The following is a 53,914-nucleotide window of genomic DNA, read 5'->3' as shown; positions in this document are numbered from 1 at the left end:
TCGAAGCATGCCGGCGAGGGCGCCGCGACCGAGGACTACAACAGCGGCAAGGCGGCGATCGGCACCGGCCCCTACCGCATGACCGCCTATCGCCCCGGCGACCGGACGGAGCTGGCGCGCAACGAGGCCTGGTTCCGCGGGCCGGAGCCCTGGGCGCGGGTGACCTACCGCTTCATCGGCAATGACGGCGCGCGCACCGCGGCACTGCTCGCCGGCGATGTCGACATCATCGACCAGGTGCCCTCGACCGACCTCGCGCGGCTCAGGCGTGACGGCAGGGTCACGGTCGCGGAGGTGCAGGGGCTGCGGCTGATCTACCTGGTCATGGACCATTCCCGCACGAGGGAGGTGCCCTTCGTCAGCGACAACGACGGGAAGCCCTTGCCGGCCAACCCCTTCCTCGATCTCCGCGTGCGGCGCGCCCTCTCCATGGCCATCAACCGCGCGGCGCTGACGGAGCGGGTGATGGAGGGCACGGCGCAGCCCGCCGGGCAATGGCTGGTGCCCGGCACCTTCGGCTACAACCCGGAGGTGACGCCGCCCGCCTTCGACCCGGAAGGCGCGAAGCGGCTGCTGGCCGAGGCGGGCTACCCCCAGGGCTTCCGCATGACCCTGCACACCCCGAACGACCGCTACCCGAACGACGCCAAGGCGGCGCAGGCCGTCGCGCAGATGTTCACCCGCATCGGCATCCGGACGGAGGTGGAGGCGGCGCCCTGGGCCAGCTTCTCCCTCCGCTCGAGCCGGCAGGACTACGCCATCCGGCTCAGCGGCTGGGGCAGCGTGACGGGCGAGGCGAGCTACACCCTGGTCAATATCCTCAGCAGCTTCGACCGGGAGAAGCGGACGGGCGCGAGCAATGTCGGGCGCTATTCGAATCCGGAGCTCGATGCGCTGACCGCGCGCGCCGCGGCGACCATCGACGACGCGCAGCGGGAGGCGCTGCTGCGCGAGGCGGTGAAGCTCGCCATGGACGACGTCGCCATCATCCCGATGTTCCAGCTCGTCAATACCTGGGCGCTGCGGAAGGGGCTGCGCTACGAGGCGCGGATGGACGAGCGCACGACGGCCATGGCGGTGCGGCCGGAGCGCTAGGCCCTAGCGGAGCCCCTACTCCTCCGGATCCGCCGGCGCGACCGGCAGGATGGAGGTCTCCCGCACCGTGGCGATGGTCAGCAGCGTCTCCACGCGCTGCACGCCCGGCAGGGTGCGCAGCTCCTCGTTGAGGAAGGTGTCGAGCGCCGCGAGGTCCGGCAGGCGCAGCTTCAGCAGGTAGGTCCAGGCGCCGGTCACGGCGTGGCATTCCAGCACCGCCTCCTGCCGCCGGATCGCCTTGCGGAAACCCGCGTCGTCGCGCCCGGGCGCGACGGAGGCCAGCACATGCACCAGCAGCGGGCAGCCCACCTGCACGGGGTCGAGGTCCGCGCGCCAGCCGCGGATGACGCCCCTCTCCTCCAGCCGCTTCACCCGCTCCGCCGTGGCGGAGACGGAAAGCCCCGCGACCTTCGCCAGTTCCGCCAGGCCCGCGCTGCCGTCGAGCTGCAGGGCAACGGTCAGGTTGCGGTCGATCTCGTCCATGGCGGGAGCTTATGCGCCCCCGCGCCGCTTGTGAACGGAAGGATTTTCGTGCGGAGACGAATCGGAGCCTGCCCGGGCCGGCCCGGGGCACCGCCCCGGACCGGCCCGCGTCAGACGTAGTGCTCGGCCAGCGGCCGGAAGCCATTGAAGGACTGGCTGGCGTAGCTCGTCACATAGGCGCCGGTCGCCAGCAGCTCGACCCGGTCGCCGCAGTCGAGGGCCAGCGGCAGCCGGTAGTTGCTCTTCTCGTAGAGCGTGTCCGTGCTGTCGCAGGTCGGGCCGGCGATGGTCACCGGGCCGTCCACGCCGCCGTCATGCGGGGTGCGGAAGGCGTACTTGATCGCCTCGCCCTCGGTCTCCGCCAGGCCGCCGAAGCGCCCGATGTCGAGATAGACCCAGCGCACCGGATCGTCCTTGCCCTTGCGGGAGACCAGCACGACCTCGGCGCTGACCACGCCGGCATCGCCGACGATGAAGCGGCCCGGCTCGATCACCATCTCGGGCAGCGCATTGCCGAAATGCTGCGCCATGGCGCCCATGATGGCGGCGCCGAAATCGTCGATCTCCGGCACCTCGGCGCGGTAGCGCACGGGATAGCCGCCGCCGAGGTTGACCATGCGCAGGTTGACGCCGGCCTCCTTCAGGTCGGTGAAGAGCATGGCGACGCGGCCGATCGCGGCCTCGTAGGCGGCGGTCCGGGTCTGCTGGCTGCCGACATGGAAGGAGATGCCATAGGGATCGAGGCCGAGCTCGCCCGCCCGCAGCATCAGCTCCTTCGCCATCTCGACCTCGCAGCCGAACTTGCGCGACAGCGGCCATTCCGCGCCGTCATTGCCGACCAGGATGCGGCAATAGACGCGCGCGCCCGGGGCGCTGCGGGCGAGCTTCATCAGCTCGGCCTCGGAATCGAAGGCATACATGCGCACGCCGGCCTCGAAGGCCGTGCGGATCGCCCGCTCCTTCTTGACGGTGTTGCCGAAGGAGATGGCCTCCGGCCGCGCGCCGGCGGCGAGGCAGGCCTGCACCTCCTCGAGGCTCGCGGCATCGAAGGAGGAGCCGAGGCCGACCAGGCGCTCAAGGATCGGGGCGGCCGGGTTCGCCTTCACGGCGTAGTAGACGCGGGCGAGCGGCATGGCCGCCATCAGCCGGCGGTAATTCTGCTCCACGCGGTCCACGTCGAGGACGAGGCACGGGGTAGCCGGCGCGACGTCGCGCAGATAGGCGGCGACCTTCGGGGTCATGCCACAGCCTCCTTACACGAGTTGTAAGGACCGCGCCCGAGCAACGGGAACGGCGGCCCCAAGTTGACGAAACGGTCGAACGAACCAGCGACCAAGTGAGCCGCCCGGACTTCTCCGGGCGGGGTTGCCAGAACGCTTGACGTCGTTGCGTAAACCTTGCGCCGCGGTGATCCGGTACTTGGCGCCGTTGTGGAGGAGCGCCGGGATTCCGTGGGCCTGGGGCCAGAGGCACGTGCGTACTGCGTCTGGAGCCGCATATAGGCCCCACCCCCAGGCATGAAAAGCGAAAAATGCCGGGGGCGGCAGATTTTTTTCCCGCAACCCTCACGGAGCGCCGGAAACTCCCCCGGAACCCTTGTGAGCCTCCGGCGGAAACCCCGGCCGGGACCCGAATCGGCCGTTAAGCCTCCGGCCAGGGTGTCGCCGGCCGGTCGCCCGCCGGCACGGTTCCCGGCGACGCTTCGCCGTCGCGGCAGGCCACCTGGAGGCCCGGCCGATGGGCCGGCAACGCCGATCCTGTGGCTCAGCCGAACATGTCGCGGGTGATGCTGGCGTACCAGGCATCGGCGTAGAGCGCCTCGAGCCGCCGCTGCTCCGGCAGGTCGCCGCGCGGCGAGACGCCGCCCGAGCCCGGCACCTCGACGAAGCCGTCCGGGCCGGGGCGGTAGATGCCGACGATGCTGATCCCGTAACCCTCGCCGACATGGGAGTAGCAGGTGTTGAAGTAGACGCCCTCCGGCGGCGGCTCCCCGCGCAGCGCCGCGGCCGCGCTGGCCACCGCCTGCTTCGCCGTGTTGTTGGCGACGAAGCCGGATTTCGGCATGGGCGCGCCGCTATTGGCATCGCCGATGATGTGGATGTCGGGCGCGAGCTTCGAGGCGAAGCTCCGCGGATCGACCTCCGCCCAGCCGGCCGGGGCGAGACCGGCCTCGATCACGATGCGTGCCGCCGACTGCGGCGGGATGACGTTGCCGACATCGACGCGGTGCCGCTCGCCGAACTCGGTCTCGAAGACCTTGGCACCCGGATCGACGCGCGCCACCTTGCCGTCCCTGCTCGCCGGCACCCATTCGACCATGGCGCCGTAGAGCTGCTTCCAGCCGTCCTGGAACAGCCCCTGCTTGCTGAAGGCGTCCTTGGCGTCGAGCGCGAGCACCTTGGAGCGCGGCTTGTGACGCTTGAGATAGGCCGCGATCATGCTGATCCGCTCATAGGGACCGGGCGGGCAGCGGAAGGGGTTGTCGGGGATCGAGAGCCCGACCACGCCGCCATCCTCCATGGCCTCGAGCTGCCGACGCAGCAGCAGGATCTGGCTGCCATCTTCCGGCACCCAGGCATGCGGGAAGACCTGCGCCGCGGCCTCGTCATAGCCCGGCAGGGCGCCGTAGCGGAGCGCGATGCCGGGCGAGAGGATCAGCTTGTCGTAGCCGAGCGTCGCGCCGCCGCGCAGCCGGACGCGCTTCGCCGCCGCGTCGATCCCCTCGGCCCAGTCCTGGACCATGCGCACGCCCGCGGCGCGCAGCCCGTCATAGGTGAAGGTGATGTCGCCGATCTGCCGGGTGCCGGCCAGCAGCAGGTTGCCATAGGGGCAGGTGACGAAGCGGGCCTGCGGCTCGACCAGCGTCACCTCCAGGTCCGGGTAGTGCGTGCGGGCGAAGCGGGCGGCGGTGGCGCCGCCGAAGCCGCCGCCGATGACCAGCAGCCGGGCCTGCGCCTGCGCGCGGGAGAGGGCCGGGGCGGCGAGCAGGGCGCCGAGCGCGGCGCGGCGGGTGAGGGCCATGGCGCGCCGCCTCACCGGACCGCCGCGAACCAAGCGGAGACCGAATCGATCTCCGCCTCGGTATAGCCGCGGGCGATGCGGTTCATGATGGTGGCCGGGCGCCGGTCGGCCCGGTAGTCGCGCAGGATCGCGGCCAGTTCCGGCGCCTCCCGCCCGGCGAGGCGGGGGATGGCGCCCATGCCGGTCCCGTCCGGGCCGTGGCAGCCGAGGCAGCCCTGGGCGGCGAGCGGCGCCGGGCCGGCGGCCTGGGCCAGGGGCATGGCGGGAAGGCCCGCGGCCAGGACGGCCGCGGCGAGCAGGCGGGATGGTGGCATGGCGGACGCTCTCCCCCGAGGACCGGTGCGGCGAAGGCCCGGCCCCTTCGTCACCGGTCCAGGAGATACGCCGGCAAGCCCTGAGCGCCAGCCCCCGCGACGCGCAAACCGGCGCGTGGAGGGCCGGATTGCGGGTCGGGCGGGCCGGTCCAGGGCATTGCCCTGGACGTCCGCCGCGCCGCTCAACGCCCGGGTCATCGGAACGCCAAGCACCCGCGCGGGCCGCTTCAGCGTCTCACCACTCGACGCTCCGGCCTTGCTCAGTTCCGCCCGATGACGCCCCGGTGCAGCGGGCTCGAGGGATCGGCCGCGTATTGCCGCGGCATGCGGCCGGCGAGCCAGGCCAGCCGCCCCGCCTCGACCGCCGCCTTCATGGCGCGCGCCATCCGCACCGGATCCTGCGCATGCGCGATGGCGCTGTTCATCAGCACCGCGTCGCAGCCAAGCTCCATGGCGATCGCCGCATCGCTCGCCGTGCCGACGCCGGCATCGACCAGCACCGGCACCTTGGCATTCTCGATGATCGCCCGGATCATCACCGGGTTCTGGATGCCGAGGCCGCTGCCGATCGGCGCGCCGAGCGGCATGACCGCGACCGCGCCCATCTCCTCCAGCCGCTTGGCGGCGATCGGGTCGTCGCTGCAGTAGACCATGACCTGGAAGCCGTCCTTCAGCAGCGCCTCCAGCGCCTCGAAGGTCGCCCGCATGTCGGGGTAGAGGAAGGGCGGCGGCCCCAGGACCTCGAGCTTGACCAGGTTCCAGCCGCCGGCCTCCCGCGCCAGCCGCAGGGTGCGCACCGCGTCCTGAGCGGTGAAGCAGCCGGCGGTATTGGGCAGGTAGGTGTAGCGCTTCGGGTCCACGTAATCCTGCAGCATCGGCGCCTTCGGGTCGCCGAGATTGACCCGCCGCACCGCGACGGTGACGATCTCGGCGCCGGAGGCCTCGATCGCCCGCCCGGTTTCCTCGAGGTCCTTATAGCGCCCGGTGCCGACGATGAGGCGGGAGCGGAAGCGCAGGCCGGCGACCTCCCAGGAATCGTCCTGGTGGGTCGCCTGGGTCGGGATGCCATCCATGGCTCAGCCTCCGCCGATGAAATGCACGATCTCCAGCCGGTCGCCGGCCGCGAGGGCGGTGGCGGCATAGGTGGAGCGGGGGACGATCTCGAGGTTCCGCTCGACCGCGACCTTGCGCATGTCGAGCCCAATCTGCGCCAGCAGGTCGGCGATGGTGGCCGGGCCGGGAAGCTGCCGCGGCTCGCCGTTGACGGTGATGGTGATCGTCGCCTCCATGGGGCGGAAGATGGCGGCCCGCGGCCCCCGGGGCAAGGCGCTGCGCCCCGCACCCGGCGCATCCCCGCCTGCGCCCCGGTCATCGCACCACTGTGGTTACGCCCTGGGCAGACCTGCCGCTTGCGGCACGAAATCGCCCCGTGCTAGCCCCCCTCCCCTCACCCGACAGGACAGCCTGCCGTGACCCCGCCGCTCATCGCCGTCCTGAACGGCCCGAACCTCAATCTGCTCGGTACCCGCGAGCCGGAGAAGTACGGCCATGCGACGCTCGACGACGTCGAGGCGCTCTGCGCCGAGACGGCGGAGGATCTCGGCCTCGCCATCGACTTCCGCCAGACCAATGGCGAGGGCGAGCTGGTGACCTGGGTGCAGGAATGCCGGGGCCGGGCGGCCGGGATCATCATCAACCCCGCCGGCTATACCACCACCTCCATCGCCCTGCTCGACGCGCTGCTCGCGGTCGGGCTGCCGGTGATCGAGGTGCATATCACCAACATCCATCGCCGGGAGGAATTCCGGCACCACAGCTATGTGTCGAAGGCGGCCACCGGCGTCATCGCCGGCCTCGGCGTGCAGGGCTATGCCCTGGCGCTGCAGGCCATGGCGGGGCTGGTGGCGCCCGAGGACCCGGACGACGCAGAATGAGCAACGGCATCCAGTTCGACCCGGCGGCGATCCGCGCCCTGGCGCAGATCCTGAAGGACACGGACCTGACGGAAATCGAGCTGGTCGAGAAGGACAGCCGCATCCGGGTGGCGCGCAGCATCCCTGCCCCGGCCGCGCCGGCGGCGGTGCAGATGGCCTGGCCGGGCGGCATGATGGCGCCGCCCGCCGCCCCGGCCCCGGTGGCGGCCGCGCCGGCGGTGCCCTCGGCGGCCGAGGAGGCGATGGACCTCGCCAAGCATCCGGGCCTCGTCGCCTCCCCCATGGTCGGCGTCGCCTATCTCTCGCCCGAGCCGGGGCAGCCGGCCTTCGTCACGCTCGGTGCCAAGGTGGCGCAGGGCCAGACGCTGCTACTGGTCGAGGCGATGAAGACCTTCAACCAGATCAAGGCGCCCAAGGCCGGCACCGTCACCCGCATCCTGATCGAGTCCGGCACGCCCGTGGAATACGGCGAGCCGTTGATGATCGTGGAGTAAGGGCGCGTGCGCATAGGCAAGGTGCTGATCGCCAATCGCGGCGAGATCGCGCTGCGCATCCACCGCGCCTGCCAGGAGATGGGCATCCGCACCGTCGCGGTGCACTCCACCGCCGATGCCGCGGCGATGCATGTGCGGCTGGCCGATGAGAGCGTCTGCATCGGTCCCCCCGCGGCGCGCGAGAGCTATCTCAACGTCGCCGCCATCCTCTCGGCGGCCGCGATCACCGGTGCGGATGCGGTGCATCCCGGCTACGGCTTCCTTTCGGAGAACGCCAATTTCGCCGAGATGGTGGAGGCGCATGGCCTCGCCTTCATCGGCCCCTCGCCCGACCATATCCGCATGATGGGCGACAAGATCGCCGCCAAGGATGCGATGCGCCGGCTCGGCGTGCCGCTCGTCCCCGGCAGCCGCGGCGCGCTCGCCTCGGTCGAGGAGGCGCGCGCGGTCGCGGCCGAGGTGAAGTACCCCGTGCTCATTAAGGCCGCGGCCGGCGGCGGCGGCCGCGGCATGAAGGTGGCGCGGTCGGAAGATGAGCTGGAGGAGGCCTGGCGCGTCGCCCGCACCGAGGCCAAGGCCGCCTTCGGCAATGACGAGGTCTATCTCGAGAAGTATCTCGACCGTCCCCGGCACATCGAGTTGCAGGTGCTGGCCGATACCCATGGCCAGGTCGTGCATTTCGGGGAGCGCGACTGCTCCCTGCAGCGCCGCCATCAGAAGCTGGTGGAGGAGGCCGGCTCGCCCATCCTGAGCGCGGCGGAGCGCGATGCGCTCGGCGCGCAGGTGACGCGGGCGCTGCGCGAACTCGGCTACCGCAATGCCGGCACGCTGGAATTCCTCTGGCAGGACGGGCAGTTCGCCTTCATCGAGATGAACACCCGCCTGCAGGTCGAGCATCCCGTGACCGAGATGATCTGCGGCATCGACCTGGTGAAGGAGCAGCTCCGCGTCGCCGCCGGCGAGCGGCTGGGCTACGACCAGTCCGACATCCGCTTCCACGGCCATGCCATCGAGTGCCGGATCACCGCCGAGGACCCCGACAGCTTCGCGCCCTCCCCCGGCCGGGTGACGACCTACCACGCGCCGGGCGGGCTCGGCGTGCGCGTTGACAGCGCGCTCTATTCCGGTTACGCGGTGCCGCCGCACTACGACAGCCTGATCGCCAAGCTGGTGGTGCATGGCGCGACGCGGGCCGAGGCCATTGCGCGCCTGCGCCGGAGCCTCGCCGAGATGGTGGTGGACGGGATCAGCACCACGCTGCCGCTGCACCGCGCCATCATGGAGGACCCGGAATTCCAGGCCGGCGACTACACGATCCACTGGCTGGAGAGGTTCGTCGCGCGCCGCACGGCGGGCGGCTGAGGCGTGCCGGTGACCGAAGGGCCGGATGGCCCGGAGGTCTGAATCGGCTCGCCCGACATACGAGGCGGCGCGGCTCCCGCAGGCCCGGCGGGTCGGCCCGGCTCCCCCCACCGTTAGTAGGATGGGCCGCGTATCGCGTGGCAGGCGCTTGCCGGGGTGGCTATACTCCGGGCCATGTCCAGCCACAGCATCGCCGAGGCGAAGGAGCGCGTCCCGGGGCTGATCGACCGGCCCCTGCAGGGCGAGCCGGTGGCGATCGCGCGGGATGGGGCGCTGTCGCGCCGGGTGGCGGCGGACGGGACCGCAGGGCGGCGGCGGACCCTCGTCGTTCCTGCGGGGCCTCCCGGCATCGACGCCGCCGCGGTTGGCCGCCGGATGCGGGATGAGGACTGAGGTGGACGCGTATCCCGGCGCCGGTGTCCCGGCGTCGCTGCCCATGGCCGACGCAAGCGCCGGACACGGCCCTCGCTTCCTGGCACGATCACGCCCGGTCCTGCCCGCAAGCGACCGGGCCGAATCCGGGTCCGCGGCGGCAAGCCGCCCCGGCGTCGTGCCGGTGACCGCCGCCCACGCCCTTGCCGTCCCGGTCGCCGCCGCATGAGCCGCCGGCAGATCGACATCGCCCCGGACCTCATGCTCCGCGCCTATCGCGCGGGCCTCTTCCCCATGGCCGAGAGCCGTCGGGGCGACCGGCTCTACTGGCTCGACCCGGAGCGGCGGGGGGTCATCCCGCTCGATCACGGCTTCCACCTGCCCAAGCGCCTGCTGCGCACCGTGCTCTCCGGCGGCTTCGAGGTGACGGCGGATGCCGATTTCGCCGCCGCCATCGCTGGCTGCGCCGCCCCCGCCCCGGGCCGCGAGGACACCTGGATCAACCCGGAGATCGAGTACCTCTTCCTCTCCCTCCACCGCCAGGGCCATGCCCATTCGGTCGAGGTCTGGCAGGACGGCGCCCTGGTCGGCGGGCTGTACGGCGTCGTCCTCGGCGGCGCCTTCTTCGGGGAGAGCATGTTCAGCCGCGCCCGCGACGCCTCCAAGGTCGCGCTCGTCCACCTCGTCGCGCGGCTCCGCCTCGGCGGCTTCACCCTGCTCGACAGCCAGTTCCTGACCGAGCACCTCTCCCAGTTCGGCGCCCACGAGATCCCGCGCGCCGAATACAAGCGCCGCCTCGCCCAGGCGGTGCTCTCCCAGGCCACCTGGCTGGCCGCCCCGGACCCAGCCGCGCTGGAAGCCGAGATCCGCGCCCTGCGCGGGAGCCCGGACGCCGCGTGACCACCCCCGAGGATGGCCTGGCGCCGCCGCCCGTGCGGCGCAAGCGCGTGCAGGGCGGCGCGGCGACGGCCGATGTCGTGCTCTCCGCCCATGCCGGCGGCAATGCCGAGCTCTTCCCGCGCATTCTCGCCCTGCACGTGCCCGATGGCGCCACCATCGCCGACGTCACCTATGGCCAGGGCGTCTTCTGGAGGCAGGTCCCGCCCGACCGCTACCGCCTGCTCGCCTCCGACCTCTCGACCGGCACCGATTGCCGCGCCCTGCCCCATGCCGATGGCGCGATCGACGCCCTGGTGCTCGACCCGCCCTACATGGAGGGCCTGCTGCGGCCCAAGGCGGAGACCCGCGGCGGCCAGGGCAGCCATGCGGCGCTGCGGACCTTCTACGACGCCGGCGGCGGGCGGGAGGGTCCGGGCGGCGGCCGCTGGCACCAGGCGGTGCTGGACCTCTACCTGGATGCGGCGCGGGAGGCCCGGCGCGTGCTGCGCGACCACGGCATCCTCATCGTCAAGTGCCAGGACGAGGTGAGCGCCAACCGGCAGGAACTCACCCATGTCCAGATCGTCACCGGCTTGGCGGCGATGGGCTTCTATGCCCGCGACCTCTTCGTCCTGATGCGGCCCAACCGGCCCGGCATCGCCCGCCTGCTGCGGCAGGTGCATGCCCGCAAGAACCACAGCTACTTCCTGGTCTTCCAGAAGGTGCCCGAGGGCGGCGAGGTCGCCCGCTACCGCACCCGCGACCTGCCGCAGCGCGGCTGACGGGCCGGCCGGCGACGCCGCGGGGCGCGATCGGCCCCGCCCACCGGAGCCAGACTTCCAGGCCGACCACGCCCTTGCCGATGCGGCCCACCGACGCCAGACCGACGGGCCCTGGCCCGCGGCGCCCGCCCGGGCCGCACCCCTGCCCTGTGCGCCGTCACGCTTCCGCCAGCCCCGGATCGGGACTAGACACCCCGACCCGCCGCCCTCCCCCCGGAGCCCCTCATGTCCGACCGCATCTCCCTGCCCAAGGACCGCATCAAGGTCCTGCTGCTCGAGGGGATCTCCGACAGCGCCGTCGAGCTGCTGGACGGCGCCGGCTACCGCAACGTCACCCGCCTCAAGACCGCGCTCGATGGCCCGGCGCTCGCCGAGGCCCTGCAGGGCGTCCACCTCCTCGGCATCCGCTCCCGCTCGCAGATCAAGGGGCCGGCCCTGGCGGCCGCCGACCGGCTGATCACGGTGGGCTGCTTCTGCATCGGCACCAACCAGGTCGACCTCGACACCACCCGCACCCGCGGCATCCCGGTCTTCAACGCCCCCTTCTCCAACACCCGCAGCGTGGCGGAGCTGGTGATGGGCGAGATCGTCATGCTGCTGCGCGGCATCCCCGACCGCTCCCGCTCCGCCCATGACGGCGGCTGGGACAAGTCGGCCGAGGGCAGCTACGAGGTGCGCGGCCGCACCCTCGGCATCGTCGGCTACGGCAATATCGGCAGCCAGCTCTCGGTCCTCGCCGAGGCCTTCGGCATGCGGGTGATCTACTACGACCACACCACCAAGCTGCCGCACGGCAATGCCCGCCCCTGCGCGAGCCTGCCCGAGCTGCTGGCCGAGGCCGACATCGTCACACTGCACGTGCCGGAGACGCCGGAGACCATCGGCATGATCGGCGCGGCCGAGATCCGCGCCATGAAGCGCGGCAGCATCCTGATCAACAATGCCCGCGGCACGCTGGTCGACCTCGACGCCACGGCCGATGCGCTGAAGTCCCGCCACCTGCTGGGCTTCGCCGCCGACGTCTTCCCCGAGGAGCCCGCGAAGAATGGCGAGCGCTTCGCCTCCCCGGTCCAGCACCTGCCCAACGTCATCCTGACCCCGCATATCGGCGGCAGCACGCAGGAGGCACAGTCGCGCATCGGCCAGGAGGTCGCGCGAAAGCTGATCGAGTACAGCGATACCGGCGCGACGATGGGCGCGGTGAACTTCCCGCAGGTGCAGCTCCCGCCCCGGCCGACCGGTGCGCGCTGGACCCATATCCACCGCGACGCGCCCGGCATCCTCTCCCGCATCAACGAGGCCTTCGGCCGGCGCGGGCTCAACATCGCGGCGCAGTACTACCAGACCTATGGCGAGCTCGGTTACGTCGTGGTCGAGAGCGTCGAGGCGCGCGCCGAGGCGGAGGCGATCCTGGGCGAGTTGCGGGCGCTGCCGGGGACCGTGCGGGCGCGGCTGATCTACGAGCGGGAGTAGCGCCGGGGCTGCGGAGCCGAAGCATCGGCGGGGCGCTGCCCCTCCGGACCACCCCGCCAGGGGCCGCTTCCTGCCGGGGAGGGGGCGAGGCGGAGGGCCGGCGAAGGTTTTTGCCTGCCCGGCAGGAAGGTGGCGCAGCCGATGCCGGTTGCATCGGCAAGCCGCCTGACGCACCCGGCGCGGAAAAGGCCCGCCGGACCGACCCGATACCCCGTCCCCGGCAGACCCCGGGTCTCTGGAACCCGGAATTTTGGAATTGAGGGCCGCGCATCGCGCGGTTTCGGACAAAGCCCCCGGGGAAATGTGACCGAACCTGGGCGGCAGGCTGCCAAGGGGCGCGCCGCACGGTTTCGGACAAAGGTCCCGACCGGATCGTGGCGGACCCATGGCGGGCGCCGCGCAGCCAGGAAGGGGACGGGGCGGAAGGCCCGGCGGATCGGACGAGAATGGGCACTGCGGCGCGCCTGTCTCCATCGCCGGCCTCCTCACCGGAGGAGAGAACATATCAGGAACGCAGCGGAGGCTTCAAGTGCCCCGGCGGGCTCCGGGATCATTGCGCGCGGGATGGGAGATGGAATGATGCGGCGGGCGGGCGGCCCGAAGCCCCGGACCGGCCACGCCCTGCCGCAGCGGGTCAGGCCGCCTCGGCGGCCTCGGCGTCGCGGCGCTCCCGCCGCAGGGCGTCCCTGGCGTGGCGGCGGGCGAGGCCCTGCAGCCGGGCCAAGTCGGCGGCCGGCAGCTCGAAGGCCTCGAGCGCGGCGTAGCAGCGATGCGTCTCCGTCATCGCGGCGAAGAAGCCGCGGAGGTCGCCATGGCAGCGGCAATGCGCGGCGGCGGCCTCGGCGGCCTCGTATTCCGCGAAGGCGGCGCGGAAGGCTTCGTGCCGGCTGGGATCGCCCTTCAACCGGAAGGGGCCGCGGCGCGGCCACTCCAGGCGCAGCGGCTCCGGCGCGGCCGGATCGCGGGGGGCAAGGAAGAAATCGGCGGGCAGCCGCGGCAGGGCCAGCGGCCGGATGCCAGGCATCAAGGACATGCGTCGTTCCATCCCAGTCGCTCACTTGTGGCGTGCAGCGTCGTCACTCGGGCGTCCGGGGGGAACCGCCCGATGTCTGTCACATTAGCCCATTCCCGGGCGGCTGGGGAGCGGGTCACCGCTGATTTCGGGTGCGGTCCGGCAGAAATTGCGCGCATCGCGTGTGGCGGTGCAGCATGGGTGTTGCGGCAGGCGGACCGTTCCGGGGGTGCAGCGGCAGCGGCCTGTGGATGGCGGGGTGGAAGGCTTTGGCCGGCGCAGGCCGCGAGGCGGGCGGAGGCGCGGACGTTGCGGTGCGCGGCGAGGTCCCTGGCGCACATGGAAAACGCCAAAGCGGTGGAATTTCGTCACGGCGGAAGCGTCCGGGTTGCATCGCCTCACGCGGAGGTGACACCGGACCGGGGTCAGGGCCGGTCCGTCGGAACCAGGCGGGAGGGCGGGCGGAAGGTCAGGCCCTCATAGAGATCGGCGAGCGGGAGGGTGATGCCGAGGGCGGGGATGGGGACGACCGCCTCCAGCCCGGCATGCGGGGCGGAGGTCCAGTGCCCGTCCTCTCCCCGGCTGTGCAGGCGGAGGCGGGGCTGGTCCGGGTCGATCAGCAGGATGTGCCGGAGGCCGGGGACGGTGCGGTACTCCTCGAGCTTCTCCGTCTGGTCGAAGAGCGCTGTCGAGGGCGAGAAGACCTCGGCGACCAGGGTCGGCGCGGTCGCGGTGCGGGAGGTCTCCTCGAAGCGGCCGCAATCGACGGCGGCGTCGGGATAGCGGATATTGCCGTTGGGGATGCGGATGGCGGTATCGCTGGTGCCGGTGCGGCAGGGCGAGCCGCGGAGGCGGCCCTCCAGGGTGAACAGCAGCCGCATGACGACGCGGTCATGCCGCTGGGTGGCGCCGACCATGGCGCGGGGTTCGCCATCGACCAGTTCGAAGCGCGCCTCCTGGCGCTCGAGCCAGGCGAAGAAGCTTGCTTCCGACCAGCGGATGTCGGCCGGAGCCGTCACGGCAGACCTCCTCGCTGTCCTCGCCTTCCGTGGCAAGCCTAGCATCCGCCTATGTCCCGCTCCATGTCGCAACATGTCGTTGGCCGAGGATAGCGGAGCCAAGCCGCATCGCAAAAGAAACGAGTGCGGTGCGCCATCATGCGGCAGACCATTCACGCCGTCGAAGCTTCGGGACCCGCCTGACCCGCGCCGCCCATGGTCGGCGGCCGGCCCCTTCCCTCCGCCTCCCCCATCCCCTACAACCCGGCCCCTCGCCACGCCGCGCCCTCCGGGCCGCGGCGTGCGCCCGCTCATTCACGCCACAGCACCGGACAGGCAGCCCACCCATGGCAAAGATGCAGGCCAACCAGATGCGTGCCGGCATGGTCATCGAGTTCGAAGGCCAGCGCTACACCATCCTCAAGCAGAACATCATGATCCCGGGCAAGGGCGCCGCCGTCATCCAGGTGGAGATGCGCAACGTCAAGAGCGGCGCCAAGAAGGACCAGCGCTGGCGCACCGCCGATACGGTGGAGCGGCTGGAGACGGCGGACGAGGAGTTCACCTTCTCCTATGCCGAGGGCGAGCAGCTCGTCCTGATGCATCCCGAGACCTTCGAGCAGACGCATGTCTCGAAGGACATCCTCGGCGACCGCCTGCCCTTCCTGGTCGAGGGCATGACCGTCCAGGTCCGGCTGATCGAGGGCGAGCCGGTGGCGATGTCCCTGCCGGAGAGCGTGGTGCTCGAGGTGACGGAGGCCGACCCGGTCGTGAAGGGCCAGACCGCCTCCTCCTCCTACAAGCCGGCCATCCTCTCGAACGGCGTGAAGACCATGGTCCCGCCCTTCGTCACCGCGGGCGACAAGATCGTGGTGAAGACCGAGGATGCGAGCTACGTCGAGCGGGCGAAGTAGGGCACGCCAGCCAGCCTGACCGGGGCGGGCCCGGCCCGGCCCCCTCCCCCGCGGCGCGGGCCGCCGGGCGACGTGCGCCGCGGGTGCCGCGCGGCGCGCCTGCCACCCGCCGTCCCGCCCCGCGCGTTGTCCGCGGACCGCCCTGCCCCATCCATCGCCGCCGGGATCCCCATGGCCCCCTCTCCCCGCCTCTCCCCCGCCCTCAACGTCGTGGTCGCCGCCGTCCAGAAGGCCGGCCGCCGCCTGCTGCGCGACTTCGGCGAGGTCGAGCAGCTCCAGGTCTCGGTGAAGGGGCCGGGCGACTTCGTCTCCGCCGCCGACATCCGGGCGGAGGAGACGCTGCGCGCCGAACTCTCCCGCGCCCGGCCGAACTTCGCCTTCCTGATGGAGGAGAGCGGCAGCCACGGCGCGGATGACTGGGAGTGGCGCTGGGTGGTCGATCCGCTCGACGGCACGAGCAATTTCCTGCACGGCATCCCGCACTGGTGCGTCTCGGTCGGCATCGAGAAGCGGCTCGACGCGGAGCGGACGGAGCTCGTCGCCGGCGTCATCTACAACCCCGCCGGCGACGAGATGTTCTGGGCGGAGAAGGGCGTCGGCGCCTTCCTCAACGACCGGCGGCTGCGCGTCTCCGGCCGCAAGGACCTCAAGGAAGCGCTCTTCGCCACCGGCATCCCCTTCGCCGGCGTGCCGCGCAAGGCGGAGTTCAGCCAGACCCTGGCGCGCATCATGCCGCAGGTGGCCGGCGTGCGCCGCTTCGGCTCGGCCGCGCTCGACCTCGCCTGGACCGCGGCCGGCCGCTACGACGGCTACTGGGAGCTCGGCATCAAGAAGTGGGACATGGCGGCCGGCCTCGTCCTGGTGCGGGAGGCCGGCGGCTTCGTCACCGACCCCGAGGGCGGCGACCCCTATGCCGAGGGCAATGTCGTCGCCGGCAACCAGGCGCTGCATGGCAAGCTGCGCGAATTCGTGCAGGAGGGCATCGCCGCTGCCTCCGCCGCCCGCGCCCGCGGCACTGCCGAGGCGCCGCCCGCGGCGTCCTGACCCGCGCCCCGGGCCGCGCGTCAGCGCATTGTATTTTTAACGAATTCACGCCCCCGGGCGTTTCCGCGCCGCGCCGATCTGCTCTAGGGTGAGGCGGCACGGGGACCCGGGGCGGGACCCGCCCCTTGTCCAACCCGTGCGGGGATGCCCTGGCCCGGCCGGGCGAGGAACGGGGATCGAGTCCAGCGTGTCGCTCCGCCTGCCCCTCCGGATGGCCCTGCTGGCCGGCGCGCTCCTGCTGGCCGGCCCCTCCGTCGCCGAGACCGATCCCGCGCCGGAGACGGAAGCCATCCCGGCCGAGCCCGCCCCCGCCCCGCCCATGCCGGCCGACCTCGGCGCCCGTCCGGATCCCGCGCCGGCGCCGCCGGCCATGGCAGCCGCGCGGCCCATCGCCCTGCCGCCGGGGATGGAGGCGCTGCCGGACGGCGCCTGGCGGCTCCGCTTCGGCCTGGGCGTGGCGGCGCCGCCCGGCGCCGCCGGCCCGGTGCTGGCCGAGCTTGGCCATCGCCTGGCCGCGGTGCCGGAGGGGCGGGTGGTGCTGCTCGCCCAGGCCAGCGGCCCGGCCGATGTCTCGACCGCCAGGCGGCTCAGCCTCGCGCGCGGCCTCGCGGTGAAGGAGGCGCTGGTCGCCGGCGGGCTGCCGCCGACCCGGATCGACATCCGCCCGATGGGCCGGACGGAGGAGGCGCTGGATGCCGTCGACGTCCAGCCGCCGGGCCTGCGCCGGGCCGCGCCGTGACGCATCCGGGCCAGCGCAGGAGCCTCGGCCGATGACCCCGCCGCTTCGCTACCTCTGGCGCATGCTGGGCTTCCTGGCCGCCGTCGCCGTCGTGGCGGCGCTGCTCTCGCCGCAGCTCACCACCGCCTTCGGCAGCAACCCGGTGCTGAACGGGCTGATCCTCTTCGTGCTGCTGGTCGGCGTGACCTGGAACCTGCGGCAGGTGCTGCTGCTGCGGCCGGAAGTCGCCTGGCTCGAGCATTTCCGCAGCCCGAGGATCGGCGCGCCGGCGATGGCGGCGCCAAGGCTGCTCGGGCCGATGGCGAGCATGTTCTCGGCGCGCCGCTCCGACCGGCTGAGCCTCTCGGCGCCCGCCATGCGGAGCGTGCTGGACGGCATCGCCTCGCGCCTCGACGAGGGGCGGGAGCTGTCGCGTTACATGACGGGGCTGCTGATCTTCCTCGGGCTGCTCGGCACCTTCTGGGGGCTGCTGCTGACGATCGGCTCGGTTTCCGAGGTGATCGGGGGCATGTCGGTCGGCTCGGGCGACCTGAACCAGCTCTTCAACCAGCTCAAGACCGGGCTGGCGCAGCCGCTGAAGGGCATGGGCACGGCCTTCAGCTCCTCGATGCTCGGCCTCGCGGGCGCGCTGGTGCTGGGCTTCCTCGACCTCACCGCCGGGCAGGCGCAGAACCGCTTCTACAACGAGCTGGAGGAATGGCTGGCCGGGATCACACGGCTCTCCTCCGGCGTGCTTGGCGACATGGGCGGCGAGGGCGGCAACGTGCCGGCCTATGTGCAGGCGCTGCTGGAGCAGACGGCGGAGAACCTGGAGGGGCTGCAGCGGATCCTCGCCCGCGGCGAGGAGGGCCGGGCGCAGACGGCGCAGGCGATGACGGTGCTGGCAGAGCGCCTGGCCGTGCTGACCGACCAGATGCGCGCGAGCCAGACGCTGATGCTGCGCGTCGCCGAGCAGCAGGCGGCGCTCGGCCCCGCGCTGTCGCGGCTGGCCGAGGCGCAGTCGGCCGCGCCGGTGGACGAGGTGGTGCGCGGCCATCTCCGCAACACGGAGATCTATCTCTCCCGCCTGCTGGAGGAGATGGTGAACGGCCGCGCCCAGAGCACGGCCGAGCTGCGCAGCGAGATCAAGCTGGTCGCCCGCACCATCGCGGCACTCGCCGAGGAGGCTCCCCGTTGACGCGGGCAGACCCAGGCCGGTCCAGGGGTCGCTTGACCCCTGGCGGGGGGAGCGCGAGGGGGGCAGAGCCCCCCTCGCTTCGGTAGGTGGCGCTCGGCGGCCGCCGCCAGCGCGGCGGCGGGTTGGATGCCTGGCCGGGCTATGTGGACGCGCTGTCCACGCTGCTCATGGTCATCATCTTCGTCCTGCTGGTCTTCGTGCTGGCGCAGGGCTTCCTCAGCGTCGCGCTCTCCTCCCGCGACCGCGCGCTCGACCGCCTGAATGCCCAGGTCGCGGAGCTCGCCGAGATGCTGGCGCTGGAGCGCGGCCAGGCGCAGGAGCTGCGGGCGCAGCTCGCCCGCACCGCGGAGGAGCTGCGCGCCGCGGCCAGCGCGCGCGACACGCTCTCGACCCAGCTCCGCGAGGTGCGGGAGGAGCGCGACCGCCTGGGCGGCGAGCGCGACGCGGCGCAGGCCGAGCGCGACCGGCTGACCGCGCGCGTCACCGATCTCGAGCTCGCGGGGCGCGGCGGGGCGGAGCGGCTGGCGAGCCTCGAGCAGCAATTGCAGGACGCGCTGCGGCGCGCCGAGAGCATGGGCGGCGACGCGGCGCAGACGGTGCGGCGGCTGACCGAGACCAACCGCAGCCTGACCGCCGAGCAGCAGGCGCGGCAGCGCAGCGAGGCGCGCGTCGCCGAGCTCGACAAGCAGCTCACCGACAGCCGCGGCGCGGTGGAGACGGCGCGGCGCGAGCTGGCCGGGCTGCAGCGCCAGGTGCAGGAGGCACAGGCGGCGCTGGCCGAGGCGCAGAAACAGCTCGCCGCCATGCGGACCGAGATGGCGGCGATGGATCGCCGCAGCCAGGCCGACAAGGCGGTGATCGAGGCGCGGCTCTCCGACATCGCCAAGCTCTCCGAGCAGGTGCGCAGCCTGACGGCGCTGCGCGACCAATTGGAGAAGCAGGCGCAGGAGGCGCTGCGGCGCGCCGGCGAGGAGGCGAAGGCGCGCACGGCCGCCGAGGCCGCGACCACGGCCGAGGCGCAGCGGCGCCAGGCGGCGGAGCGCGCCGCGGTGGAGGCGGCGGAGCGCCGGCAGGTGGCGGAGCGCGCCGCCGCCGAGGCCACCGACCGCCGCACCGCCGCCGAGCGCGGCGCGGCGGGCGAGGCCGAGCGCCGCCAGGCCGCCGAGCGCGGCGCGGCAACCGAGGCGGAGAAGCGGGAGGCGGCGGAGCGCGTCGCCGCGGAGCAGATCCGCCTCGCCGAGAGCGCGCGGGCGCAGGTCGCGCTGCTGAGCCGCCAGCTCGAGGAGTTGCGGGCGCAACTCGCGCGGCTGACCGCCGCGCTCGACATCGCCGAGACCTCGGGCCGCGACAAGGATGCGCAGATCCTGGCGCTGGGCACGCGGCTGAACGTCGCGCTCGCCGCGCGCGTCGAGGAGCTGCAGCGCTACCGCAGCGACTTCTTCGGCCGGCTGCGCGACGTGCTGGGCGACCGGCCGGAGGTGCGCATCGTCGGCGACCGCTTCGTCTTCCAGTCGGAGGTGCTTTTCCCGCCGGCGAGCGCCGATCTCTCCCCGGCCGGGCAGCAGCAGATCCGGGCGATCGCGCGCATCCTGCAGGAGCTGTCGCAGCGCATCCCGGTCGACGTGAACTGGCTGCTGCGGGTGGACGGGCATGCCGACAGGCAGCCGATTCGCGCCGGCGGCCGCTTCGCCACGAACTGGGAGCTCTCGGCGGCGCGGGCGATCGCAGTGGCGCAACTACTGATGTCGGAGGGGCTGCCGGCGAATCGCGTGGCGGCGACGGCCTTCGGGGACAACCAGCCGATCGACCCCGCGGAGACGCCGGAAGCCTTCGCGCGGAACCGGCGGATCGAGTTCCGCCTGACGGACCGCTGACGCCGGGCTGCGGACAGCCGCGGCCGGTCCGCCGTCGCGCCGACCGATTGACGCGAAAAGGGCCGCGGCATCGCTGCCGCGGCCCCTTCGCGTCCCGTGCCGCGCGGCTACTGCGCCTGCGCGACGGAATCCAGCTTGTAGCCGCCGCCCTCGGTCAGCAGCAGGCGGGCATGGGTCGGGTCCGGCTCGATCTTCTGCCGCAGGCGGTAGATGTGGGTCTCGAGCGTGTGGGTGGTGACGGCGCTGTTGTAGCCCCAGACCTCGTTCAGCAGGACCTGCCGCGGCACCGGCTTGCCGGCGGCGCGGTAGAGGAACTTCAGGATGTTGCTCTCCTTGTCGGTCAGCCGGACCTTGCGGTTGCGGGCCGGCTCGAGCAGGAGCTTCGCACTCGGGCGGAAGAGGTAGGGCCCGATGGTGAAGACCGCGTCCTCCGAGTTGTCGAAGACGCGGAGCTGCGCCCGGACCCGCGCCAGCAGCTCGGGCAGGCGGAAGGGCTTGGCGATGTAGTCGTTGGCGCCGGCATCGAGGCCACGGACCACGTCCTGCTCGGCATCCGCGCCGGTCAGCATGATCACCGGCATCTTGCGGCCCTCGCGCCGGAGGCGGGCGCAGAAGTCGCGGCCGTCGCCGTCGGGCAGGCCGATGTCGAGCAGGATGGCATCGTAGCGCGCATCGGCATCGGCCAGCTTGGCTGCCGCCTCGGTGGCGCTCTCGGCCTCGTCGGCGGCGAATTCGCCCTCCATGGCAATCTGCTCGGCGAGGGTGGCTCGCAGGGCAGCATCATCCTCGACGATCAGGATGGGGCGGGGAGTGGCCATTCAACCTCCGACACGTGATGGGGTCTTGGGCAGGAACACCCCGCAAAGCTGCGCGATGCTTTACCCGACAGAAAGGATTGAAACCAATAAGCGAAAAAACGCACCTCACGGACGCGTTGGACCGCCTACACAATATTGCGACATGTGTAGGGGCGGCCTGTTTAAAGGAGTTTACCCTCGAAGGGCGGCACGAGGTCAGGTGCCTCAAACTCCACGACCCAGAGGTCCGGGTCGCGCTTCACCTGGCGCTCGACATAGGCGTCGGCCGCCTCCTGGCCGACCGGATCGGCGCCGGTGCCGCGCAGCCAGGCCGGCCGCCCCTCGGCATCCCGCACCTGAGTCAGCACCACCAGGCCGGCACGACCGCGCAGGACACAGAGGATGCCGCCCGAATCCGGGTCCCCCTTGCGCAGCACGGCGCCGCTGCGCCCGGCGATGTCCGCCAGCCGCAGCGCCATCGAGACCCAGATGCCAGCCTTCACGCGCGCTTCCATGGAGCGCAAATCGCCACGGACCGGCGGTGTCTTCAAGCCCCCGCTTGCCGCGCCGGAGCCGGGCCGCCACATCCCTGCAGAGTCGGAGAGGTTCCAATGGATCAACGGAAGATGACCGAAGCCCAGCGCGCCTATGAGGCGAAAAGGGCCGCGAAGGCGGGGATGAGCCTGGAGAAGTGGCTCGCCAACAAGGAGAAAGATGCCGCCACAGAGCGCGCACAGGTGGCCAAGGCGCAGCAGCAGGAGGCCGCGGCGAAGAAGCCGGGCTTCTTCGCCCGCCTGCTGGAGAAGGCGCAGAAGCCGCTGTGAGGGACCTGATGCGGAAGCGCATCGTTCAACTGTTGGCTGCGCGACGCAGGGCGACTGCACCCGACGCGCGCTGACCCGCGCCGGGTGGCCAAGCGCCCTGCCTGCCGGACGCAGCCTGGGGCCGGGCCGGGTCCAAGGCCGGCGGTGGCGGCCCTAGATCATCCGCAGCAGCAGGCCGTCCCGCCGGATCGCCTGGTGGAAGACCGCGCCGCCGATATGCAGCACCAGCAGCACCAGGATCGTCCAGGCGCCGATGGTGTGGAAGAGTTGCAGCCCGGCGGCGACGTCCTCGTTCGTCTCCATGAATTTCGGGAAGTCGATGAAGCCGAGATAGGCGGTCTCGCCGCGCAGGGGGAAACCCCAGGCATTGGTGGCGAGGAAGCCGAGGATCGGCTGCAGGAGAAGCAGGGCATAGAGCGCGTGGTGCACCCCGTTCGCCACCTTGCCGAGGATGGCGGGCACATGCTCGGGCAGCGGCGGCGGGCGGCGGACCAGCCGCCAGACCAGGCGCAGCAGCACGACGACGAAGATGGTCACGCCAGCCGATTCATGGATGGCGTAGAAGGGCATCTTGTCGGCGTCCTTGATGTGGTCGATGACGAAGCCGACCGGCAGCGCCACCGCCAGCAGCGTCACCGTCACCCAGTGGAACCACTTCGACAGGGTGGAGTATTCCACCGGCGTCGTGCTGGTGGAGGCCTGCACCAAGGGTTCGGTCATCACGGTCATGCGTCGTCTCCTGGAGTGCGGGCGGCAGCATGGCACAGGCCGGGGGCCGCATGGACAGGCTGATCGCCGCGCATGCGGACTGGAGCACCGATCCGCGCAAGCGCTGGCTGACCATCGCGCAGCGCGCGGGCGGGCGCTGGCTGGCCGAGGCGCCGCAACCGGTCGGCGACACGGCGGCGCTGCTGCCGCGCCTGCTGGCGCCGGGGCTGCCGGTGGCGTTCGGGCTCGACCTGCCGCTCGGCCTGCCGCGCGACTATGCCGCCGCGCGACCGGAGCCCGACTTCCCCGCCTTCCTTCGCGGCCTCGCGGCGCGGCCGGAATTCTTCGCGGTGAATGCCGGGCTGGAGACGGTCTGCCACGCGCGGCCCTTCTATCCCGCGCGCGGCGTCGCGGGCATGACGCGGGCGGCGCATGCGGCGGCGCTCGGCCTCTCCGGCCCGGCGGGCCTCTCCCGCTGGTGCGACCGCGCCACCGCCGAGCGGCCGGCCGGCGCGCCGGTCTTCTGGACGCTGGGCGCCAACCAGTCGGGCAAGGCGGCGATCGCCGCCTGGCGGGACTGGATCGTGCCGGCGCTCTCGGCCGGCGCGCCGGTGCGGCTCTGGCCCTTCGAGGGCGGGCTGCATGCGCTGCTCGCGCCGGGCCGCGTGGTGCTGGCCGAGGTCTATCCGGCCGAGGCGCTGCGGCATTGCGGCCTGAAGCTGGCGGGCAGCAAGCGCGCGGAAGGGCCGCGGCGGGCGCTGGCGCCGGCGCTGCGGGCGGCGATGGCGGCGCGCAGGGTGGCAGCGACACCGGCGCTGGAGGCGGCGATCGAGGCCGGCTTCGGCGCCGATGCCGCGGGCGAGGACCGCTTCGATTCCGTCATCGGCCTGCTCGGCCTGATCGGCGTGCTCGATGGCGCGCGGCCGGATTTCGTGCCGGAGGATCCCTGGATCCGGCGCTGGGAAGGCTGGGTGCTGGGGCAGACCGCGCTGCCGCGATGAGCCGGGCGCGCGCCGCGCGCCCGCTACCCGGCGCGCCGGACGGGGGCGATGCCCGCGAAATGCGCGATGGCGGCGAAATCGGTGATGTCGAACACCGCCTCGCGGTCCTCCGCCGAGCGCTCCGGCCAGCCGGCGCGGCGGTGCGGCCCGCGCGGCGCCGCATCGCCCTGCGGCCGCGTCCGGCCCGGCTCCTGCCGCGTCGCCTCATGCTCCATGGGGTGCCTGCTCGATGCCATATCCGGGTCTCCGCCGCCTCGGCCATGCGGGCCATGCGGGGCTACCTCACAGATACGCTGGGCAGACGCGGTTCGTTCCGCCGCATCGGCGGAAGATTCACGCCGTTACGCGGCACCCCGGCGCCGCGAAGGCTCAGCCGAGGAAGTCGAGCGTGACGTTCAGCGCCGGCTCCGCCGCCACCCGCAGCCCGCCCGGCCGTGCCGCGGCGGCGATGCCCCGGGCCCGGAGCAGCGCGCCGGTCGCGGCCAGGTCCCGCACCCGCAGCGCGATCAGCACCATGTGGTCGCCGCGTTCCGCGGGATCGGGCGCCGCCCCACCCAGCTCGGCGCGGACCGCGGCATGCGGCGCGACCTCCACCGCCGCGGGGCCGCAGGGCAGCAGCAGGCGGCCGCCCTCGCCCGGCGCCACGGCCGCCTCGCCGAACATCCGGCGGAAGATCGCCGCCTGCCGCTCCGGGTCGCGGGCCGAGACCAGCACGCGGGCGACGGAGAGCGCGCCGTTCGGATGCGCCTGCCACTCGCGCCGCCAGACATGCTGCGGCGTCAGGTGCTCGCACCAGTAGATACGCCCGTCCATGGCGGCGGCGCGGTCGAGGCGGGTGGTGCGGAACCGCGCCTCGTCCCGGGTGCCGTCGGGCAGGTCCACGGGGCGGTGGAATTCCTGCGCCGGCAGCGCCGGCACGCCGCGTGACACCAGCGCCGCCGACAGCGTCGCGGCGTCCTCCGTCCTGAAGACCAGCCCGTTCAGCCCGACGGGGTAGGAGGCGATGTCCGGCCGCAGCGCCCCGCCCGGGACATCGGTGCCGAGCAGTTCCAGGTAATCCTCCGCCAGGACCGCCAGATGGTTCGCCGAGCCGAGGCTGTGCTTCCCCATCGGCGTCAATTGGAAGCCGAGCGCTTCCATGCGCGCCGCGCCCTCGGCCATCCGGTCGCAGACATCGAGGACGAGGTGGTCGAGGACGGGCGGCACTTCTCAGCCCGCCCTGGAAGCATAAAGTCCGGCGGCCTCCGCCGCCTGGGCCATCATCGTCACCAGCAGTTCCAGCATCGGCGCCGGCACGCCGCGCTCCCGCGCCAGGCGCAGCACCACCTGGAACAGCGCATCCACCTCCATCGGCCGGCCCGCTTCCAGGTCCTGCAGGATGCTCGGCTTGTGCGGGATGCCGGCCGAGAGGTCGATGCGCTCCTCCGCCGTGCCGGGCACCGGGCGGCCATAGGCGGCGGCGATCGCCATGCCCTCCCGCACCACCTGCAGCGCCGCCGCCCGCACCGGGGCGTCGCGGAAGGTGTCCTGCATGTGCCGGCGCGTCAGGGTGCAGATCGGCCCGTTGGAAAGATTGTTCAGCAGCTTCGCCCAGATCTCGGTGCGGATATCGGCGCTGACGCTGCAGGGCAGCCCGCCCGCCTTGAAGGCCGAGGCCAGCGCGATAGCGCAGTCGGAACGCCGCCCATCCGGCTCGCCCAGGATCAGCTTGCTGCCGCGGCTCGTCACCTCGATGACCCCGGGCTCCGGCGCATGGCAGGCGGAATAGATGACGCCGCCGACGACGCGGTCCGGCCCGACGCTGTCCCAGACGGCGCCGTCCGGATCGGCCTCCGGCACGCGCCGGCCTTCCTCGGGCCCGCCATGGCGCGCGAAGTACCACCAGGGGATGCCGTTGGCGACGAAGGCGACGGGCGTGTCGGGCCCGAGCAGCGGGCCGATGGCGCGCGCGACGGCGCCATGCGCCGGCACCTTGGTGCAGACGACGACCGCATCCTGCGGACCGAGTTCGGCGGCCTCCGAGGCGGCGCGCGGCCGTGCCTCCAGCACGCCGTCGGCGGTCAGGACGCGCAGGCCGCGGGCGCGGATCGCCTCCAGCGTCGCGCCGCGCGCCAGCACGGACAGCTCTACGCCCCCCTGCGCGAGCCGCCCCGCGAGGTGGCCGCCGATCGCGCCGGCGCCGACGATGCAGACCTTCATGGCATCTCTCCTTCCGGCGGCCGGTGCAGCCCGGCGGCGATGGCGACGCGCGTGGCGAGCGCGACGGTCAGGTCGAGCACCGGCGTCGGTACGCCGGCCTCCCGCGCCATCCGCAGCGGCACGGCGAAGAGCGCGTCGATTTCCATCGGCCGCCCCGCCTCGAGGTCCTGCAGGATGGAGGGGCGATGCGCGATGCGCGCGGAGCGGGCGATGCGCTCCTCCGGCGCCTGGCCGGTGACCGGGTGGCCATGCGCGGCGGCGATCGCCATCACCTCCCGCGCCGCGGCGACGGCCGCCTGCCGCAGCACCGGATCGGCCAGCGTGTCCCGCATCGAGGACCGCGCGAGCAGGCAGAGCGGCCCGGTCATCATGTTGCCGAGCAGCTTCAGCCAGACCGCGGCGCGGATGTCCGGCACGGCGATCCCGCCCATGCCGCCGGCCGCGATCGCTGCCGCCAGCGCCTGCAGCCGCGGCGTTATGGCGCCGTCCACCTCGCCGAGGACGACGCGGTTGTCGGGGGCGAGCGCCTGCACATGCCCGGGCCGCGTCACGGTCGCGGCCGAATAGACCACGCCGCCCAGCGTCCGCCCGATGCCGACGGCCTGCCGCACCGCATCGCCCGGGTCGAGCAGCGGCAGGCGCCGCCCGGCCTCCGGCGTGCCGTCCCAGTACCACCAGGGGATGCCGTTCATGACGAAGGCGACGGCGGTGTCGGGCCGCAGCAGCGGCGCGATGCCGGCCGCGACAGAGGCCAGCGCCGGGGCTTTCACCGTGACGATGACGGCGTCCTGCGGGCCGAGCTCGGCCGGGTTGGCCGAGGCGCGCGGGCGGCAGTGCAGCAGGCCGTCCGCCGCCTCCACCGTCAGCCCCTGCGCCTGCATCGCCTGCAGATGCGGGCCGCGGGCGACGACCGAGACCTCCGCCCCGCCTTTCGCCAGCCGCGCCGCGATATGCCCGCCGATGGCGCCGGCGCCGTAGACGCAGATCCTCACGCGATCTCCCGCGCCAGTTGCGCGACCATGGCGGCGCCGGCCTCCACCATGCGCGCGACGATGCGCCCGCCATGCGCGGCATTGCCCGGCCGGCTGTCGGCGCAGGCGACGCCGCCCGGCGCCACCTCCTCGACCTCGGTCGGGATGCTGATATTGACGCCCGCGACGCGCAGCGCGCCGAAATCGGCGACCGGCAGGCCGAGGATGGGCGGCACCGGCTGCCTCTCCCGCGCCGCGGCGGCGTCGCAGAGATCGGGGCGGAGATGCAGCGCGACGGACCAGACGGGATCGCCGCCATGGCCGAAGCTCGCCGGGCTGCCGCCGAGTTCGGCATGCAGCGCGCCGGCGATGCGCCAGAGATGCATGGCCGGCACCAGCAGCCCGTGCCGGCGGCGCAGCGCCCGCGCCGCGGCATCGACCGGCGCGATGGAGCCGGCATGGCCGTTGAGGACCAGGATGCGCCGCGTGCCCGTGCGGATGAGGTTGTCGCAGGTCTCCTCCACCACGGCCTGCAGCGTCGCCGGCGAGAGCACGATGCCGCCCGGGACCATGGAGAAGAAATCGGCGCCACCGAAGGGGATGGCGGGCAGCACCAGCGCATCGGCGCCCTGCGCCGCCGCGGCAGCGGCGATGCGGTCGGCGATCGCCTCGGCCAGCAGGTAGTCGCCCATCGGCGCCTGCGGGCCATGCGTCTCGAGGCTGCCCATGGGGAAGAGCACGGCGGCGCCCGCGGCGAGGCGGCGGGCGACCTCGGGGGCGCGGAGCTCGGCGATGCGCTGCGTCATGCGGCGGGACACTCCGATGCGATGGCCGCCCGCGGCCTCACGCCAGCATGTCCAGCGCGATGCGCGAGAGGGCCTGCACGCCGAGGCCGATGCAGCGCTCGTCCGGCTGGTAGCGGTCGTTGTGCAGCGCGTCGCGGCGGCCCGGCGCGCCGGAGCCGATGCGGAGCTGGAAGGCCGGCACGCGCTCGGCGAACTCGGCGAAATCCTCGGCGCCCATGCTGGGCTTGCCTTCCTCCACCACCTCGCCGAGCTGGCGCCGCACCGCCGCGACCGCCGGGTCGAGCACGCTGTCGGCATTGGTGAGCGGCGGCACGCCGCGGCGATAGGCGAGCGTCGAACGCGTGCGATGCATGGCATCCAGCCCGGCGGCGAGGCGCTTCAGCGCGCCCTCGGCGATGTCGCGGCTCTCGCGGTGCAGGGTGCGGACCGTGCCGCGCAGCTCCACCGTCTCCGGGATGATGTTGGGCGCGCTGCCGCCATGGATCATGCCGATGGTGACGACCGCCGGCATCAGCGGGTCGATCTCGCGGCTCACCACGGTCTGCGCCTGGGCGATGAAATTGCCGGCGGCGACGATGGGATCGACCGCCTTCTCCGGATGCGCGGCATGGCCGGACTTACCCTGCACCACCAGCTCGAAGCGGTCGGCGGCGGCGAGCGTCGCGCCGCGGCAATAGCCGAAGCGGCCGACCGGCATGTCGGGCGCATTGTGGAAACCGAGCGCCATGTCGACGCCCTCGAGCACGCCATCCTCGACCATGGCGGCGGCGCCGCCGAGCGCCTCCTCGGCCGGCTGGAAGACCAGCAGGACACGGCCTGCGAGCTGCGGCGCGAGGTCCCGCAGCACCTCGGCGACGCCGAGCAGCGTCGTCGTGTGGATGTCATGGCCGCAGGCATGCATCTTCCCGGGGACGGTGCTGGCGAAGGGCAGCCCGGTCTCCTCCTGGATCGGCAGCGCGTCCATGTCGGCGCGGATGGCGAGCGTCGGGCCGGGCCGCGCGCCCTCGATGGTGCCGACCACGCCGGTCCGGCCGATGCCGGTGCGGTGCGCGATGCCGAGCCGCGCCAGCTCCGCCGCAACGATGCCGCTGGTCCGCACCTCCTCGAAGCCCAGTTCCGGATGCGCGTGGATGTCGCGGCGGATCGCGATCAGGCCGGGCTCGATGGCCTCGACGGCGTCGCGGATGCGGGTCGCGAGATCGTTGAACAAACGTTCCGGAGCGGTGCGCGGCATCGGGTGTCCCTGGCAAGGCTGCGCCGGAGCCTCGCCCGAAGCCCCTGCCCTGTCCAGCGCTGCGGGCCCAGGAATTCCGCGCCGCAACAAGGGGCTCCCTGGCTTGCCCATGCTCGGCGGGGCATGCGATACGCAACGCTCCCGAACGGGGAGGAGAATGTCCGGGATCCTGCCGCGCCGAGCCATCCTGGCCGGCGGCGCCGCTCTGGCGCTGCCGCTGGCGACGCGTGCGCAACCGTCCTGGCCGGCGCAGCCGATCCGCCTCGTCGTCCCTTTCGCGCCCGGCGGCACCACGGATCTCACCGCCCGGCTGATCGCCCAGGGCCTGCAGGAGCGGCTGGGCCAGCCGGTGATCATCGAGAACCGCCCCGGCGCCGGCGCCACGGTCGGCAGCCTGGCGGTGGCGCAGGCGGCGCCGGACGGACACACGCTGCTGGTGTCGAACATCGCCAGCCATGCCATCGCGCCCTCGCTCTACCGCGGGCTGCGCTACGACGCGGTGCGCGACTTCACCCACATCGCGCTGATCGTCGAGAATCCCTCGGTCCTCGTGGCGGCGCCGCGCTTCCCGGCGGCGACGCTCGGCGATGTCGTGCGCCTGTCGCGGGAGGATGCGCGCGGCCTCGACATCGCCTCCTCCGGCTCCGGCTCCTCCAACCATCTCCTGATCGTGCAATTCGGCCAGGCGACCGGCGCGCGGCTGAACCACGTGCCCTATCGCGGCGCCGGGCCGGCGATGACGGATACGATCGCCGGCGTGGTGCCGATGATGGCGGACAGCCTGCCCTCCGCCGCCGCCCATCTCCGTGGCGGCGCGGTGCGTGCCCTTGCGCTTTCGGCCGAGACGCGGCACCCAGCCTTCCCGAGCGTGCCGACCTTCCGGGAGCAGGGCGTCGACCTCGTCAGCGCCTCCTGGTTCGGGCTGTCGGGTCCGGCCGCGGTGCCGGCGGCCGTGACGGAGAGGCTGGCGGGCGCCGTCGCCGCATTGCTGGCCGAGCCCGCCCTGCGCGCCCGGTTCGCCGAGATCGGCGGGACCGTGGGCGCGCTCGGCCCGTCCGGCTATGCCGCCTTCGTGGCGGCCGAGGTGGCGCGCTGGGCGCCGGTGGTCCAGGCCTCCGGCGCGCAGGTGGATTGAGCGGAAGACCGGCCCGGCCGGCCGCGCGACACCCGCAGCCTGCGGGGCGCGCGGGCGGGGCGGCGGGCCGGTTGCCGCGGGATGCAACGGAGACCCGGGGCCCGCCCCGGGAATGGTGGGAGCCGAGAAGGGTCGCTACATGAAGATCAACGCCAAGGACATCACCGCCGGGGTGTTCCTGATCCTGCTGGCCGTCGTCGGCCTCTGGCTCAACCAGGACCATTCGCTCGGCTCGGCGCGCCGCATGGGCCCGGGCTACATGCCGATGCTGGTCTTCTGGATCCAGATCGGCCTCGGCGCGCTCGTGCTGGTGCTCGCCTTCTTCAACGGCCCGGACCCGCTGGAGAAATGGACCGGCTTCGAGATCGGCGCCGTCGTGCTCGCCGTCGCCGCCGGCACCGCGACCATGCTGGTCGCGCCCTATCTCGGCAGCTTCTTCACCACCTCCTATGCCAGCCTCGGCATCGGCATGCTGGTCGGCTTCCTCGTCATGTGCATCGCCGCGGGCTGGCGGCTGATGGGCTTCATCTGCGCCGCCATGTGCGCCTTCTGCCTGCTGCTGGAGCAGGGCGGGCTGATGCTGGCGCTGACCGCCACCATCATCATCTCCGCCATGGCCGAGCCGGAGCACCGGCAGCGGCCGCTCGGCGTGCTGGGCATGACGGTGTTCCTGCTCGCGCTCTGCTGGTGGGTCTTCATCAAGCAGCTCGACATCCGCGTGGCCGTCTGGCCGCAGTTCTGAACCAGGCGCCGGGAAGGGAACCGCACGGGCCATGGACATCTTCGCCAACCTGGCGCACGGCTTCGCCGTCGCGCTCAGTTTCCAGAACCTGCTCTTCGCGCTCATCGGCGCGCTGATCGGCACCGCCATCGGCGTGCTGCCGGGCATCGGGCCGGTCGCCACCATCTCGCTGCTGCTGCCGATCACCTTCGGCCAGCCGGCGACGACGGCCATCATCATGCTCGCCGGCATCTATTACGGCGCGCAGTATGGCGGCTCCACCACCGCCATCCTGCTGAACCTGCCGGGCGAGATCAGCTCGGTCGTGACCACGCTCGAGGGCTACAAGATGGCCCGCAACGGGCGGGCGGGCGCGGCGCTGGCGACCTCGGCGCTCGGCTCCTTCTTCGCGGGCTCCGTCGCCACCATCCTCGTCGCCGCCTCCGGCCCGCTGCTGACGCAGGTCGCGCTCTCCTTCGGCCCGGCCGACTACTTCTCGCTGATGCTGCTCGGCCTCATCATCTCGGCGGTGCTGGCGCAGGGCTCGGTGCTGAAGTCGGTGGCCATGGTGGTCATGGGCGTCCTGCTCGGCCTCGTCGGCACCGACGTCCAGACTGGCCAGCAGCGCTTCACCTTCGGCATCCCCGAACTCTCCGACGGCATCAGCTTCGTGGCGCTCGCCATGGGCATGTTCGGCATCGCCGAGATCATCCTCAACCTCGAGAAGCCGGAGGCCCGCTCGGTCCTCAAGACCAAGGTGGACAGCCTCTGGCTCACGAAGGAGGAATGGAAGCGGGCGACGCCCTCGGTGCTGCGCGGCACGGTGGTCGGCTCGGTGCTCGGCATCCTGCCGGGCGGCGGCGCCTCGCTCGCGGCCTTCGGCTCCTACATGATGGAGCGGAAGATGTCGAAGGGCCGGCACCTCTTCGGCCAGGGCGCGATCGAGGGCGTGGCGGGGCCGGAGGCGGCGAACAACGCCGCGGCGCAGACCAGCTTCATCCCGCTGCTGACGCTCGGCATCCCGGCGAACGCGGTCATGGCGCTGATGGTCGGCGCGCTGATCATCCAGGGCATCCAGCCGGGTCCCCGCATGGTGGAGGCGCAGCCCGACCTCTTCTGGGGCCTGATCTGCTCCATGTGGATCGGCAATGTCATGCTGCTGGTCATCAACCTGCCGATGATCGGCATGTGGGTGAAGCTGCTGCAGGTGCCCTACAAGTACCTCTACCCGTCGATCCTGGTCTTCTGCTGCATCGGCGCCTATTCGGTGAACAACAACGTCTTCGACGTCTACTCGACGGTGCTGTTCGCGATCTTCGGCTATTTCTGCAACAAGCTGCGGATGGAGCCGGCGCCGCTGCTGATCGGCTTCGTGCTCGGCCCGATGATGGAGGAGCACCTGCGCCGCGCCATGCTGCTCTCGCGCGGCGACCCGATGATCTTCCTGCAGCGGCCGATCAGCGCCACGCTGCTCGGCATCGCCGCGGTGACGCTGGCGGCGATGCTGCTGCCCAACCTGCGCAAGGGCAAGGAGGCGGCGATGGCGGGCTGACCGCCCGCCCCGTCCGCCGCCCGAGGAAGCCGCCCCGGTCCGCCGGGGCGGCTTTTCTTTTGCCCGGGCCGGACGCAGGCTGGCGGCGCGACGCAAGGGGGTGCCGATGGATCTGCAACTCGCGGGCAAGGTCGCGCTGGTCACCGGCGCCTCGGCCGGCATCGGCCGCGGCATCGCGCGCCTGCTGGCCGCCGAGGGCTGCCGCCTGGCGATCCTCGCGCGGCGGCGGCCGCTGCTGGAAGCGCTCGCGGCGGAGCTGCCGGCCTCGGCCGAGCCGCTGATCCTCGCCGAGGACATCACCGACCCGGCGGCGGCGGCGCGCATCCGCGACGCCCTGCTCGGCCGCTTCGGGCGCTGCGACATCCTGGTCAACAATGCCGGCGGCAGCCGCGGCCAGCCGCCGGGGGAACTGGGTCCGGAGGCGGTCTGGCAAGAGGCGATGGAGCTGAACTTCCACGCCGCCCGCCGCCTCACCCATGCCCTGGTCCCGGCCATGCGGGCGCAGGGCTTCGGCCGGATCATCAACGTCACCGGCCCGGACGAGCCCTTCAGCATCAACCCGGCCAATGCCCCGAACGGCGCCACCCATATCTGGGCCAAGGCGCTGTCGCGGGAGGTCGGGCGCGACGGCATCACGGTGAACTCCATCCCGCCCGGCCGCATCCGCTCCGAGCAGATCGACCAGCGCGTCATGCCGACCGAGGAGAGCCGCCGCGCCTGGGCGGAGAAGGAGGTGCCGGCGGGCTATATCGGCCAGCCGGAGGACCTGGCGGTGCTCGCGGTCTGGCTGGCCTCGCCGCTGGCGCGCTACATCACCGGCCAGGTGATCCATGTGGACGGCGGCACGCGCCGGGCGAGTGCCTGAGGGAGAGAGCACGCATGTTCATCGCGATGAACCGCTTCCGCGTCGCGCAGGGCGCCGAGGCCGAGTTCGAGACCATGTGGAAGTCGCGCGACAGCCACCTGCACACGGTGCCGGGCTTCGTCGAATTCGCGCTGCTGAAAGGGCCGCAGCGGGAGGACCACACCCTCTACGCCTCCCACACCGTCTGGGCCTCTCGCGCCGACTTCGAGGCCTGGACGCGATCCGAGGCCTTCCGCATGGCGCATCGCGGCGCCGGCGGGACGAAGCCGCTCTATCTCGGCCCGCCGGAATTCGAGGGCTTCGAGGCGGTGCAGGTCCTGACGAAGGCGGCGGGCTAGAGGCCGGTGTGGGCGCGCCTCGTCCTCGTCGCGGCGGGCGCGGTCACCGCGCTCTTCCTCTCGCGCGATGCCGATAATTTCGGCGTCGTCGAGGGCATGGTCGGCATCGCCCTGGTCGCCGCGGTCGTGGTGGCACTGGCGCTGCTGCGCCGGCGGCGCTGAGAGCCTCAGGCCCGCTCGGCCGGCACCACCGTGACGCGCCGCGCATCGCCGCGGCGGAGCAGCAGCACCTCGGCCGGCGCGCCGACGCGCTCGCCGGTCAGCCAGCGCAGCAGCGTGTCGACGCCGGTGACGGGCTGGCCGCCGACCGAGAGGATCAGGTCGCCGCGGTCGATCCCGGCCTTCGCCGCCGGGCTGCCCGGCTGCACGGCGGCGACCAGCAGCCCCGTCGCCTGCTCGAGGCCGAGGGCGCGGGCGAAGCGGCGCGGCACCGCCTCCCGCTGACCGGTGAGGCCGAGTGCCGCCCGCCGCACCCGGCCGAAGCGGACGAGCTGGCCGAGCACGAGCTGCGCCGTATTGGCCGCGACCGCGAAGCAGAGGCCCTGCGCGCCGGCGATGATGGCGGTGTTGATGCCGATGACGCGCCCGGCGCTGTCGACCAGCGCGCCGCCGGAATTGCCCGGGTTCAGCGCCGCGTCGGTCTGCACCAGGTCCTCGATCGGCCGCCCGCCGCGGCCGGGGAGGCTGCGGCCGAGCGCGCTGACCACGCCCGCCGTGACGGTCGAGGAGAAGCCGAGCGGATTGCCGATGGCGATGGCGAGCTGCCCGACCTTCAGCGCCGCGGAATCGCCGAGTTCGGCCGCCGGCAGCGCGCCCGCGCTCTCGGCGCGAAGCAAGGCGAGGTCGGTGTCCGGATCCTCGCCCAGCAGCCGCGCCGCGAAGGGCCGCCCCTCGGCCGCCGTCACCTGCACGGCCTCGGCGCCGGCGACGACATGCGCATTGGTCAGGATCAGCCCGTCCGGCGAGACCACGACGCCAGAGCCCGCCCCGGCGCCGCGCGTCCCGCGCACCGCCACATGCACGACAGCCGGCCCGACGCGGTCCACCGCCGCGGTGACGGCGCGGGAATAGGCATCGAGCAGCAGGGTGTCGTCCGGGGCGGGGGCGTATGGGATGTCCAGCATGATGCGCCGGAGATGGTGTGACCGGTGCGGTGACGCATCCCGGCCGTTCGGGCGGGTTGGCGGGCAGCAAACGAAATGGTCAGGCCGGCCGCAACGGGGTGCCGCCCGGTCCGATCCGGCGTAGAGACGGCGCATGGACCTGGTCGAAGCCCTCCTCGCGCTGGTCGCCGCCTGCATCGGCTTCGCGCTGCTCGCCCGGCGGCTGCGCGTGCCCTATGCCGTCATCCTCGTCCTCGGCGGCATGCTGCTGGCGGTGGCGCCCGGCGTGCCGGAGATGCGGCTCGATCCGGACCTCGCCCTCGCCCTCTTCCTGCCGCCGCTGCTGCAGGCCAGCGCCTGGCGGACGGACTGGCGCGCCTTCCGCGACAATCTCCGGCCGATCCTGGCGCTCGCGCTCGGCGCCGTGCTCTTCACGGCCTTCTGCGTCGCCTGGGCCGCGAAGCTGCTGCTGCCGGACCTGCCCTGGTCGGTCGCCATCGCGCTCGGCGCCATCGTCGCGCCGCCGGATGCGGTGGCGGCGGAGGCGGTGCTGCAGCGCCTGCGCCTGCCGCGGCGGATCGTGACGGTGCTGCAGGGCGAGAGCCTGGTGAACGATGCCTCGGCGCTGGTGCTCTACAAGCTCGCCGTCGCCGCGGCCGTCGCCGATACCGCCGTGATGCCGGCCGAGGGGGCGGTGACCTTCCTCGTCCTCGGGCTTGGCGGCATCGCCGTCGGCTGGGCGGTCGGGCGGCTGGCGATCGAGGCCTTCCGCCGGCTCGACGATCCGCTGCTCGAGGTCACGACCAGCTTCCTCGCGGGCTATGCGGCCTATCTCGCGGGGGAGGCGGTCGGCGTCTCCGGCGTGCTGGCGGTGGTCACCGGCGGGCTGCTGATGGGCCAGGCGCAGCATACGCTGCTCTCCTCGCGCAGCCGGCTCGGCGCGCGGGCGGTCTGGGGCTTCGTCGAGTTCCTGCTGAACAGCCTCGTCTTCATCCTCATCGGCCTGCAGCTCAACCACGTCCTCGCGCGGATCGCCGATCGCGGCACGGGGCAGTTGCTGCTGCTCGGCCTCGCGATCGCCGCTGTCGTCATCGTCTCCCGCTTCCTCTGGGTCTTCCCGACCGCTTGGCTCTCCGCCCATCTGCTGCCGAGCCGGGCCGGCGACCCGCCGCCGGATGCGCGGCAGACCGCCATCATCGGTTGGGCCGGCATGCGCGGGGTGGTCAGCCTGGCGGTCGCGATCGCACTGCCGCTCGAGGTGCCGGAGCGCGACCTGCTGGTCTTCCTCGCCTTCGTCGCCATCCTGGCGACGCTGGTGCTGCAGGGCACCACGCTGGAATGGCTGATCCGGCGGCTGAAGGTGGAGGTCCCGGAACATGATGGCGGGATCGACCCGGAGGAGGCGGAGGGCCGGCGCATCATCGCCGCCGCGGGGCTGGCCGAGCTCGAGCGCTGGGTGGACGACCCGCTGGAGGGCGCGATCGCCCGCGACCTCCTGCCGGAGTTCCGCGATCGCGCCGGGCACCTGCACCGCACGGCCTCGCAGCGCGGCGCGGCGGCGGCCGAGCGCACGGCGCGCCGCCGGCTGCGGCTGGCGGCGCTGGAAGCCTCGCGCGAGAGCCTGATCGCGCATGCCCGGGCCGGCCTGCTGCATGCCGAGGGGCTGCACAGGCTCGAGCAGGAGCTCGACCTCGAGGAGCTGCGGGTGCGCGCCGTCCTCGGCGACGAGCGGAGCGAGGCGGAGCGCGCCGCCGCCCGCGCCCGGCGCCTCGCCCAGAAGGTTTGACGCCGCGCAAGGCAGCCTGCCCGCGCCGGTGGCAATCTGGCACCCGATCGCAAGGGATGTCCTGCCATGAAGGTCCGCGACGTCATGACCCGCAAGGTGGTCTCGGTCCCGGCCGATGCGCCGGTGATGGCCGTGGCCCGCCTGCTCGCCGAGCGCGGCATCTCCGCCGTGCCGGTCACCGACAGTTGGGGCATGCTGCTCGGCATCGTCTCGGAGGCCGACCTGATCCGCCGACTCTCGACCAGCGATGCGCCGGAACCGGGCTTCCTCCGCGCCCTCTTCTACGACCGCGACCAGGCGGCGGCGCGCTACGCCACGGTGCACGGCGCGACCGCGGGCGACATCATGACCCGCGACCTCGTCACGGTGACCGAGGAGGTGACGGTCGAGCACGCCGCGCATCTGCTGGAGACGCACAATGTCCGCCGCCTGCCGGTGGTGCAGGATGGCGTGCTGGTCGGCATCCTCTCCCGCGCCGACCTGCTGCGGGCGCTGCTCGCGCCGGCGGCCGATACCTCGGACGGCGCGATCCGCGCGGCGCTCACGGCGGAGATCCACCGCCTGCCCTGGGCGGATGCGCCCTATGTCTTCTTCGAGGTCGCCGAGGGCGTGGTGACGCTCTATGGCTTCTGCCATTCGGCGGCGGTGCGGCGTGGACTGGTGGCGATCGCGGCGGGCGTGCCGGGGGTGCAAACGGTCGAGGACCGCATCACCGACATGACGCCCGCCCGGCGCTTCGCCTGACCCCGGCGGGCACCGCACCCTTCCCCGCGCCCCGGCCCCGCCCGCCGCCGCGGGCCGGTCGCGCCGGGCCCTCCCCCTGGGGTTGACGTCGCCGCAACCAACTCGGCGCGGGCGCGTTCCGAACCCTGCGGGCAGGCGATGGTTCCGGCCCCGCGCCGGAGCCGGTATCGCCCGCGACAGGATGAGGAGGGCGACGATGATTCGCACTGTGCTCGGCGCCGCGGCCCTGGCCGTGACGCTTGCGGCCTGCGGGACCAACAGCACGGACCGGACGACCGGCGGCGCGGCCGCGGGTGCCGCGACCGGGGCCGGGATCGGGGCGCTCGGCGGGCCGGTGGGCGCGCTCGCCGGGGCGGCGATCGGCGGCGGCGCGGGCGCCATCACCGGCGCGACGACCTCCCCGAACGAGGTGAACCTCGGCAAGCCGGTCTGGAGCAACCCCGAGGTCCGCACCCCGGTCGGCGACGGCAAGGCCGCTTCGAGCACGCACCGCAGCCGGCACCAGACCGCACAGGCACGGCGCGACGCGCAGCGCGAGAGCGACCGGGCCTATATGGGCGGCGGCATGGTCGGCACCGGCACCGGCGCGACCACCACGACCGGGACGGGAACCACCGGCACCGGCCCGGCGACGACGGGGGCCGCCTCGACCACGCCGTCCGGCACATCGGCACCCGCGGCGCCGGTCCAGTAGGGCCAGCGCGGAGCGGATCCGCGTCTCCGGGCGCTCCCGCGCGGCGGCGATCCGCATTGGGCCAGGCGGGCGCCGGCGGTCCCGGCGCCCGTCATGGCGCAGGCGCTACTGCGCCAGCAGCCATTCCGGCAGCCCGGTGACCAGCGTCACCGGGAAGATGGTGCAGAGCACCACCGTCAGCACCAGCATCAGGAAGAAGGGCAGCGAGGCCATGGCGACCTCGGTCTGCTCCCGCCCCGTCATGGTCTGCATGACGAAGAGGTTGAAGCCGACGGGCGGCGTGATCTCCGCGATCTCGACCAGCAGCACGATGAAAATGCCGAACCACACCAGGTCGAAGCCGGCCTGCTGCACCAGCGGGATGACGATGGAGGTGGTCAGCACGATCATAGAGACGCCGTCGAGCGCGGTGCCGAGCAGGACATAGACCACGGTCAGGATGGCGATCAGCCCGTAGGGGCCGAGATGCAGGGCCGCCACGCCCTCGGCCAGGGCCGCCGGGATGCCGGTCAGCGCCATGGCCTTGGTCAGGAAGGCGGCGCCGGCCAGGATGAACATGATCATGCAGGACAGCCGGGTCGCGCCCTTGAGGCTGTCGAGGAAGTTCTGCCAGGTCAGGATGCGCTCGCCGGCGGCGATGCCGAGCACGGCGAAGAAAGCGAAGGCGAGCGCCTGGTGCAGGACGATCAGGCCGGAAACCCAGAGCAGGGCGCCAAGCGCGAGCACGGCCCAGCCGACCCGCCGCCCGAGCGCCATGAGCAGCGAGCCGAGCACGCCGAAGGCCGCGGCCTCCGTCGCCGTGGCCCAGCCGGCGAACATGGTGCCGATGACCACGACGATCAGGATGGTGCAGGGGATGAGCTGCGCGCTCTGCCGCAGCTTGGCCGCGAAAGGCATGCGCGGCTCCGGCCGCGGCTGCTTGTCCGGGTTCAGCAGCGCCCAGACGATGATGTAGCCGCTGAACAGCAGCATGACGATCAGGCCGGGCAGGCAGCCCGCGATGAAGACGCGGATGATCGAGACCTCGGCCGCCACGGCATAGACCACCATGATGATGGAGGGCGGGATCAGGATGCCGAGGGTGCCCGAGGTGGCGAGGCTGCCGATCGCGGTGGTCTCGTCGTAGCCGCGGCGCTTGAGCTCCGGCAGCGCGATCTTGGAGACGGTGGCGCATGTCGCGGCGGAGGAGCCGGAGACGCTCCCGAAGATGCCGCAGGCGAGGATGTTGACGTGCAGCAGGCCGCCCGGGATGCGCCGCACCCAGGGGGCGAGGCCGTTGAACAGCTCCTCGGAGAGCTTGGTGCGGAAGAGGATCTCGCCCATCCAGACGAACATCGGCAGCGCCGCGAGGGTCCAGGATCCCGTCGACTCCCAGAAGGCGGAGGCGAGGAAGAGGCCGGGCGTCGGATGGACGAAGGTCATCGCCACCCAGCCGACGGTGGCGAGCGACATGGAGATCCAGAGCCCCGCGCCGAGCAGCATGCAGAGCAGGACGAGGAGCAGGAGGGCGAGGGTGAGCAGGTCCATGGCTCAGACCTCCGCCGAGAAGTCGCCGGCCGCGGCGCGTTCCTCGGCCGCCACGACGTAGGAAGGCTTCGCGCCGCGCAGCACGCCGGCCAGCTCGTCGAGGATCGCCACCAGCAGCAGCCCGGCGCCGAGCGGCATGGCGAGCTTCGGGATCCAGAGCGGGATGGGGACGGTGCCCTGCGCCACCTCCTCGATCTGCCAGGAGAAGAGCATGTCCTCGAAGGTCCAGCGAGTGACATAGGCCATGACGGCGGCGGCGAGCGCCAGGACCAGCGCCTCCGCCCAGCGGCGCCCGGCAGGGCCGAGCCGCTCGATGCCCATGCCGACGCGGATCAGCTCGCCGCGCTTGAAGGTGGCGGCGAGCGCGAAGAAGGTGGTGGCGACGCAGAGATAGGCGCTGATGTCGTCGGCGGCGGGAAGCTGCATCTGCATCTCCCGCATCGCGACCTGCGCCATCATGATGAGGAATATGCCCAGCAGCGAGAGCGCGGCGAGGCCGGCGCCGAGGGCATAGAGGGCATCGAGCAGGCGGCGCATGCGGTCAGGCGCCCCGGCGATGGGTTGGCATGGCGGGAGGCCCCATGGGGATGATGCCCGGCAGGGTGGCTGCCGCGCCGGACGGGTGCAAGGCCCCGGCCCGGCCCGATCGCGCCCGGCGCGGCGCCGGATGCTGCGCCCTTGGGCAGGCCCTGCCGGCGGAACGGGCGCGCCGCGCGGCAGGCGTGACGATGCTCCGGCCGCCGCGCCGTCGCCTTGTATGTTGGGCGAGCCGATTCAGACCTCCGGGCCATCCGGCCCTTCGGTCATCGGCGCGCCTCAGGCGGCCTTCAGCGCGTCCAGCAGCTTGCGGCCGTCCTCGCCGGCCTTGGCGGCCCATTCCTCGGCCATGGTCGCGCCGATCTGCCGCAGCTCGGCCATGACCTCGGGCGGCGCCGTGCCGATCGTCATCCCCTTCTCGGCCAGCCGGGCCTGGGTCGCCTCCTCCGCCTCCTTCGCGTAGGTCCAGCCGCGGTCCTCGGCCTTCTTCGCCGCGGCCAGCAGCGCCGCCTGCTCCGGCTTCGGCAGGCCCTCCAGCGCGCGGCGGGAGATCAGCACGGCGTTCTTCGTCATGGAGAAGTTCACCGGCGTGAAGACCTTGCAGTAGTCCCAGGCGGAGGTGTCGACGCCGGTCTGCGCGCTGGTCACCATGGCGGTGGCGATGCCGGTCGCGAAGGCCTGGGCGAGTTCGGCCTGCTGCACCAGCACCGGGCTCGCCTGGATCAGCGCGGCGAAGCGGTTGGTGATCGGGCTGAAGGTGCGGAAGCGGCTGCCCTTGAAGAGGTCGAGGCCGGTGATCGGCGCCTGGGTGTAGAAGCCAGCGCCGGGCCATCCCACGGTATAGAGCAGCGAGAGGCCCTGCCTGGCCAGGCGCGCCTCGATGAAGGGCCGCTGCAGGTCCGCCAGCTTCCGCGCGCCGTCGAGGTCGGGCACCAGGAAGGGCAGCGAATCCGCCTCGAAGAAGGTGTCCTCGTTGGAATAGGCGGCCAGCAGGATTTCTCCGAGTTGCACCTGGCCGGTCTGCACCCCGCGCTTGATCTGCGGCATCGGCAGCAGGGAGGCATTGCTGTGGAGGGCGACGGAGAGCTTGCCGCCCGTCGCCTGCTCGACCTCGGCGACGAACTCGCGGATGTTGCGGGTGTGGAAGTTCCCGTCCGGATAGGGCGTGGCCATCTGCCACTTCGTCTGGGCACGGGCGGCGGAGAAGGACAGGGCGATCAGGCCAGGCGCCGAGAGCGCGGCGCGACGGGTGATGGTCATTGCTCGGGAACCCCGGTCTTGCTGCGGCGCAATGAATGCGCGGACGCGACCGGCCGGGCAAGCCCCGTGCCGGCGGGCGGCAGGCCCGCCGGCAGGCGCGCCGGTCAGGCCGGCTCCTGCACCCCCGCGCCGGTCAGGAATTTCCGGATCGCGATCACCTCCTCCTTCGAGAGGCTGTGGCGCGTGTCGTGGAAGCCGTGCGTATGGCCGTTCAGCCGGACGACGACTTGGCCGTGTCCGCCATGGGTCACCTCGGCGCCGAGGTCCTCGAGCGCGGCGAAGACCTGCCGGGGGTCGAGGTTGGAACTGACCGGGTGGGCGAAGACAGCCTGCAGGGTCTTCTGGTGGTTGTGGCTCATCGGGCTCCCTCCGAGATGGGTTCGCAGGGATTCCAGCACCGCGCGCCCCGCCGGTCCTTGCGCGAGGTCAACCGAAGCGGGAGCGGCGCCTGCAGCGGATGGCGTTCGATACCGAACGCCATCCGCTGCAGGCCATGGATCGTCGAGCGGCTTCACGCTCCCGGAGGTTCACCTCCGTCCGCGATCCGCTCTACCCCGCCGCCGTGACATAGGCCTTGAGCTCCTCGGCCTCCTGCTCCGCCTCCTCGATCCGCGCCTTCACCAGATCGCCGATGGAAACCAGGCCGCGGAGCGTGCCCGCCTCGTCCAGCACCGGCAGGTGCCGCACCCGCTTCTGGGTCATGACGCCGAGCGCCTGGGTGACGAGCGTCTGCGGCGCGACGGTGACGAGGTCGCGGGTCATGAACTGCGCGGCCTTCAGGCCGGTCGTGCCCGGGCCATGCGCCGCCATGCCGCCGACGATGTCGCGTTCGCTGATGATCCCGAGGATGGCGCCGGCGGCGTCGCGCACCAGCGCGGCACCGATCCGGTGCTCGGCCAGCGTGCGGGCCACCGAGAGGATCGTGTCCTCCGGCCCGACCGAGACGACCTGACCGCCCTTCCCCTTCAGGATCGAGCCGATGATCATGCGCTGCCCTCCCCGGCATGGGCGGCGGCGGCCCCGAGCCGCTGCCGCGTCCTGGCCATGACGAAGCCTGCGCCGGCCGGCGGCGCGGTTGCAAGGAAAAGCCGCCTCGCAACCGGGTGATTGCAGTCCCGGCTATTCCGCGGCCTTGACCGCCTCCGTCACCGGCACGCTGGCGGTGAGCTGGGTGCGCACCAGCTCGGCGAAGCGGCCGCCCTGGCGGACCAGGGCGTCGAAGGTCCCGCGCTCGACGATCCGGCCCTGGTCGAAGACCAGGATCTCGTCGGCGTCGCGCACGGTGGAGAGCCGGTGGGCGATGATGAAGGTGGTGCGGCCGGCCATCAGCGCCTTCAGCGCCTTCTGCACCCGCGCCTCGGTCGCCGCGTCCAGCGCGCTGGTTGCCTCGTCCAGGATCAGGATCGGCGGGTCCTTCAGCAGGGCGCGGGCGATCGCCAGGCGCTGGCGCTGGCCGCCCGAGAGGCTGGCGCCACGCTCGCCGACCATGGTGTCGTAGCCGCGGGGCTGGCGGAGGATGAAGTCGTGCGCCTCGGCCATGCGGCAGGCGCGCTCGATCTCCTCCTGCGTCGCGCCGGGGCGGCCGACCACCAGGTTGTCCCGGATCGTCCGGTTGAACAGCATGCTCTCCTGGAAGACCACGCCGATGTTCTGGCGCAGGCTCTCGAGGGTGATGTCGCGCAGGTCGTGCCCGTCGATCGTCACCCGCCCGCCGATCGGGTCCCACAGGCGCTGCAGCAGGGCCATGGCGGTCGACTTGCCCGCGCCGGTCTGCCCGACCAGGGCGAGCGTCCGTCCCTGCGCCGCCTGGAAGGAGACCTCCGAGAGGATGCGCGGCCCGCCGGGATAGGCGAAGGAGACGTCCTCGAAGGCGACCTCCCCCTGCACGCGCGAGAGCGCGACGGCGCCCGGCTTCTCCGGCACGCTGGTGCGGGCGTCCATCACCTCGAAGAATTGCTGGATGGCCGGCGCCTGGAACACCAGGCGGGAGAGGAAGGCGACGGCCTGCTCGAGCTTGCCGATCAGCAGGTTGGCGAAGCCCATGAAGCTGACGATCTCGCCGACCGAGGCCTTGCCGTCCATGTGCAGGAAGGTGCCGAGGACGAAGACCGAGATGGTGGTGATGGTGCTGGCCGCGCGCGTCAGCACCGAGACCACGGCCCACCAGTTCAGCACCGGGAACTGGTGGTCCAGCACCAGACGCACCGTGTCGCCGAACATCCGCGCCTCGGAGGCAAGACGGGTGAAGGACTGCACGACGACCACGTTGTAGAGCGCGTCCTGGGCGGTGCCGGCGAGCTGGCTCTGGTAGCGCTCCACCTGGTGCTGCGCCGTCTCGGTCTTCTGGATGACCACGCCGGTGAGGATGCCGAAGAGCACGACCAGGCAGACCAGCAGCAGGCCGAGCTGCCAGTTCATCGCCAGGGTCAGCGGCATCAGCACCAGCGCGGCGATGAAGGTCGACATGTGGTCGCGGAAGAAGCTGAGCCAGAGGCTGAACAGGTTGTCGCTGCCCGTGACCATCACCTTCATCAGCCGGCCCGACTGGATGTCGCCGTGGAAGGAGAGCGGCAGGGCCAGCACATGTGCGAAGTAGCGCGCCATGGCGGCCAGGCGGTTGCGGTGCGCCATGCGGTCGGCGAGCAGCGAGACCGCGACATTGGCGCCGATGCCCGAGAGGCCGACCGCGCCCCAGAGGGCGAGCAGGGCCAGCGCCTCGGACCAGAGCGCCTCATGCGTCATGTAGGCCGACCGGGTCAGGACATCGATGACCCGGCCGAACAGCACGGGCTCGAGGAAGACCAGCCCGGCCAGCGCGACATTCGCGACCGTCATGCCGATCGCGACCCACTTGTCGGGCTTCAGCAGGCCGAGGACACGTGCATAGAGCCTGGCGAAATGCATCCGGCGGTGCCCCTGTTTGCGCCAACATCCCGGGCCCGCACCGATGGACGGCACGCCCCGGGCCTGAGCTGTGCGCTGCCTACAGGCCGCGCGATCCCCCGGGCAAGCCTTGCCAGCGGGGGGTCGTTGCGGCAGGAACGGCAAGGTGATCGGCCAAAGGGGGCGGGAGTTCCCCAGGGCCGGGGAGGAATGCCGCGATGCCGGGCGCCAAGCCGCGCAGCAAGGTCATGCCGTCGCCCCCGTCGTCCGGCCGCCGGCGCCTGCCGCTCGGCCGCCGGCGCCTGGGGTTGCTGCTGCTCGCCCTGCCGCGGCGGGCCGGCGCCGAGCCGCCCTGGCCCGCCCGCCCCCTCCGCCTCCTCGTCCCCTTCCCGCCCGGCGGCGCCACCGACCTCCTCGCCCGCATCCTGGCCGAGCGCCTCGGCGTGCGGCTCGGCCAGCCGGTGGTGGCGGAGAACCGCGGCGGCGCGGCCGGGGTGGTCGCGGCCGAGCTCGCCAGCCGCATGGAGCCGGACGGGCACAACCTGTTCTTCGCCTCCATCGGCACCGCGGCCATCAACCCGCACCTGCACGCGAAGCTGAGCTGGCGGCCGGAGGACCTGCTGCCGGTCATCCTCTTCGCCGATCTTCCGAACGTGATCGTGGTGCGGGCCGACAGCCCCTGGCGCAGCCTGCAGGACATGCTGGCCGCGGCCCGCGCCCGGCCCGGCGCGCTCTCCTATGCCAGCTCGGGCAGCGGCAGCAGCCTGCACCTCTCGGGCGAGATGCTGAAGGCCGATGCCGGCGTCGACATCCTGCACGTTCCCTTCCGCGGCGGCGCCGATGTCGCCAACCAGCTCATGGGCGGGCGGATCGATATCGGCATCAACAACCTGCCCTCCGTCATCGCCCTGCTGCGCGGCGGGCAGCTCCGGGCGCTGGCCGTCACCGGGCCGGAGCGCGCCCCGGCCCTGCCCGGGGTGCCGACGGTCGCCGAGAGCGGCATGCCGGGCTACGCGGCGACCGCCTGGTTCGGCCTGCAGGTCCCGCGCGGCACGCCGGAAGCGGTGATCGCGCGGCTGAACGCGGAGGTGAATGCCATCTGCGCCGAGCCCGCGACGCGGGGCCGGGTGGAGGATCTGGGCGCGGGCTGCCGCGGCGGAACCGTCGCGGAATTCACCGACTTCATACGAGAAGAGAACGAGAAATGGACGGCGGTGATCCGCCGCTCCGGCGCCCAGGTCGACTGAGGCGACCCGATGACCGAAGGGCCGAAGGGGTCCCCACGAAGCAGCGCTTCGTGGGGTGCCCCGGATGGCCCGGAGGTCCGAATCGGCTCGCCCAACAGGCAAGGCGCCGCCAGGGACACGACCGGGAGACAGACATGCCCATCCTCACCCGCCGCTCCACCCTCGCCGCCGGCGCGGCGCTGCTCGCCGCGCCCGCCGTCCGGGCGCAGCAGGGCTACCCGAACCGCACCGTGCGGCTGGTGGTGCCCTTCACGCCTGCCGGCACCACCGACATCGCGGCGCGCATCCTGGCGGAGCGGCTGACCCAGCGCCTCGGCCAGCAGGTGATCGTGGAGAACCGGCCGGGCGCCGGCGGCAATGTCGGGTCGGACGTCGTCGTGAAGTCGGAGCCGGACGGCTACACGCTGCTGATGTGCACCGTCTCCTCCGGCGCCATCAACTACAGCCTCTATGGCGCCAAGATGCCCTACCGGCCGGAGGAGCTGGCCGGCGCCGGCCTCATGCTGCAGGTGCCGAACGCGATCTTCGTCACCAACGGCCTGCCGGTGAAGACATTGAAGGAGCTGGTGGACTATGCCAAGGCGCGGCCGGGCAAGCTGAACCACGGCAGCTCGGGCATCGGCACCTCGCTGCACCTGACGGGCGAGCTGCTGAAGACCGAGGCCGGGATCGACATGCTGCACGTCCCCTTCCGCGGCGCCGGGCCGATGCTGCAGGAGGTGATCGCCGGCCGCATCGAGGTGGCGGTGGACAACCTGCCCTCCGTCATCGGCCATCTGCGGGAGGGCCGGCTGCGGCCGCTGGCCGTCACCACGGCGCAGCGCAGCCCGGCGCTGCCCGACGTGCCCACCACCGCCGAGGCGGGCTTCCCCGGCGTGCAGGCCACCGCCTGGTTCGGCGTGCAGGTGCCGGCGAGGACGCCGAAGCCGATCATCGACCGGCTCGGCGCCGAGATCGACGCCGCCGTGAAGGAGCCGGAGACGAAGGCGCGCATCGCCGATCTCGGCGGCATGGCGCCGGGCCTGACGCCGGATGGCGGCACCTCGCCCGTGGCCTTCGAGGGTTTCGTGAAGGCCGAGATCGCCAAATGGACCGAGGTGGTGCGCAAATCCGGGGCGACCGCCGAATGAGCGCGGGCCGCCGTGCCCTCCTCGCCGCGCCGCTGCTCGCCCTGCCGGCGGCGGCGCGGGCCGAGGAGGGCTTCCCCAGCCGCCCCCTCCGCATCGTCATCCCCTTCACCCCGGCCGGCACCACGGACCTGACGGGACGGCTAGCGGCGGAGCGGCTCGCGGCGCGCCTCGGCCAGCCCGTCGTGGTGGAGAACCGCCCGGGCGCCGGCGGCAATGTCGGCGGCGAGGCCGTCGCCCGCGCCGAACCGGATGGGTACACGCTGCTGCTCACCACCATCGGCACCGGCGCCATCAACTTCGCCGTCTATGGCGACAAGATGCCCTACAGGCCCGGCGACCTCGCCGCGGTCGGCTTGCTGACGCGCGTGCCGAACGTACTGATGGTCCCGCCCTCGCTCCCCGTGCAGAGCGTGGCCGACCTGGTGGCATTGGCCCGGCAGCGGCAGGGCGGGCTGAACTACGGCACGGCCGGCATCGGCTCCTCCCCGCATATCTGCATGGAGCTCTTCGGCATCGAGACGCGCGCGCCGCTGACCCATGTGCCCTATCGCGGCAGCGCGCCCATGCTGACCGAGCTGATGGCAGGAAGGGTCGAGGCGGGCATGGACAACATCCCCTCCGCCCTCGCCTTCGTCCGCGACGGCAAGCTGCGGGCGCTGGCGACCACGGGTGCCGCCCGCAGCGCCGTGCTGCCGGAGGTCCCGATGATGCAGGAGGCCGGGATCGCCGGCTTCGAGGCGACGGCCTGGTTCGGCCTGCTCGCGCCGGCCGCCACGCCGCGCCCGATCCTCGAGCGGCTGGGGCGGGAGGTGGATGCGGTGGCGAGGGACCCCGCCTTCCGCGCCCGCATGGCCGAGCTCGGCGCCGACCTGCCGAAGCTGACGCCCGATGGCGGCAGCTCGCCCGAGGCCTTCGAGGGTTTCATGGCTGCCGAGCGGGTGAAATGGGCCGAGGTGGTCCGGCGCAGCGGCGCCCGCGTGGAATGATCCCGGGAGGCGGGACCCGCCCTGGAACCAGTGGACCGGGGCGCTGTCACCCTGCCTCGTCGGGGTGACAGCGCCCCGGGCGCGGGCCGCGAAGCCGCGCCGGAATGAAAGGGCCTGGGCGATCCGCGGTGGCGCGGGAGGCACCGGGACCCATCGGAGGAACGCCATGCATCGACGCGCCCTGCTCGCCGCCCCGGCCCTGCTGCCCGCGCTCGCCCGCGCGCAGCAGCCCTGGCCGGCGCGGCCCATCCGCCTGATCGCCGGCTTCCCGCCGGCCGGCACCACCGACATCGCGGCGCGGCTGATCGCGGAGCGGCTCGCGCCGCGGCTCGGCCAGCCCGTCGCAGTGGAGAACCGGCCGGGCGCGACCGGCAACATCGCCGCCGAGGCCGTCGCCCGCGCCGAGCCCGACGGCTATACCCTGCACGCCACCAATGTCGGCACGGGCAGCATCAACTACACGCTCTTCGGCCCGCGCATGCCGGTGAAGCCTGAGGATTTCTCCGAGTTGGGCCTGCTGATGCAGGTGCCGAACGTGCTCTTCGTCCATCCCGCGGTGCCGGCGCGGACGCTCGCGGAGTTCGTCGCCCTGGCCAAGGCGAGGCCGGGCGCGATGAACTACGGCAGCGCGGGCAGCGGCGGCAGCCCGCACATGACCATGGAGTTGTTCAAGCACCTCGCCGGGATCAGCATCTCGCACGTACCCTTCCGCGGCGCCGGGCCGATGCTGGTGGAGGCAGTGGCCGGGCGGCTGGAGGCGGGCAGCGACAACATGCCCTCCTGCATCGGCCATATCCGCGACGGGCGGCTGCGGGCGCTGGCGACCACCGGTGCGCGGCGCTCCCCCGCCCTGCCCGATGTCCCGACCGTCGCCGAGAGCGGCTTTCCCGGCTTCGAGGCGACCGCCTGGTTCGGCGTCCAGGCGCCGGCCCGCACCCCGCGCGCGATCGTCGCGCTGCTCGGCGAGGCGATCGATGCCTGCACGAAGGAGCCGGTCTACCGCGCGCGCCTCGCCGATCTGGGCGCCGATCCGCCGGGCCTCACGCCGGATGGCGGCACCTCGCCCGAGGCCTTCGCCGGCTTCGTCCGGGCGGAGATCGCCAAATGGGCCGAGGTGGTGCGCCTCTCCGGCGCGACGGTGGATTGACCGCCCATGGACCGGCGGGGCGGAACGCGGCTTGCCGAATGCGCCGGGCCGTCCTACCCGCCCGCCGCATGGACACGTCCCGCCGCACCCTGCTCGCCGCCCTGCCCCTGCTCGCCGCCCCCGGCCTCCTCCGCGCCCAGCCGGCCTGGCCCAGCCGGCCGATCCGCCTGATCGTCCCCTTCCAAGCCGGCGGCGCCACCGACGTCACGGCGCGGGTGATCGCCGAGCGGCTCGGCGGGCTGCTCGGCCAGCCCTTCGTCGTGGAGAACCGCGCCGGCGCCGGCGGCAATGTCGGCGCGGATGCGGTGGCGAAGGCGGAGCCGGACGGCCATACCCTGCTGATGGCGACCATCGGCACCGCCAGCATCAACCAGTACCTCTACCAGAAGCTGGCCTACGATCCGCAGAAGGACCTCGCGCCCATCGCCCTGGTGAACGAGGTGGCGAACGGCGTCATCGTGGACCACCGCGTGCCGGCGCAGAGCCTGGCGGAGCTCATCGCCCTGGCGAAGCGCGACCCGGGTGGGATGAACTACGGCACGCCGGGCAACGGCACGTCAGGGCATCTCTGCGGGGAATTGCTGAAGGCGAGGGCCGGCATCGACCTGCAGCACGTGCCCTATCGCGGCACCAATGGCGTCATCCCGGAATTGCTGGCCGGACGGCTGCAGGTCGCGGTCGACAACCTGCCGGCCTATCTGCCGCACCTGGCATCGGGCGCGCTGCGGCTGCTGGCGGTGACGAGCAAGGAGCGCTGGTTCACCGCGCCCGACGTGCCGACGGTCGCCGAGGCCGGCGCGACGCTCGGCCTCAAGGGCTTCGAGGCGGTGGCCTGGTTCGGCCTGCAGGCGCCGGCCAAGGTGCCGCGCCCGGTCATCGACGCCATCGCCGGGGCGACGCTGCAGGCCCTGGGCGAGGCGCCGGTGCAGGCCAAGCTGCAGGAGATCGGCAGCGCGCCGCGGCCGATGGGGCCGGACGCCTTCGCCAGGTTCATCGCCGCCGAGAATGCGAAGTGGTCGGAGGTGGTGCGGATCTCGGGCGCGAAGCTGGAATAGGAGACCCGCGCCGCGGCGGGGAGCGGCCCCGGGTCAGCCGCCCTGCAACAGCGCCGCCAGCGCCGGATCGAGGCCCAGCGTCGCGCGCCCGCTTGGTGCGGCGTAGCTGCCCGTCACCGGCTTCGGCGGCTTCAGCGCCACCAGCATCTCCAGCAGCTTCACGCCATAGGCGATGCCGTCCAGCAGCGGCACCGCCGCCTTGCGCTGCAGCCGCGGCCCCATGCCGGCCAGCGCCGCGCCACCCAGCACCACGGCATCCGCGCCCTCCGCCACCACCTCGGCGATCGCCGCATCCATCTGCAGCGCGACGGCTTCCGGGTCCCGCACCGCATCCTGCGGCGTCAGCGCTATGCCGCGCAGCGCGGCGAGGCGCGCGGCGAGGCCGTGCTGCGCGATCCGCTCGCGGTAGACCTCCGTGCTGCCCATGGTCACCAGCCCGAAGCGGCCGCCGAGCAGGCAGGCGGAGAGGCAGGCGGCCTCGGTCATGCCGACCACCGGGCAGGGCAGGAGTTGCCGCGCCGCCTCCAGCGCCGTGTCGTGCGAGACGGCGAGCAGCACGCCATCGACCTGGCCGGCATGCTCGGCGAGCAGCGAGAGCAGGCCATGCGCCGCGATCGCGCTCTCGGCCCTTGTCGCGATCACCGCCGGGCCGAAGCGCGGCGTGGCGGGGATGATCTCCGTCCCCGGCGCCGCGGCGGCGCGCGCCGAGGCGGCGCAGAGCTCCGTGATCGCTTCCGTCGTATTGGCATTCGCCACCAGCAACCGCATCGTCCTCAGCCCCCCACCATGCCGCCGGCCACCGGCACGCCGCCGCGCGGCGCGCCCGCCGCCGTCGTGCCGAAGACGGCGCCGAAGCTCTCCGGCAGCGCGCGCGAGCCGGGCGTCGCCAGCCAGAGCCGCAGCAACTCGCGCGAGGCCTCGTCCGCCGCCGGCACCTCCCCGGCCAGCACCTGCTTCCAGACGAGGTGCGGGTTGAGGAAGAGGATGTCGCCGGCATGCAGCGCGAGGGTCAGCGCCTGGCCCGCCGCCGCCGCGGCGGCATCGAGCGCCGCGAGCGCGTCCCGCTGCGCCTCCTCCAGCGCCTCCTCGAGCATCGCGTCGCGGTCGTAGCGGCCGACGAAGCTGCCGCTCGCCGTGCTGAAGACCGGGATGTGCAGCGGCTCGCCGCCGCCGTTCCGGTGCGGCAGGCCGGCATGCAGCGCAGTGAGCGCGGCGCGGTCCGATTTCAGCAGCGCATTGTGCAGCGCCGGCGCCGAGACGAGGGTGACGCGCCCGCCTTCCCGGGTCTGGCGCAGGCAGAGCAGCGCGACGGCATCCGCCGGGTCGGCATGGAAGCGCGCCGGCGCCTCCGCCCCGGTGCCGGGGCCGGCGAGGCGGCCGACCAGCGCACCGGCCTCGTCCTGCGCCAGCGCCGTGCCGAGATGCGCCCCGAGGACGAGCAGCGCCGCCTCGGTCGCCGGCCCGGCGAAGCGCGCGAGGTCGAGGCCGCGCAGCAGCGCGAAGCCGCGGCCATGCTCCAGCCGCTCCGCGATGCCGCGCAGCACGGGGGCGAGGCCGGGGAGCGGCGCATCGGCCGGGCCGCCGGGAGGGCGGCCGGCCAGCGCGACCAGCGCGGCCTCGATCTCCGCCGCCGCCTCCGCGCCGATCGGCACCATCCAGTCGGACGGGGTCAGCGCGGCGCCGGTCCATACGGACGGGCCGGCCTGTGGGACGAGGCGGAGGGGCGGGGTCATGCCCCTATCCTAACAGACGCGAACGGCGCGAGGGAAAGCCGGCCTCTTGCCGCCGCCGCCGACCCGCGGGAGGCTGGGCGGGACCCGACCGGAGAGAGACATGGACGCGCCCGCCCTCGACCTGCCCTTCGATGCCGAGGCGATGCTGCCCGGCCTGCGCCGCTGGGTAGAGTGCGAGAGCCCGACCTTCGATGCCGCCGCGGTCAACCGCATGATGGCGCTGGCGGCGCGCGACCTGGCGCTGCTCGGCGCCCGCGTCGAGACGATCCCGGGCCGCATGGGCTATGGCGACTGCGTGCGCGCCAGCTTCCCGCACCCGAAGTCGCAGGAGAAGGGCATCCTGGTGATGGGGCACCTCGACACGGTGCACCCGATCGGCACGCTCGAGCCCCTGCCCTGGCGGCGGGAGGGCGAGCGGCTCTACGGGCCGGGTGTCTACGACATGAAGGGCGGCAACTGGATCGCCGTCGAGGCCATCCGGCAGCTCATCCGCGCCGGGATCGCCACCAGCCGGCCGGTGACGGTGCTGCTGACCAGCGACGAGGAGATCGGCAGCCCCTCCACCCGCGACCTGATCGAGGCCGAGGCGGCGCGCCATGCCGTGGTGCTGGTGCCGGAGCCGGCGCGGCCCGATGGCGGCGTGGTGACCGGGCGCTACGCCATCGCCCGCTTCAACCTGCGCGCCATCGGCAAGCCGAGCCATGCCGGCGCGCGGCTGGCCGATGGCCGCAGCGCCATCCGGGAGATGTGCCGGCAGGTCGTCGCCATCGAGGCGATGACGACCGAGGACGTGACCTATTCGGTCGGCGTCATCCATGGCGGGCAATGGGTGAACTGCGTGGCGACCTATTGCGACGCCGAGAGCCTCTCCATGGCCAAGCGGCAGGCGGACCTCGACGAGGCGGTCGAGAAGATGCTGGCGCTGCGCCCGACCGGCAATGACGTGCAGCTCGTCGTCACCCGCGGGGTGACGCGGCCGGTCTGGGAGCCGGATGCGGGGGTGCTGGCGCTCTACGGCACCGCGCGGCGGATCGCGCAGAGCATCGGCTTCGACATCGCGCATCAGAGCGCGGGCGGCGGTTCGGACGGCAATTTCACCGGCGCCATGGGCATCCCGACGCTGGATGGCCTCGGCGTGCAGGGCGCCGGCGGGCATACGCTGGAGGAGCACCTGCTGATGGGCAGCCTGGTGCCGCGGGCGAAGCTGATCGCGGGCCTGCTGCAGGTGGTGTGAGGCAGAGGGCGTTCGGCGGCGAAGCGGCGGTTGACGGGCCTGCTCGCTGCGCGCCGCGTTGAACTTTGCGTCGCTGCGGCGTTCTAGGGTTGCGACCGGCGCACTAGACCCGGGCACGATCGGATTTGCCGCCGACGCAGCTCAGAACATACAATTAAGTCATGAGAACTTTTCTAGTCTCATTCTATCGAGTTCAATATCGAGCGGAAATATCAGGAAAAATGATTAATAAGTGTTGCGAAAGGCTTTTCCGTAATTTTGCATGCCTGACGCTGTTTTTGCTTTCATCCGTGGGCATGGTGCAGTCGTGCTATGCCCAGGTGCAGCCGCCGCCATCCCGGGCGCAATCGCAGCTTCCTAGGGCGGCACCGCAGCCTGTCCAGCCACAACCCCCGCAGGTGGTTCAACCCCCGCAGCCGCAACCCGCGCAGCCACCACCAACGATCCAGGCAGAACCCTTGCCGCCGGTTCCCCCACGCCCCCCGGAACCGCCCGATGTCCTGACCTCCATAACGAGAGCGCTGTTCGGCAAACTGAGCAATGATCCACAAGCACAAGCCCTGATCGTCGGCATCACCTTCCTGGTCTTTACGAATTGCCTGTCGGTTTTTTATGCCTGGCTCAAGACAACACGGCTTGCAACGGCAAGAAATGAATACAAGACCGCATTGGACAAGCATCTGACAAGACGCGAAACCGGCGTCAAGGGTGACCTGCCGCAGACATACGAGGAGTTCTATAACAAGGTCTTCGTTCTGGGCGAACCCGGCACAGGAAAGACGACTCTCGTCCGCTCTCTGACGCTCAATGTGAACGCCGATCCGCGGGTGAAGACCGAGAAGCCCCGCATCTACACATTCCTGCATGAAACGATATATGCGAACAGCGATTTTCCTCAATCCGATTTCGCCGTGGTCACGCGCGTCGACGTCAACGACTACCGCGGCCAGAGCCTGGCTGAGGCGTTGGTGCAGTTTCAAAGTGTCAATCCGCAGTCCAAAGCGAAAACCTGGACCTCACTGATACTCATCATCGATTTGTTTGACCCGCCGCGCGACAATCAGAGCCTCGTGCAACCGCAACCGAATTGGAGCGAGGCACGCGTGCGGCACCACGTCCAGTGTTGGCCGGCAAATCAATTGAATGCTCAAATCGACATGGTCAGGCGCGCCGGTCAGTTGAGATACTTGTGCCTGTTCGTGAACAAGCTCGATCTGCTCGTAAATGCCAATACTGACCATATTCGCGCAATCGAAGAAGCAACAAGGCCGATTTATGACACCTTGTTAGAGGCAAGTAGTGGTGCGATATGTGAACGAATTATCGGTTCAACCCAACGAGGGATTGGAGTATCCCTTCTGCAAAGCCGCCTCATCAACCCAAGGTGGAACCCGGAAGGCTGAAAGCGATGCCGCCATCCTGGCGCGACCCGAGTCCCTTGGACAGGATGAATGCCGAACGGGACGCCGAAATCTACCGCATGCGTCAGGATGCCGGAAACAATCCAGCACGGAGAAACGTCGATCCAGCATCTCCATCGGAGAGCCGGAAGACCGGACCGCGCGATTGGAGTTTCTGGAAGTCGTTTCGCATAGGCTTGCTGTTGCTGGGGGCGTTTTTCCTCGGATTTTTTACCCAGAAACTGCAGTTGAGAGCGTTTCAGGCCGAGGTGTCTTCCTCTTTTACCGATGCAACAGACCAGATCAACAACCTGTCGGATCGGCTCCAGA

General features: G+C 72.3%; 58 protein-coding genes (2 of these 58 cut by a window edge). 32 read left to right on the top strand and 26 right to left on the bottom strand.

From position 1 onward, the window contains the following. Window positions 1-1,095, top strand: partial view of an ABC transporter substrate-binding protein gene (locus tag Q7A36_RS14815; protein WP_305104488.1) — the 3' portion only. Its footprint begins 483 nt before the window's first position; only the last 1,095 of its 1,578 coding nucleotides appear in the window; its start codon lies off the left edge, out of view; its stop codon occupies window positions 1,093-1,095. A 15-nt stretch (window positions 1,096-1,110) separates the two neighbouring features. Here the strand turns inward: Q7A36_RS14815 and Q7A36_RS14810 are convergent, their stop codons facing one another. The 6 genes from Q7A36_RS14810 to thiS all read right to left on the bottom strand — a co-directional run bounded on the left by Q7A36_RS14810 (window position 1,111) and on the right by thiS (window position 6,238). Further along, window positions 1,111-1,578, bottom strand: coding sequence for an Lrp/AsnC family transcriptional regulator (locus Q7A36_RS14810; RefSeq protein WP_305104487.1), 468 nt, complete (start codon window positions 1,576-1,578; stop codon window positions 1,111-1,113). A 110-nt stretch (window positions 1,579-1,688) separates the two neighbouring features. Beyond that, on the bottom strand, window positions 1,689-2,819 hold the full coding sequence (locus tag Q7A36_RS14805; protein ID WP_305104486.1) for a type III PLP-dependent enzyme: 1,131 nt from the start codon (window positions 2,817-2,819) through the stop codon (window positions 1,689-1,691). Window positions 2,820-3,342: 523 nt separating this feature from the next. Beyond that, entirely contained in the window at window positions 3,343-4,599 is a 1,257-nt protein-coding gene (locus Q7A36_RS14800; RefSeq protein ID WP_305104485.1) for an NAD(P)/FAD-dependent oxidoreductase, read from the bottom strand. A gap of 11 nt (window positions 4,600-4,610) precedes the next feature. Next, window positions 4,611-4,913, bottom strand: a complete 303-nt coding sequence (locus Q7A36_RS14795; RefSeq protein WP_305104484.1) for a c-type cytochrome — start codon at window positions 4,911-4,913, stop codon at window positions 4,611-4,613. A 260-nt stretch (window positions 4,914-5,173) separates the two neighbouring features. After that, entirely contained in the window at window positions 5,174-5,986 is an 813-nt protein-coding gene (locus tag Q7A36_RS14790) for a thiazole synthase (protein WP_456306799.1), read from the bottom strand. A gap of 3 nt (window positions 5,987-5,989) precedes the next feature. Then, entirely contained in the window at window positions 5,990-6,238 is a 249-nt protein-coding gene (gene thiS / locus Q7A36_RS42085; protein WP_456306798.1) for a sulfur carrier protein ThiS, read from the bottom strand. 144 nt (window positions 6,239-6,382) lie between these two features. On the opposite strand from thiS, the gene aroQ reads away from it, so the two are divergent. The 7 genes from aroQ to serA all read left to right on the top strand — a co-directional run bounded on the left by aroQ (window position 6,383) and on the right by serA (window position 12,209). Then, window positions 6,383-6,847, top strand: coding sequence for a type II 3-dehydroquinate dehydratase (gene aroQ / locus Q7A36_RS14785; protein WP_305104483.1), 465 nt, complete (start codon window positions 6,383-6,385; stop codon window positions 6,845-6,847). Next, complete coding sequence (accB, locus tag Q7A36_RS14780; protein WP_305104482.1) at window positions 6,844-7,341, top strand: acetyl-CoA carboxylase biotin carboxyl carrier protein; 498 nt, start codon at window positions 6,844-6,846, stop codon at window positions 7,339-7,341. The genes aroQ and accB overlap by 4 nt, the downstream gene beginning before the upstream one ends. Window positions 7,342-7,347: 6 nt before the next feature. Further along, window positions 7,348-8,703 carry an acetyl-CoA carboxylase biotin carboxylase subunit gene (gene accC / locus Q7A36_RS14775; protein ID WP_305104481.1) on the top strand — a complete coding sequence of 452 codons (1,356 nt, stop codon included), beginning with the start codon at window positions 7,348-7,350 and terminating at the stop codon, window positions 8,701-8,703. A 174-nt stretch (window positions 8,704-8,877) separates the two neighbouring features. Next, complete coding sequence (locus Q7A36_RS14770; protein WP_305104480.1) at window positions 8,878-9,096, top strand: hypothetical protein; 219 nt, start codon at window positions 8,878-8,880, stop codon at window positions 9,094-9,096. Between the two features lie 204 nt (window positions 9,097-9,300). Beyond that, window positions 9,301-9,975, top strand: a complete 675-nt coding sequence (gene aat / locus Q7A36_RS14765; protein WP_305104479.1) for a leucyl/phenylalanyl-tRNA--protein transferase — start codon at window positions 9,301-9,303, stop codon at window positions 9,973-9,975. After that, complete coding sequence (locus tag Q7A36_RS14760; protein ID WP_305104478.1) at window positions 9,972-10,736, top strand: TRM11 family methyltransferase; 765 nt, start codon at window positions 9,972-9,974, stop codon at window positions 10,734-10,736. The genes aat and Q7A36_RS14760 overlap by 4 nt, the downstream gene beginning before the upstream one ends. A 225-nt stretch (window positions 10,737-10,961) precedes the next feature. Then, window positions 10,962-12,209: a phosphoglycerate dehydrogenase gene (gene serA / locus Q7A36_RS14755; RefSeq protein ID WP_305104477.1), complete on the top strand. Its 1,248-nt coding sequence runs from the start codon at window positions 10,962-10,964 to the stop codon at window positions 12,207-12,209. A gap of 634 nt (window positions 12,210-12,843) precedes the next feature. On the opposite strand, the gene Q7A36_RS14750 is transcribed toward serA, so the two are convergent. Together Q7A36_RS14750 and Q7A36_RS14745 are read right to left on the bottom strand one after the other, a co-directional pair. After that, the gene (locus Q7A36_RS14750; protein WP_305104476.1) at window positions 12,844-13,242 is read right to left on the bottom strand and encodes a hypothetical protein; all 399 of its coding nucleotides are present in this window, start codon (window positions 13,240-13,242) and stop codon (window positions 12,844-12,846) included. 404 nt (window positions 13,243-13,646) lie between these two features. Further along, window positions 13,647-14,240 (bottom strand): Uma2 family endonuclease, encoded by a 594-nt coding sequence (locus Q7A36_RS14745; protein WP_305104475.1) that lies wholly within the window; start codon window positions 14,238-14,240, stop codon window positions 13,647-13,649. 326 nt (window positions 14,241-14,566) lie between these two features. Between Q7A36_RS14745 and efp the strand changes: the two genes are divergently transcribed. From efp to Q7A36_RS14720, 5 genes are all read left to right on the top strand, one after another. Continuing rightward, window positions 14,567-15,133 (top strand): elongation factor P, encoded by a 567-nt coding sequence (efp, locus tag Q7A36_RS14740; protein WP_305104474.1) that lies wholly within the window; start codon window positions 14,567-14,569, stop codon window positions 15,131-15,133. A 171-nt stretch (window positions 15,134-15,304) separates the two neighbouring features. Then, window positions 15,305-16,177, top strand: coding sequence for an inositol monophosphatase family protein (locus Q7A36_RS14735; protein ID WP_305104473.1), 873 nt, complete (start codon window positions 15,305-15,307; stop codon window positions 16,175-16,177). A 187-nt stretch (window positions 16,178-16,364) separates the two neighbouring features. Then, on the top strand, window positions 16,365-16,916 hold the full coding sequence (locus Q7A36_RS14730; protein ID WP_305104472.1) for an OmpA family protein: 552 nt from the start codon (window positions 16,365-16,367) through the stop codon (window positions 16,914-16,916). A 31-nt stretch (window positions 16,917-16,947) separates the two neighbouring features. Beyond that, a complete protein-coding gene (locus tag Q7A36_RS14725) occupies window positions 16,948-18,093 on the top strand; it encodes a flagellar motor protein MotA (RefSeq protein WP_305104471.1) in 1,146 nt (381 codons plus the stop codon). 86 nt (window positions 18,094-18,179) lie between these two features. Continuing rightward, a complete protein-coding gene (locus Q7A36_RS14720) occupies window positions 18,180-19,967 on the top strand; it encodes a peptidoglycan -binding protein (protein ID WP_305104470.1) in 1,788 nt (595 codons plus the stop codon). Between the two features lie 107 nt (window positions 19,968-20,074). Here Q7A36_RS14720 and Q7A36_RS14715 read toward each other — a convergent pair whose 3' ends face one another. Next, window positions 20,075-20,785 carry a response regulator transcription factor gene (locus tag Q7A36_RS14715; RefSeq protein ID WP_305104469.1) on the bottom strand — a complete coding sequence of 237 codons (711 nt, stop codon included), beginning with the start codon at window positions 20,783-20,785 and terminating at the stop codon, window positions 20,075-20,077. A gap of 161 nt (window positions 20,786-20,946) precedes the next feature. Next, window positions 20,947-21,279 (bottom strand): DUF1491 family protein, encoded by a 333-nt coding sequence (locus tag Q7A36_RS14710; RefSeq protein ID WP_305104468.1) that lies wholly within the window; start codon window positions 21,277-21,279, stop codon window positions 20,947-20,949. Window positions 21,280-21,390: 111 nt separating this feature from the next. On the opposite strand from Q7A36_RS14710, the gene Q7A36_RS14705 reads away from it, so the two are divergent. Next, window positions 21,391-21,588, top strand: coding sequence for a hypothetical protein (locus Q7A36_RS14705; protein ID WP_305104467.1), 198 nt, complete (start codon window positions 21,391-21,393; stop codon window positions 21,586-21,588). A gap of 153 nt (window positions 21,589-21,741) precedes the next feature. Here the strand turns inward: Q7A36_RS14705 and Q7A36_RS14700 are convergent, their stop codons facing one another. After that, the gene (locus Q7A36_RS14700; RefSeq protein WP_305104466.1) at window positions 21,742-22,317 is read right to left on the bottom strand and encodes a cytochrome b; all 576 of its coding nucleotides are present in this window, start codon (window positions 22,315-22,317) and stop codon (window positions 21,742-21,744) included. 50 nt (window positions 22,318-22,367) lie between these two features. Between Q7A36_RS14700 and Q7A36_RS14695 the strand changes: the two genes are divergently transcribed. Then, entirely contained in the window at window positions 22,368-23,297 is a 930-nt protein-coding gene (locus Q7A36_RS14695; RefSeq protein WP_305104465.1) for a hypothetical protein, read from the top strand. Window positions 23,298-23,320: 23 nt separating this feature from the next. On the opposite strand, the gene Q7A36_RS14690 is transcribed toward Q7A36_RS14695, so the two are convergent. The 6 genes from Q7A36_RS14690 to Q7A36_RS14665 all read right to left on the bottom strand — a co-directional run bounded on the left by Q7A36_RS14690 (window position 23,321) and on the right by Q7A36_RS14665 (window position 28,507). After that, window positions 23,321-23,533 carry a hypothetical protein gene (locus Q7A36_RS14690; protein ID WP_305104464.1) on the bottom strand — a complete coding sequence of 71 codons (213 nt, stop codon included), beginning with the start codon at window positions 23,531-23,533 and terminating at the stop codon, window positions 23,321-23,323. Between the two features lie 133 nt (window positions 23,534-23,666). Further along, a complete protein-coding gene (locus tag Q7A36_RS14685; protein WP_305104463.1) occupies window positions 23,667-24,503 on the bottom strand; it encodes a VOC family protein in 837 nt (278 codons plus the stop codon). A 3-nt stretch (window positions 24,504-24,506) separates the two neighbouring features. Next, a complete protein-coding gene (locus Q7A36_RS14680; protein ID WP_305104462.1) occupies window positions 24,507-25,496 on the bottom strand; it encodes a ketopantoate reductase family protein in 990 nt (329 codons plus the stop codon). Beyond that, window positions 25,493-26,488 carry a ketopantoate reductase family protein gene (locus Q7A36_RS14675; protein WP_305104461.1) on the bottom strand — a complete coding sequence of 332 codons (996 nt, stop codon included), beginning with the start codon at window positions 26,486-26,488 and terminating at the stop codon, window positions 25,493-25,495. Before Q7A36_RS14675 ends, Q7A36_RS14680 begins: the two co-directional genes overlap by 4 nt. Further along, window positions 26,485-27,273 (bottom strand): creatininase family protein, encoded by a 789-nt coding sequence (locus tag Q7A36_RS14670; protein ID WP_305104460.1) that lies wholly within the window; start codon window positions 27,271-27,273, stop codon window positions 26,485-26,487. Before Q7A36_RS14670 ends, Q7A36_RS14675 begins: the two co-directional genes overlap by 4 nt. Before the next feature lie 37 nt (window positions 27,274-27,310). Beyond that, a complete protein-coding gene (locus Q7A36_RS14665; RefSeq protein WP_305104459.1) occupies window positions 27,311-28,507 on the bottom strand; it encodes a M20 metallopeptidase family protein in 1,197 nt (398 codons plus the stop codon). Between the two features lie 157 nt (window positions 28,508-28,664). On the opposite strand from Q7A36_RS14665, the gene Q7A36_RS14660 reads away from it, so the two are divergent. From Q7A36_RS14660 to Q7A36_RS14635, 6 genes are all read left to right on the top strand, one after another. Then, the gene (locus tag Q7A36_RS14660) at window positions 28,665-29,642 is read left to right on the top strand and encodes a Bug family tripartite tricarboxylate transporter substrate binding protein (RefSeq protein ID WP_305104458.1); all 978 of its coding nucleotides are present in this window, start codon (window positions 28,665-28,667) and stop codon (window positions 29,640-29,642) included. A gap of 139 nt (window positions 29,643-29,781) precedes the next feature. After that, the gene (locus tag Q7A36_RS14655; RefSeq protein ID WP_305104457.1) at window positions 29,782-30,384 is read left to right on the top strand and encodes a hypothetical protein; all 603 of its coding nucleotides are present in this window, start codon (window positions 29,782-29,784) and stop codon (window positions 30,382-30,384) included. Window positions 30,385-30,415: 31 nt separating this feature from the next. Further along, window positions 30,416-31,915: a tripartite tricarboxylate transporter permease gene (locus Q7A36_RS14650; RefSeq protein ID WP_305104456.1), complete on the top strand. Its 1,500-nt coding sequence runs from the start codon at window positions 30,416-30,418 to the stop codon at window positions 31,913-31,915. Window positions 31,916-32,021: 106 nt separating this feature from the next. Next, window positions 32,022-32,780 carry an SDR family NAD(P)-dependent oxidoreductase gene (locus Q7A36_RS14645; RefSeq protein ID WP_305104455.1) on the top strand — a complete coding sequence of 253 codons (759 nt, stop codon included), beginning with the start codon at window positions 32,022-32,024 and terminating at the stop codon, window positions 32,778-32,780. 14 nt (window positions 32,781-32,794) lie between these two features. Next, window positions 32,795-33,118: an antibiotic biosynthesis monooxygenase family protein gene (locus tag Q7A36_RS14640; RefSeq protein ID WP_305104454.1), complete on the top strand. Its 324-nt coding sequence runs from the start codon at window positions 32,795-32,797 to the stop codon at window positions 33,116-33,118. 6 nt (window positions 33,119-33,124) lie between these two features. Beyond that, window positions 33,125-33,280 (top strand): hypothetical protein, encoded by a 156-nt coding sequence (locus Q7A36_RS14635; RefSeq protein WP_305104453.1) that lies wholly within the window; start codon window positions 33,125-33,127, stop codon window positions 33,278-33,280. A 5-nt stretch (window positions 33,281-33,285) separates the two neighbouring features. Here Q7A36_RS14635 and Q7A36_RS14630 read toward each other — a convergent pair whose 3' ends face one another. Continuing rightward, the gene (locus Q7A36_RS14630; RefSeq protein ID WP_305104452.1) at window positions 33,286-34,242 is read right to left on the bottom strand and encodes a S1C family serine protease; all 957 of its coding nucleotides are present in this window, start codon (window positions 34,240-34,242) and stop codon (window positions 33,286-33,288) included. 133 nt (window positions 34,243-34,375) lie between these two features. On the opposite strand from Q7A36_RS14630, the gene Q7A36_RS14625 reads away from it, so the two are divergent. From Q7A36_RS14625 to Q7A36_RS14615, 3 genes are all read left to right on the top strand, one after another. Beyond that, the gene (locus tag Q7A36_RS14625; RefSeq protein WP_305104451.1) at window positions 34,376-36,007 is read left to right on the top strand and encodes a Na+/H+ antiporter; all 1,632 of its coding nucleotides are present in this window, start codon (window positions 34,376-34,378) and stop codon (window positions 36,005-36,007) included. A gap of 66 nt (window positions 36,008-36,073) precedes the next feature. Continuing rightward, entirely contained in the window at window positions 36,074-36,751 is a 678-nt protein-coding gene (locus Q7A36_RS14620; RefSeq protein WP_305104450.1) for a CBS domain-containing protein, read from the top strand. Between the two features lie 196 nt (window positions 36,752-36,947). Then, the gene (locus Q7A36_RS14615; RefSeq protein WP_305104449.1) at window positions 36,948-37,445 is read left to right on the top strand and encodes a hypothetical protein; all 498 of its coding nucleotides are present in this window, start codon (window positions 36,948-36,950) and stop codon (window positions 37,443-37,445) included. Window positions 37,446-37,550: 105 nt separating this feature from the next. Here the strand turns inward: Q7A36_RS14615 and Q7A36_RS14610 are convergent, their stop codons facing one another. From Q7A36_RS14610 to Q7A36_RS14585, 6 genes are all read right to left on the bottom strand, one after another. Further along, entirely contained in the window at window positions 37,551-38,972 is a 1,422-nt protein-coding gene (locus tag Q7A36_RS14610) for a TRAP transporter large permease (protein WP_305104448.1), read from the bottom strand. Window positions 38,973-38,975: 3 nt separating this feature from the next. Beyond that, a complete protein-coding gene (locus Q7A36_RS14605) occupies window positions 38,976-39,509 on the bottom strand; it encodes a TRAP transporter small permease (RefSeq protein WP_305104447.1) in 534 nt (177 codons plus the stop codon). A 279-nt stretch (window positions 39,510-39,788) separates the two neighbouring features. Further along, window positions 39,789-40,769 carry a TRAP transporter substrate-binding protein gene (locus Q7A36_RS14600; RefSeq protein ID WP_305104446.1) on the bottom strand — a complete coding sequence of 327 codons (981 nt, stop codon included), beginning with the start codon at window positions 40,767-40,769 and terminating at the stop codon, window positions 39,789-39,791. 104 nt (window positions 40,770-40,873) lie between these two features. Then, the gene (locus Q7A36_RS14595; protein WP_305104445.1) at window positions 40,874-41,128 is read right to left on the bottom strand and encodes a hypothetical protein; all 255 of its coding nucleotides are present in this window, start codon (window positions 41,126-41,128) and stop codon (window positions 40,874-40,876) included. A 190-nt stretch (window positions 41,129-41,318) separates the two neighbouring features. Continuing rightward, window positions 41,319-41,756 carry a CBS domain-containing protein gene (locus Q7A36_RS14590; protein WP_305104444.1) on the bottom strand — a complete coding sequence of 146 codons (438 nt, stop codon included), beginning with the start codon at window positions 41,754-41,756 and terminating at the stop codon, window positions 41,319-41,321. A 132-nt stretch (window positions 41,757-41,888) separates the two neighbouring features. Then, window positions 41,889-43,673 (bottom strand): glucan ABC transporter ATP-binding protein/ permease, encoded by a 1,785-nt coding sequence (locus Q7A36_RS14585; RefSeq protein ID WP_305104443.1) that lies wholly within the window; start codon window positions 43,671-43,673, stop codon window positions 41,889-41,891. Window positions 43,674-43,870: 197 nt separating this feature from the next. Here Q7A36_RS14585 and Q7A36_RS14580 point away from each other — a divergent pair, with 197 nt between their 5' ends. The 5 genes from Q7A36_RS14580 to Q7A36_RS14560 all read left to right on the top strand — a co-directional run bounded on the left by Q7A36_RS14580 (window position 43,871) and on the right by Q7A36_RS14560 (window position 49,217). Beyond that, the gene (locus Q7A36_RS14580) at window positions 43,871-44,899 is read left to right on the top strand and encodes a Bug family tripartite tricarboxylate transporter substrate binding protein (protein ID WP_305104442.1); all 1,029 of its coding nucleotides are present in this window, start codon (window positions 43,871-43,873) and stop codon (window positions 44,897-44,899) included. Window positions 44,900-45,033: 134 nt separating this feature from the next. Then, window positions 45,034-46,029 (top strand): Bug family tripartite tricarboxylate transporter substrate binding protein, encoded by a 996-nt coding sequence (locus tag Q7A36_RS14575; protein ID WP_305104441.1) that lies wholly within the window; start codon window positions 45,034-45,036, stop codon window positions 46,027-46,029. Further along, on the top strand, window positions 46,026-47,015 hold the full coding sequence (locus tag Q7A36_RS14570) for a tripartite tricarboxylate transporter substrate binding protein (RefSeq protein ID WP_305104440.1): 990 nt from the start codon (window positions 46,026-46,028) through the stop codon (window positions 47,013-47,015). The genes Q7A36_RS14575 and Q7A36_RS14570 overlap by 4 nt, the downstream gene beginning before the upstream one ends. 166 nt (window positions 47,016-47,181) lie before the next feature. Further along, the gene (locus Q7A36_RS14565) at window positions 47,182-48,162 is read left to right on the top strand and encodes a Bug family tripartite tricarboxylate transporter substrate binding protein (RefSeq protein WP_305104439.1); all 981 of its coding nucleotides are present in this window, start codon (window positions 47,182-47,184) and stop codon (window positions 48,160-48,162) included. Window positions 48,163-48,230: 68 nt separating this feature from the next. Then, window positions 48,231-49,217, top strand: coding sequence for a Bug family tripartite tricarboxylate transporter substrate binding protein (locus tag Q7A36_RS14560; protein WP_305104438.1), 987 nt, complete (start codon window positions 48,231-48,233; stop codon window positions 49,215-49,217). Window positions 49,218-49,250: 33 nt separating this feature from the next. On the opposite strand, the gene Q7A36_RS14555 is transcribed toward Q7A36_RS14560, so the two are convergent. Together Q7A36_RS14555 and Q7A36_RS14550 are read right to left on the bottom strand one after the other, a co-directional pair. Beyond that, window positions 49,251-49,985 (bottom strand): aspartate/glutamate racemase family protein, encoded by a 735-nt coding sequence (locus Q7A36_RS14555; RefSeq protein ID WP_305104437.1) that lies wholly within the window; start codon window positions 49,983-49,985, stop codon window positions 49,251-49,253. A gap of 5 nt (window positions 49,986-49,990) precedes the next feature. Next, complete coding sequence (locus Q7A36_RS14550) at window positions 49,991-50,950, bottom strand: TauD/TfdA family dioxygenase (RefSeq protein WP_305104436.1); 960 nt, start codon at window positions 50,948-50,950, stop codon at window positions 49,991-49,993. 100 nt (window positions 50,951-51,050) lie between these two features. Between Q7A36_RS14550 and Q7A36_RS14545 the strand changes: the two genes are divergently transcribed. From Q7A36_RS14545 to Q7A36_RS14535, 3 genes are all read left to right on the top strand, one after another. After that, entirely contained in the window at window positions 51,051-52,184 is a 1,134-nt protein-coding gene (locus Q7A36_RS14545; protein ID WP_305104435.1) for a M20/M25/M40 family metallo-hydrolase, read from the top strand. Between the two features lie 221 nt (window positions 52,185-52,405). Then, a complete protein-coding gene (locus Q7A36_RS14540) occupies window positions 52,406-53,587 on the top strand; it encodes a hypothetical protein (protein ID WP_305104434.1) in 1,182 nt (393 codons plus the stop codon). Window positions 53,588-53,592: 5 nt separating this feature from the next. Further along, window positions 53,593-53,914, top strand: partial view of a hypothetical protein gene (locus Q7A36_RS14535; protein WP_305104433.1) — the beginning only. 359 nt of this gene lie beyond the right edge of the window; 322 of the gene's 681 nt are visible here — the first part of the coding sequence; it begins with the start codon at window positions 53,593-53,595; the stop codon falls past the right edge of the window.

This window comes from Paracraurococcus lichenis (assembly GCF_030657435.1).
Taxonomy (GTDB): Bacteria; Pseudomonadota; Alphaproteobacteria; order Acetobacterales; family Acetobacteraceae; genus Paracraurococcus; species Paracraurococcus lichenis.
This window is presented reverse-complemented; position numbering and strand designations above follow the sequence as displayed.

Excerpts from the sequence above, each read along its gene's own strand:
- Q7A36_RS14810 (WP_305104487.1), bottom strand. The coding sequence starts at position 1,578 with ATGGACGAGATCGACCGCAACCTGACCGTTGCCCTGCAGCTCGACGGC.
- Q7A36_RS14805 (WP_305104486.1), bottom strand. The coding sequence starts at position 2,819 with ATGACCCCGAAGGTCGCCGCCTATCTGCGCGACGTCGCGCCGGCTACC.
- Q7A36_RS14800 (WP_305104485.1), bottom strand. The coding sequence starts at position 4,599 with ATGGCCCTCACCCGCCGCGCCGCGCTCGGCGCCCTGCTCGCCGCCCCG.
- Q7A36_RS14795 (WP_305104484.1), bottom strand. The coding sequence starts at position 4,913 with ATGCCACCATCCCGCCTGCTCGCCGCGGCCGTCCTGGCCGCGGGCCTT.
- Q7A36_RS14790 (WP_456306799.1), bottom strand. The coding sequence starts at position 5,986 with ATGGATGGCATCCCGACCCAGGCGACCCACCAGGACGATTCCTGGGAG.
- accB (WP_305104482.1), top strand. The coding sequence starts at position 6,844 with ATGAGCAACGGCATCCAGTTCGACCCGGCGGCGATCCGCGCCCTGGCG.
- Q7A36_RS14770 (WP_305104480.1), top strand. The coding sequence starts at position 8,878 with ATGTCCAGCCACAGCATCGCCGAGGCGAAGGAGCGCGTCCCGGGGCTG.
- aat (WP_305104479.1), top strand. The coding sequence starts at position 9,301 with ATGAGCCGCCGGCAGATCGACATCGCCCCGGACCTCATGCTCCGCGCC.
- serA (WP_305104477.1), top strand. The coding sequence starts at position 10,962 with ATGTCCGACCGCATCTCCCTGCCCAAGGACCGCATCAAGGTCCTGCTG.
- Q7A36_RS14750 (WP_305104476.1), bottom strand. The coding sequence starts at position 13,242 with ATGTCCTTGATGCCTGGCATCCGGCCGCTGGCCCTGCCGCGGCTGCCC.
- efp (WP_305104474.1), top strand. The coding sequence starts at position 14,567 with ATGGCAAAGATGCAGGCCAACCAGATGCGTGCCGGCATGGTCATCGAG.
- Q7A36_RS14735 (WP_305104473.1), top strand. The coding sequence starts at position 15,305 with ATGGCCCCCTCTCCCCGCCTCTCCCCCGCCCTCAACGTCGTGGTCGCC.
- Q7A36_RS14725 (WP_305104471.1), top strand. The coding sequence starts at position 16,948 with ATGACCCCGCCGCTTCGCTACCTCTGGCGCATGCTGGGCTTCCTGGCC.
- Q7A36_RS14715 (WP_305104469.1), bottom strand. The coding sequence starts at position 20,785 with ATGGCCACTCCCCGCCCCATCCTGATCGTCGAGGATGATGCTGCCCTG.
- Q7A36_RS14710 (WP_305104468.1), bottom strand. The coding sequence starts at position 21,279 with ATGGAAGCGCGCGTGAAGGCTGGCATCTGGGTCTCGATGGCGCTGCGG.
- Q7A36_RS14705 (WP_305104467.1), top strand. The coding sequence starts at position 21,391 with ATGACCGAAGCCCAGCGCGCCTATGAGGCGAAAAGGGCCGCGAAGGCG.
- Q7A36_RS14700 (WP_305104466.1), bottom strand. The coding sequence starts at position 22,317 with ATGACCGTGATGACCGAACCCTTGGTGCAGGCCTCCACCAGCACGACG.
- Q7A36_RS14695 (WP_305104465.1), top strand. The coding sequence starts at position 22,368 with ATGGACAGGCTGATCGCCGCGCATGCGGACTGGAGCACCGATCCGCGC.
- Q7A36_RS14690 (WP_305104464.1), bottom strand. The coding sequence starts at position 23,533 with ATGGCATCGAGCAGGCACCCCATGGAGCATGAGGCGACGCGGCAGGAG.
- Q7A36_RS14680 (WP_305104462.1), bottom strand. The coding sequence starts at position 25,496 with ATGAAGGTCTGCATCGTCGGCGCCGGCGCGATCGGCGGCCACCTCGCG.
- Q7A36_RS14670 (WP_305104460.1), bottom strand. The coding sequence starts at position 27,273 with ATGACGCAGCGCATCGCCGAGCTCCGCGCCCCCGAGGTCGCCCGCCGC.
- Q7A36_RS14665 (WP_305104459.1), bottom strand. The coding sequence starts at position 28,507 with ATGCCGCGCACCGCTCCGGAACGTTTGTTCAACGATCTCGCGACCCGC.
- Q7A36_RS14660 (WP_305104458.1), top strand. The coding sequence starts at position 28,665 with ATGTCCGGGATCCTGCCGCGCCGAGCCATCCTGGCCGGCGGCGCCGCT.
- Q7A36_RS14655 (WP_305104457.1), top strand. The coding sequence starts at position 29,782 with ATGAAGATCAACGCCAAGGACATCACCGCCGGGGTGTTCCTGATCCTG.
- Q7A36_RS14650 (WP_305104456.1), top strand. The coding sequence starts at position 30,416 with ATGGACATCTTCGCCAACCTGGCGCACGGCTTCGCCGTCGCGCTCAGT.
- Q7A36_RS14645 (WP_305104455.1), top strand. The coding sequence starts at position 32,022 with ATGGATCTGCAACTCGCGGGCAAGGTCGCGCTGGTCACCGGCGCCTCG.
- Q7A36_RS14640 (WP_305104454.1), top strand. The coding sequence starts at position 32,795 with ATGTTCATCGCGATGAACCGCTTCCGCGTCGCGCAGGGCGCCGAGGCC.
- Q7A36_RS14630 (WP_305104452.1), bottom strand. The coding sequence starts at position 34,242 with ATGCTGGACATCCCATACGCCCCCGCCCCGGACGACACCCTGCTGCTC.
- Q7A36_RS14625 (WP_305104451.1), top strand. The coding sequence starts at position 34,376 with ATGGACCTGGTCGAAGCCCTCCTCGCGCTGGTCGCCGCCTGCATCGGC.
- Q7A36_RS14620 (WP_305104450.1), top strand. The coding sequence starts at position 36,074 with ATGAAGGTCCGCGACGTCATGACCCGCAAGGTGGTCTCGGTCCCGGCC.
- Q7A36_RS14615 (WP_305104449.1), top strand. The coding sequence starts at position 36,948 with ATGATTCGCACTGTGCTCGGCGCCGCGGCCCTGGCCGTGACGCTTGCG.
- Q7A36_RS14610 (WP_305104448.1), bottom strand. The coding sequence starts at position 38,972 with ATGGACCTGCTCACCCTCGCCCTCCTGCTCCTCGTCCTGCTCTGCATG.
- Q7A36_RS14605 (WP_305104447.1), bottom strand. The coding sequence starts at position 39,509 with ATGCGCCGCCTGCTCGATGCCCTCTATGCCCTCGGCGCCGGCCTCGCC.
- Q7A36_RS14600 (WP_305104446.1), bottom strand. The coding sequence starts at position 40,769 with ATGACCATCACCCGTCGCGCCGCGCTCTCGGCGCCTGGCCTGATCGCC.
- Q7A36_RS14595 (WP_305104445.1), bottom strand. The coding sequence starts at position 41,128 with ATGAGCCACAACCACCAGAAGACCCTGCAGGCTGTCTTCGCCCACCCG.
- Q7A36_RS14590 (WP_305104444.1), bottom strand. The coding sequence starts at position 41,756 with ATGATCATCGGCTCGATCCTGAAGGGGAAGGGCGGTCAGGTCGTCTCG.
- Q7A36_RS14585 (WP_305104443.1), bottom strand. The coding sequence starts at position 43,673 with ATGCATTTCGCCAGGCTCTATGCACGTGTCCTCGGCCTGCTGAAGCCC.
- Q7A36_RS14580 (WP_305104442.1), top strand. The coding sequence starts at position 43,871 with ATGCCGGGCGCCAAGCCGCGCAGCAAGGTCATGCCGTCGCCCCCGTCG.
- Q7A36_RS14575 (WP_305104441.1), top strand. The coding sequence starts at position 45,034 with ATGCCCATCCTCACCCGCCGCTCCACCCTCGCCGCCGGCGCGGCGCTG.
- Q7A36_RS14570 (WP_305104440.1), top strand. The coding sequence starts at position 46,026 with ATGAGCGCGGGCCGCCGTGCCCTCCTCGCCGCGCCGCTGCTCGCCCTG.
- Q7A36_RS14565 (WP_305104439.1), top strand. The coding sequence starts at position 47,182 with ATGCATCGACGCGCCCTGCTCGCCGCCCCGGCCCTGCTGCCCGCGCTC.
- Q7A36_RS14560 (WP_305104438.1), top strand. The coding sequence starts at position 48,231 with ATGGACACGTCCCGCCGCACCCTGCTCGCCGCCCTGCCCCTGCTCGCC.
- Q7A36_RS14555 (WP_305104437.1), bottom strand. The coding sequence starts at position 49,985 with ATGCGGTTGCTGGTGGCGAATGCCAATACGACGGAAGCGATCACGGAG.
- Q7A36_RS14550 (WP_305104436.1), bottom strand. The coding sequence starts at position 50,950 with ATGACCCCGCCCCTCCGCCTCGTCCCACAGGCCGGCCCGTCCGTATGG.
- Q7A36_RS14545 (WP_305104435.1), top strand. The coding sequence starts at position 51,051 with ATGGACGCGCCCGCCCTCGACCTGCCCTTCGATGCCGAGGCGATGCTG.
- Q7A36_RS14540 (WP_305104434.1), top strand. The coding sequence starts at position 52,406 with ATGATTAATAAGTGTTGCGAAAGGCTTTTCCGTAATTTTGCATGCCTG.